A 55184-nucleotide genomic window follows, 5' to 3' on the forward strand; every position below is an offset into this window, starting at 1 on the left:
CCCGAGTCCTACCGCGCCGTGACGGTGCACCAGGACGAGGTGGACATGTTCGAGGGGTTGTCCAGCAGGGAGAAGGATCCCCGCAAGTCCCTGCACGTCGACGAGGTGCCGCTGCCCGAGCTCGGCCCGGGTGAGGCGTTCGTGGCGGTGATGGCCTCCGCGATCAACTACAACACCGTGTGGACCTCGATCTTCGAGCCGGTCTCGACCTTCGGGTTCCTCGAGCGCTACGGACGCACCTCGCCCCTCGGCAAGCGCCACGACCTGCCCTACCACATCGTGGGCTCCGACCTCTCCGGCGTCGTGCTGAAGACCGGCCCCGGCGTCACCAAGTGGAAGCCGGGCGACCGGGTCGTGGCGCACTGCCTCTCCGCCGAGCTCGAGGGCCCCGACGGGCACAACGACACGATGCTCGACCCCGAGCAGCGGATCTGGGGCTTCGAGACCAACTTCGGCGGCCTCGCCGAGGTCGCGATGGTCAAGGCCAACCAGCTGATGCCGAAGCCCGAGCACCTCACCTGGGAGGAGGCCGCCTCGCCGGGCCTGGTCAACTGCACGGCGTACCGCCAGCTGGTGAGCAAGAACGGCGGCGACATGAAGCAGGGCGACAACGTCTTGATCTGGGGTGCCTCCGGCGGCCTGGGCGGCTTCGCGACGCAGTACGCCCTCAACGGCGGTGCCACCCCGATCTGCGTGGTCTCCAGCGAGGAGAAGGCGGCGATCGCGCGCTCGATGGGCGCGGAGCTGATCATCAACCGCTCCGAGGAGGACTACCGCTTCTGGAACGACGAGGGCACCCAGCAGGACCCGCGTGAGTGGAAGCGGTTCGGCGCGAAGATCCGCGAGCTGACCGGCGGTGAGGACATCGACATCGTCTTCGAGCACCCCGGGCGCGAGACGTTCGGCGCGAGCGTGTTCGTCACCCGCAAGGGCGGCACCATCACCACCTGCGCCTCGACGTCGGGCTACATGCACGAATACGACAACCGCTACCTGTGGATGAACCTCAAGAAGATCATCTCCAGCCACTTCGCGAACTACCGCGAGTCGTGGGAGGCCAACCGCCTGGTCGCGAAGGGGGCCATCCACCCGACGCTGTCGCGCACCTACCAGCTCGAGGAGACCGGGCAGGCGGCGCTCGACGTGCACCACAACCTGCACCAGGGCAAGGTCGGCGTGCTGTGCCTGGCTCCCCAGGAGGGCCTCGGCGTGCGCAACCACGAGCTCCGCGCCCGGCACGAGACCGCGATCAACCGGTTCCGCGGGGTCTGACCCGGGTCTGACACGGGTCTGACACGGGGCTCCCCCGGGCGTGTCCGGCTCCGGCCGGCAGCGCCCGGGCGGAGCAGCGGTGAAGAACCCGTCCACCCCTCGAATCGTCGGGTGTGGCGGGTGGGTTCTTCACCGCCCATCGGGGAGGATGGGGACCAGCGGGGGCGCCGGCTCGCACCGGTCGCACCGTCATAGCGATCCACCCGATCTCAGTGGAAGAGGAACTCGATGAGCGACCAGGGTCTGTCCATCTTCGACGACGAGCCGGAGCGCGGCGCCTCGCCGGACGCCGACAAGACACAGGTCATCCCCGTCGTCGCGAACGGCCCCTCGAGCTCGGCCCGCCCGACCGGACGTCCCGCCGCCCGCCAGGGCAGCCCGACCCCCGGAGCCGCGGGCACGCCGCCGCAGGCGGCCCCCCGCACTCCCGCGCCGGCGCCGCGCGCTGCCGCGCCGGTCGAGCGCTTCCCGGTGGTGCGCCGCAACGGCTACGAGCCCACCGCCGTCGATGCCCGCATCGCCCAGCTCGCCGGCGAGCGCGCCGGGCTCGCCTCCGGCCTCGCCGAGGCCGAGCAGCGCGCCGCCGCCCTGCACGCCGAGCTGGAGCGGGCCCGCGAGCAGCTCGCCGAGGCCGAGAACCCGTCGTACGCCGGCCTGGGCGGGCGCGCGAGCGCCATGCTGCGCCTGGCCGAGGAGGAGGCCGGCGAGATCCGCGAGACCGCGCTGCGCGAGGCCGCCGAGATCCGCGAGCAGGCCGTTCGCGACGCGAAGGCCACGCGCGCCGACGCCGCACGCGAGGCCGAGGACATGCGCGTGGTGCAGCTCCAGGAGCTCGACGAGCAGCGGGCGCGTGCCATCGCCGACGCCGAGCAGGAGCGCGCCCTGGCCCGCAGCGAGGCCGAGGACCTGCGCGCGTCGGCCCGACGCGAGGCCGAGCAGCTGCGCCTCGCCTCCCAGCAGGAGGCCACCGAGCTGCGTACCTCCGCCCAGCGCGAGGTCGAGCAGGCGCGCGCCGCAGCCGACCGCGAGGTGCAGGAGGCCCGCCGGATGCTCGCGGTCGAGAAGGAGCGCCTGGCCCGCGAGGCCACCGACTTCCACAAGAGCGCGACCGCCGAGACCCGCAAGCTGGTCGAGGAGGCCGAGGCCCGCGCCCAGGCCGCCGAGGAGCGCGCCCGCCAGGCCAACGCCCAGGCCGCCGAGCAGCGCACCCACGCCCAGGCGGAGGCCGAGGCGCTGCTGGTCCGCGCCCGCCGCGAGGCCGAGCAGATCGTGACCTCCGCGCGCAGCCAGGCCGACTCGATCAGCTCGACCGGTCAGGCCGAGGCCGAGCGGGAGCTCGCCGCGACCCGTGCGGAGCTGGACCGCCTGCGCCGGCGCCGCGACGCCATCACCGCCCAGCTCGCCTCCCTGCGCGACGTGGTCGCCGGCTTCGGCGACGACGACTGACCCCTCGCCGAGTCGCCGCCATTGGTTGCCCGAGTCGGCGCCAATGGCGGCGGGGCGGGCTCAGATCGTGGGCTCGACCCGGACGACCGTGCGCTCGCCGGCCTTGACGCCGACGACGCCGACGAGCACCAGCAGGCCACCGGCGAGCTGGATCCAGCCGGGGAGCTCGTGCAGCAGCAGCCAGGCGAAGCCGACCGCGGCGACGACCTCGAGCAGCGCGACGAACGACGCCAGCCGGGAGCCGAGGCGCCGGCCGGCGGCGATGCCGGTGGTGTAGGCGATCGCCGCGGTCACCACGCCCAGGGCGAGCAGCGGCACCCACCAGGAGACCTCGCCGACGGCGTACTGCGCGGGCGCGGTCCCCGCCGTCATCGGCAGTACGCCGAGCAACCCGAGGGCGCCCAGCACGAGGGTGCCGACGACCAGCCCGCCGGCGGCGAGCGCCATCGGCGGCAGCCCGAAGCTCTCGTCGGCGGAGATCACGAAGTACGACGCGGCCCCGACCATCGCGCCGAGCGCCCACAGCACGCCCACCACGCTCAGCTGCGCACCGGAGAACAGGTCCAGCACCAGCGCCAGGCCGGCCACGGAGACCGCGGCGCCGACCAGCGTCACCGGGCCGGGGCGGTGTCCGTGGCGCAGCCACATCCAGCAGACGACCGCGGCGGGGGCGGTGTACTCGATCAGCAGCGCCGGCGCGACCTGCATGTGCTGCACGGCGGAGAAGTAGCAGAACTGCGCCCCGGCGACGGCGAGCAGCCCGTAGAGCGCGATGACCCCGGCGTTGTCACGCAGCAGCCCCCAGCGACCGCGCAGCGCGACGAGCCCGAACGGCAGCACCAGCAGCGCGGCGATGCCGACCCGCACGAGGACGACGGCGCCGGGACTCCACCCGGTGTCGAGCAGCCCGCGCGCGAGCGAGCCGGACATGCCGAAGCTGAGCGCGGAGACGAGCGCGAAGCCCAGCCCGCTCGCCAGCCGCTGTCCCGCGGCGACGGGGACCGGCGCGGCGCCGTCATGGGTCATTGAGGCCATGGTCCCTGACGCTAGGCGGTGGCCGGTAACCTGTCAACGTGACCTTCGCTCATGACACGGCCGTGTCCCTGCAGGCCGCGGTCGCCCTGGCCAACTCGGCACTGTCCCCGGACACGATGACCACGATCGCCGACCTCGACGAGTTCTACGACGAGTGGGAGTACACCGGCAGGCGCGAGGGCAGCCGCGCCGAGCTCGACGAGGTGCGCGCCCTGCGCCCGCGCCTGCGCGAGCTGCTGCTCGCCGAGCGCGACGGGGCCGTCGACCTGGTCAACGCGATGCTCCGCGAGGGCCACGCGCTCCCCCAGCTGGTGCGCCACGACTCCTGGGACTGGCACCTCCACGCGGTGGACCCCGACGCGCCCCTGGTGACCCGGATCTGCGTCGAGACCGCGATGGCGATGACCGACGTGATCCGCGCCGACGAGCTGAGCCGCCTCGGCATCTGCGCCGACGAGGACTGCGAGGGCATCGTCTTGGACCTCTCGCGCAACCGCTCCAAGCGCTTCTGCTCGGTGGCATGCGGCAACCGCAACGCCGTGGCCGCCTACCGCGCGCGCCAGTCCTCGGTCGCGGCCGGCTGAGCGCGGCCGCTCAGCACCAGCGACGCACCCCGCGCGGCGACACCGCACGGTCGCGCAGCACGACCGCCCACGCCCGCGCCCGGTGCCGGCAGGTCCGGCGGAAGTCCCGGGCGCGGTACTCCACCGCCAGCACCCGGCGACCGTACGACGCCGCGTAGCGCCCGCACTCGGCGTACCGGCCACACTCCTCGGCCACCGCGAAGTCGAAGCCGATCCGCGAGCCGCGCAGCCCGGGCAGGTTCTTCTGCCCCACGGCCAGCCCGGCCGCGTGCGCGTCACGGAGGAGCAGCCGCGCGTAGGCCACCGCCTGGCCGCGGGTCAGCAGCCCGCCGCTGCGGGTGAAGGAGTCGAGGTTGTCGAGCTCGACGGCGTCGAAGCCGTCGCGCGCGCAGCCCCGGACCCACCGGCCGACGACCCGCGCCAGCCGCTCGCGCTTGGCCGCCGTGCGCAGGTCGAGCAGCCACTCGCCCCACTCGGCGTCGGCCACCCGGCGGCCCTCGGCGTCGCGCAGCACCAGCCCGGGGCGGGCGCGCCAGACGCGACGCTCGTCGGGCTGGGTCTGGAAGCCGTTGACGTAGCAGACGTTGTAGCGACCGGGTGCCGGCGCGGCGCCCCGGTCACGCACCACGATCCCCACTCGGGACGGCACGGGGCGCACGCCGCCGAGCTGGTAGTCGACGTCGGTGCCGACCGGCAGCGGCCGCGGCTCCGCCGCCGCAGGGGTCTCCCCCACCCCGTCGGCGTCCCCGGCCACCGCCGAGCCCGGCGCCACGGAGGCGCCCAGCACCAGCGTGAGCGCAGCCGCCGCCAGCGTCCGGAGCAGCCGCACCGTCAGAGTCTCAGAAGTCGAAGCCGTCGAACATGTCGCCCAGGCCCTCGCCGATCCCGCCGAACATGTCACCGAGACCCTCGCCGACCTCGCCGATCGCGTCGAAGCCGCCGAACGCCCCGAACATCATCCCCATGAACATGAAGTCCATCGCCTGGAACCCGCCGAAGTAGCCGGCGGCGTACGGCTGGTAGGCGCGCCCGCCCTCCCAGTACGGCACCCGCTTGGACCCCACCATCACCTGCCGGGTGTCCGGGGCCGCACCGGCGCGGACCCGCTCGACGTCGAGCGCGCAGGCCGGCACCTCGCGCTCGGCGCCGCCGGCCGGCGTCCAGGAGACGTCGGCGACCGACAGCCCGTGGCGGGGGTCGAAGAAGCACGGCGGGCGGCGGGTGGGCAGCGGCTCGCCGTGCACCCGGGCGCGCACACAGGCGATCGCGTAGCGCCCGTCCTCGATGATCTCGGTGACGTGCTTGACCTCCTCGGGCGCGCTGAGCGCGTCGCCGGCGGTCTTGGCGGCCTCGTAGGCGTCGAGCGCGCGCTGGTAGTCGGCGTTCGCGCCGGCGTCCAGGTGGTACCCGGCGAGCTCGAGGTCGAGCTCCTGCAGGTCGACGCCGAAGGCGGTGATGTCCTCGAAGGTCAGCTTGCGCACCGGCGCGAGCTCGGCCTCGCGGCGCTCGAGCTCGCGCGCCTTGCGGCGCTGCGAGGCGAACACGACCAGGGCCGCGATGGCGACGAGCACGACGAGAAGGACCAGCCACTCCATGGTCCGACACTACGGCCTCGCAGCAACACCGCGCGCGGTGTGGTGGGGTGGCGGGATGCGCTCCCCGATCCCGGACTACCTGACCGAGGTGCTCGACGCCTGCAGCCCCGACGACGGCGGTGAGCTGGCCTCCTACGTCGCCGAGCTCGCGCAGGCCGACCCGGACCGGTTCGCCCTCGCCCTCGCGACCGTCGACGGCGCGGTGTACGGCGTCGGCGACGACGAGGTGCCGTTCTCGATCCAGTCGATCTCCAAGCCCTTCGCCTACGCCCTGGCGATCGCCGAGCACGGGTTCGACGCGGTGCTCGAGCGGGTCGGGGTCGAGCCCTCGGGCGACGCCTTCAACGAGCTGTCGCTGGAGCTCGGCACCGGGCGCCCGTTCAACCCGATGATCAACGCAGGCGCCCTCACGGTGCACGCGATGCTCGACGACGATCTGATCGCTCGCGGCTTCGCCGCCTTCGCGGGCCGGGACCTGAAGGTCGACGAGGTGGTCCTCGCCTCCGAGCTCGCCACCGCCGACCGCAACCGCGCGATCGCGTTCATGCTGCGCAGCCACGGCATCGTCGAGGGCGACGCCCAGGACGTGGTCGAGGGCTACACGCGCCAGTGCTCGCTGCTGGTCACTGCCCGCGACCTCGCGCTGATGGCCGCGACGCTGGCGAACGGTGGCGTGCAGCCGGTGACCGGCGAGCGGGTGGTCCCGCACGAGGTGACCCGTCAGGTGATGGCGGTGATGGCCACCTGCGGCATGTACGACGCGGCGGGCGACTGGTTCACCTCTGTGGGGATCCCGGCCAAGAGCGGCGTCGCGGGCGGGCTGATCGGTGCCCTGCCGGGCCAGGCAGGCCTCGCGACGTTCTCACCGCGCCTGGACAAGCACGGCAACTCGGTGCGCGGCGTACAGGTCTTCGAGCGCCTCTCGCGCGACATGGGGATGCACCTGATGGAGGTGCCCCCGCCCGCCCGTTCCCTGGTCCGCAGCCGCACCCGGATGCCCGGCGACGCCGGTGACGGATGGGTCTTCGAGCTCGAGGGGTCGGTGAACTTCGTGGGCATGGAGCGGGTGCTGCGCCACCTGTCCGAGGAGCCGCCGCCGGACCCGGGCGTGCTCCTGGACCTCACCCGCGTCACCGAGGTCCGTGACGTGGGCCGCCGGATGCTCCTGGAGGCGGTACGCCGCCTGGTGGGCGACGGCCACGAGGTCACGCTGCTCGACCCGGACGCGATGCTGGAGGCGTTCCCCGACGACCACGCCGACGGCGACCTGGACGTCGGGGACGGCATCGAGGTGCCGGTGCTCCGCCGTCGGTGAGGGTCCCCGTGCCACGATCGGGACCGTGACCCACGACACCCGCCTGGAGACCTCGCGCACGATCGCTGCGCCCGCCGCCGACATCTTCGCCCTGCTCTGCGACCCCCACGGCCACGTGGCCATCGATGCGACCGGGATGCTCCAGGACGCGAGCGGTGGGCCGGTGCGTGGCGCCGGGGACAGCTTCGTGGTGCACATGGACCGCGAGTCGCTCAACGACATCCCCGAGATGGGCCGCTACGACGTCACGGTGACGATCCGCGACTTCGAGCCCGACCGGCTGATCTCCTGGACCATCCTGGGCAAGGTCCGCCCGCAGATCGGCCACGTCTACGGCTACCGGCTCTCCCCCGACCCCGACCATCCCGACGACCCGGCGCGGACCCTCGTCACGTCGTTCTACGACTGGTCCGACATCCACCCGGACTGGGCGGCCCTGGACATGTTCCCGGTCGTCTCCGAGGCCGCGCTGCGCGGGACGCTGGGCATCTTGGACCGCACGGTGCGCCGCGGCTACCCCCGACCGGAGCAGCCGCGGCCCACCAGCGAGGGCTGAGCGACCACCTGGGGCTAGCGACGCGAGTGGTCGCGGAACCCGCGCCCGGTCTTGCGACCGAGGTACCCCGCGGTCACCAGGTGCTCCAGCAGCGGCGCCGGCGCGAAGCCGGGCTCGCGGAACTCCAGGTAGAGCTCGCGCTGGATCGCCAGCGACACGTCGTTGCCGACCACGTCGAGCAGCTCGAAGGGGCCCATCGGCAGCGCGCAGCCCAGCTTCATCGCGGTGTCGATGTCGTCGGCGCCGGCGTAGTGCGCCTCGAGCATCCGCACCGCGTCGTTGAGGTAGGGGAACAGCAGCGCGTTGACGATGAAGCCCGCCCGGTCGGTGCAGCTGACGGCGACCTTGCCGACCTTCTCGCACAGCGCCCGGGTGGTCTCGGTGACCGCCTCGTCGGTGGCGACGGTGGAGACCACCTCGACCAGCTTCATGATCGGCGCGGGATTGAAGAAGTGCATGCCGACCACGTCGCGCGGGCGGCTGGTCGCCTGCGCGCAGGTGATGATCGGCAGCGAGGACGTCGTGGTGGCCAGGATCGCGCCGGGCTTGCAGATCTCGTCGAGGTTGGCGAACAGCGTCGTCTTGACCTCCAGGTCCTCAGCGATCGCCTCCACCACGATGTCGACGGACGCGAGCTCGTCGAGGGAGGTGGCGCCGGTCAGCCGGGCCAGCACCTCGCCCTTGGCCGCCTCCGGCAGCTTGCCGCGCTGCACCGCCTTGTCCAGGGACTTCTCGATCGCGGCGCGGACCCCGGCGACCTTCGCCTCCGAGCGCCCGACGTACACGACGTCGAAGCCCGCCTTGGCGAACACCTCGACGATGCCGGTGGCCATCGTGCCGGTGCCGACGACCCCGACCTGGGCGATGTCGTGGCGCAGCTGCGGGCGCGCGTCGGCGGACGGTGTCTTGTCGTCGGGGACGACGACCGGGCTGTCGGGGCCCTCGTAGGTGTAGAACCCGCGCCCGGTCTTGCGGCCCAGCAGGCCCGCGGTGACCATCTGCTTGAGGATCGGCGCCGGGGCGTGCAGGCGGTCGCGACCCTGCTTGTACATCGTGTCCAGGATCTCGTACGCCGTGTCGAGGCCGATCAGGTCCAGCAGCGCCAGCGGGCCCATCGGGTAGCCGCAGCCGTAGCGCATCGCGGCGTCGATGTCCTCGCGGGAGGCGTACTTGTTCTCATACATCGACACCGCGTGGTTGAGGTAGCCGAAGAGCAGCGTGTTGGCGATGAAGCCGGCCTTGTCGCCGCACACCACCGGGGTCTTGCCGAGCGCGCTCATCAGCGCGGTGACGTCGTCGAGGACCGCCTGCTCGGTCACGACCGTGCGCACGACCTCCACGAGGTCCTGCACGGGGGCGGGGTTGAAGAAGTGGGTGCCCACGACCCGGCCCGGCCGCGCGGTGGCCGCGGACAGGTCGGTCACCGACAGCGAGGACGTGTTGGTCGCCAGGATCGCGTCCGGACCGACGATCGCGTCGAGCTCGCGGAAGACCCGCTTCTTGGCCTCCATCGACTCCGGGATCGCCTCCAGCACCAGGTCGGCCTCGGCGAGGTCCTTCAGCGAGGTGGTGAGCGTGATCCGCCCGAGGATCTCGGCCTGCTCGGCCTCGCTGAGCTTGCCGCCGCGCACGGCGCGGGCGGTGGAGTGCTCGAGGTGGGCGCGGCCCCGGGCGAGCGTCTCCTCGTCGAGCTCGACACCGACGACGCGGTGGCCGGTGCGGGCGAAGACCTCGGCGACCCCGGCACCCATGGTGCCGAGTCCGACCACGCCGATGGTCGAGAAGGGACGGGAGGGGGCTGCGGGCGTTGCGGGGGCGCTCGTCATGGCCGGGATCATGGCACGTATTACCGGGGAGTAATAGTGATCCAGGTCACGCGCGTGCGCCGCTCACCAGAGCGCGACGTCGAGGAGCACCCGGTCCCCCAGCCGCTCCAGGCCGCGCGCCCGCTCCCCGGCGACCAGCCGCTGCTGCCACGGGCGCGGCGAGGCGACCTCGGTGAAGCCCAGCCGGCGATAGAACGGCGCATTGAAGGCGACATCGCGGTACGTCGTCAGCGAGAGCCGGTCGTGCCCGGCCCAGCGGGCCTCCTCGCGGGCGGCCTGCACCAGCGCCGCGCCGATCCCCTGGCGGGCGTGCGCGGGCTGCACGGCGAGCTGCTCGAGGTGGGCGTCGCCGTCGATCACCACGACATGGGCGAAGCCGACCGGCGGGTCCCCGGCCACCAGCACGAAGCCCGGCAACAGGTCGCGGTCGCGCCCGTCGACCGCCTCGCCCCAGCCGGCCTCGTCGGCCGGGACGCCGAGCGCCTCGAGGAGCACCGCGTCGGCGTCGGCCTCCACCGCGGCGAGTCGGCGCAGGTCGCGCGGCGCGGCCAGGCGTACGTCGGGGCGGACGGCGGAGGGCTGCGGGGGCGTGCCCGCGGCGCCCGCGGGGCTGGTCTGGTCGGCCATGCGCAGACCCTACGCGGGCGACCGGTAGCCTCTGCGCACGTGAGACTCGTCGTTGCCAAGTGCCAGATCGACTACGCCGGTCGGCTCACCGCCCACCTGCCGATGGCCACCCGGGTGCTGATGATCAAGGCCGACGGCTCGGTGCTGGTGCACTCCGACGGCGGCTCCTACAAGCCGCTGAACTGGATGTCGCCGCCGTGCACGCTGCGCGAGGGCACCACCGACGACGGCGTGCCGGAGTGGACGGTCACCAGCACCAAGACCGACGACACCCTGCGGATCCTGCTGGAGGAGGTCATCAGCGACTCCAGCCACGACCTCGGCGTCGACCCCGGCCTGCAGAAGGACGGCGTCGAGAAGCACCTGCAGGAGCTGCTCGCCGAGCACCCCGCGACCCTCGCCCCCGGCCTGACGCTGGTGCGCCGCGAGTTCCCCACCGCGATCGGCCCGGTCGACCTGATGTGCCGCGACACCGACGGGCGCAGCGTGGCCGTCGAGATCAAGCGCCGCGGCGACATCGACGGCGTCGAGCAGCTCACCCGCTACCTCGAGCTGCTCAACCGCGACCCGCTGCTGACCACGAACGGCGCGGTGAGCGGCGTGTTCGCCGCCCAGCAGATCAAGCCCCAGGCCCGGGTGCTCGCCGAGGACCGCGGCATCCGCTGCGTCACGGTGGACTACGACGCCCTGCGCGGCCTCGACGACCCGAGCCACCGGCTCTTCTGAAGCCCCGGCGCCCGGGCATGCGGATCTTCCACGTCGCGACCCGCGCCGACTGGGAGGCCGCGCAGGCGTCCGGCGCCTACACGACGTCCACCCGCGGGGTGAGCCTCGAGCAGCAGGGCTACCTCCACGCCGCCCGCGCCGAGCAGTGGGAGGCGGTGCGCGCGACGTACTACGCCGACGTCACCGAGCCGCTGGTGCTGCTCGAGATCGACACCGACCTGCTCGACGTGCCGGTCGTCGAGGAGCCGCCGACGTCCGGGGCGACGGAGACCTTCCCGCACGTGTACGGCGCGCTCTCGCCCGCCGCCGTCGTCGCGGTCCGCGCGATCTGAGCCGGCCCGAGCGGGGATCCTCCCGTGTACGGTGCCAGCCATGACGCTGCGGCCCGCCCTCGTCGGCGTGCTCGTGGTGCTGCTCGCGGCCTGCACGACGACGACCGGCGAGCCGGCCGACGATCCTCCGTCTCCGAGATCCGCGGCCGGCGCACCGACCACCGCCAGGCCGCCGGTTCCGCAGGCCCAGGCACTCCCCCAGGACTGGGAGCGCGTCCCGTGGGTCGGCGGCCGCCGTACGACGGCACCGGGGGCCGCCACGGAGCTCCCGAGCATCCTGGTCGACCCCCGGCCCGCCCGCCTGGTCCACCACCCCACCGAGCGCTGGGAGGACCGCGACGGATGGGCGGGGGAACGTCTGTTCTTCCTCGGGACCGACGACCGCTGGCGATCCCTCGACCTGGACGACCTCGGGCTGCCGAACGGCTCCTGGCCGGGACCGGACACCTACGGCGCGGGCTCGCTCTCCCACGACGGGCGGTGGTGGGCGGGCCAGGCGCACGCGGGCGTCGTGCTGCTCGACCTGCGCAGCGGCGCCGTGAGGTACGCAGCCCTCCCGCCCGGTCGCGTCCACGTCGCCCACGTGCGGTGGATCCCGGGTCGAGACGTCGTGTCCGCGAGCGCCGCACGCGGGGGGTCCTCCCGGTACGACACCTTCCACGTCGACACCACCGGGCGGGTGACACCGGCGCGCTACCCGGGGTGGCGCACCACGTTCGACGTCGACGGCACGCCGGTCGAGGCGACCGGCGTCGGCCGCGACCGGCTCAGGTTCACGCGCTGGCAGGGCGCCCAGGGCGCCCACGCCGAGGCGAGGATCCTCACCCCCGGCCTCGAGCTCCCGCGGCTGATGCGCCGCTACGTCTTCCCGGTCCTCGGTCCCGGCGAGGTCGCGCTCCTGGCCGCCGCTCGCAGCTGGCCCGCCCTCGCGCCGGTGCAGGTGTGGGCGCTGGACAAGCGCACGGGCGCGATCACCGCCCGGCTGAGGGTGCCCGCGACCACCGACGTCGTCGGCTGGACCGAGGAGGGGACGCTCCGGCTGCTGCTGGAGAACCGCCGCCTGGTCGAGTGGCACCCGAGGAGCGGCCGGGTGCAGCGGCTGCTGGAGCTGCCGGGACCCTATCCGGCCCCGGCCGAGTGGGCCGCCGCGACCGTCGCCTTCCCGGCCGGCTGACGGCTCAAGACCACTCGCTCAGACCGAGGCGGTCTCGCGCCCGTCGTGCCCGCTGTAGCGCAGCCGGACCCGGAACGTGCTGCCGCGGCCCCGTTCGCTCTCCACGGCGACGGTCCCGTCGTGGGCGGCCACCAGCTTCTGCACGATCGAGAGCCCGAGGCCGGCGCCCTGCACCTGGGCGGCGACCGCGCTCGGGGTGCGGTAGAGACGCTCGAACAGGCGCGGCAGCTCCTCGGGCTCCACCCCGACGCCCGTGTCGGTCACCTGGAGCACCGGGTCGCCGTCGTGCTCGCACACCCGCACGGTGACCCGCCCGCCCGCCGGGGTGAACTTCACTGCGTTCGTCAGCAGGTTCTCCAGCACCTGCACCAGCCGGTCGTGGTCGCCGGAGACCGCCGGCACCCGCTCGGCCTCGAGGAGCAGCTCGACCCCGGCGGCGCGGGCGGCGGGGATCTGGTCGGTGACCACGTGCCCGGCCATCGCCGCCAGGTCCATCGGGGCACGCTGCACCCGCAGCCGCTCCCCGTCGAGGAACGCCATCGTGAGCAGGTCGTCGACCAGCCGCAGCTCGCGCGCGGCGTTGCGCCGGATCACCTCGACCAGCCGGCGGGCACGGGCGCCGACCTCCTCCTCGGGCAGGTCGGCCAACAGTTCGGAGTAGCCGATGACCGAGGTCAGCGGGGTGCGCAGCTCGTGGGAGACGGTCGCGATCAGCTCGTCGCGCAGCCGGTCGGCCTCGGCCTCCATCCGGCGGCGCTCGCTGATGTCGCGCAGCGCGGCGGACACCAGCAGCCCGCTCTCGGTCTCCAGCGGGGACAGCGAGATCTCGACCGGCACCTCGTGACCGTCTCGGTGGACGGCGCACAGCTGGAGCGAGGAGCTCATCGGCCGCGCGCTCGGATGGCGCACGAAACCCTCGCGCCGGTGGGGGTGCGTCGCACGAAAGCGCATCGGGACGAGCACCTCGACCGGTTGGCCGACCAGCTCCTCGCGACGATGGCCGAGCACCCGCTCGACCTGGCGGTTGACCAGCACGATCGTGCCGTCCGCGTCGACGATCACCGTCGGGTCGGGCGCCGCGTCGAGCAGCTCCCGGAACAGCCCACTCTTGAGCTCGGGCCGATGCACGCGGGGAAGCGTACGTGCTCGGGGGTAATACCGCTCCGGGCGGGGCCGGGCGGGGCTCAGTCGACGAGTCCGGCGACCTCCTCGGCGCACCCCCAGGCGAGGGTGACACCTGCGCCGCCGTGGCCGTAGCAGTGGACCACCCGCCCGACCCGCTCCAGGCGCACGGTCGGTCGCACCGGACGCAGCCCGACCCGGTGACGCAGCACCCGGGCGCCCACCAGCTCCGGCACGAGCGCGGTCGCGCGCCGCAGGATCGACTCCGCGACGACGGGGTCCGGGGTGCGGCTCCAGACGCCCTCCTCATCGGTGCCGCCGAGGATGATCTCGCGCTCGCGCGGCACGACGTACGTCGGTCCGGCGGCGTCGAGCCACCACTCCTCCAGGCCGACCTGCTCGACGTGGACCACCTGGCCCCGCACCGGCTCGACCGCCTTGTCAGCGGCGAGCAGCCGGGTGCCGATCCCGGCGCAGTCGACCACGACGTCGGCGCCGGTGGGCAGCGCGGCGAGGTTGAGGCGGGTGATCGTGCCGCCGAGCTCGGCCACCCGCGCGGTGAGCCAGCGCAGGTGCACCGGCATGTCGACCACCGGCGCCACGAACGACCAGCCGCCGGCGTACCCGGGCGGCAGCGCGCGCGGCGCCTCCAGGAGGGGGACCGCGCTCGCCCACCACGGCGACCCGGCCGCCTCCCGCAGCACCTCGGTCCCCCGCCGCAGGCGTACGCCGGCGTCCGGCTCGTCCACGGCCAGGCCGGCGAGCACCTCCCGGGAGCGGGCGGCCCAGGCGGTGACCCGGTCCTGCGGCAGCGCCCGATAGGGGTACCACAGCGCCGCGGCGATCGCCGACGTCGTCTCCAGCGGGAGGTCGCGCGCCACGACGTCCACGCGGTGCCCCGCCTCGAGCAGCCGCACGGCCGCCGTCAGGCCGATCACCCCGGCCCCCACCACGATCACCCGGCTCACGCGCACCTCCGACTCGTCTCGCTCTGACCTGGGGCGCCTTCCGGGGCCCGTCACGAGGCAGTGTCGCGCATCGAGGAGACGCGGGTCACACCGCGCCGCCCTGGGACGCGGTGGTTGCTTGACATATTTTCACCGCATGTCGCCTCGCCTGCTGTGCGCCCTCGCGCTCGTCCTCGGCCTCGGTGTCTCGGCGCCCGCGGCGACCGCCGCCCCGACCGCCGCCCCGGACCCTCGGCCGGGGACCACCCGCGTGGTCTCACGCCCGGTGGTCTTCGAGCTGGACCACGGCACCAGTGCGGTGGGCTGCTCGGCGGACGGCCGGCTGCACCAGGTGCGCGGCCGGCTGGTCGGGCCGCGCGACGCGGTCCTCGGCCGGGCCGGGACGGTGCGCCTCAACGTCTTGGTGCACGGCGTCGCCACCGCCGGTTGGGCCTGGCACCTGCGCGAGCGCCCCGCACACGACTACGCCACCCGCCTGGGCCGGCACGGCGAGCTGTCGCTGGTGCTCGACCGGCTCGGGTACGGCGCCAGCCCGCTCGAGAACGGCGCCGCGACCTGCCTGTCCGCGCAGTCCAGCATGCTGCACCAGGTGGTCCAGCACGTCCGCAGCGGGAACTACTCCTTCGTCCGGGGCGAGGGGTCGCCCAGTCGCGCGGCCTCGGTGGTGCTGCACGGGCACGGCACCGGCGCGATGCTGGCGCAGCTGGAGGCGGGCAACCACGACGACGTCGACGGCCTGGTGCTGATGTCCTTCGGCGCCGCCACCACCTCCCCCGCGCGCCGCGAGCTGGGCAGGCTCGTGGGCGCCTGCCTGCACGAGGACCGCGTCGGGGTCGGGACGACGGCGGCCGAGTACCGCTCGCTCCTGCTCGCCTCGGCGGCGCCGGGCGTGCGGAAGGCAGCGCTGCGCCGCCGGGCCGAGGCGCCGTGCGGCGAGGTCACCAGCATCGCCAGAGGGCGGGTGCAGGCCGCATTGGCCGGCCACTCGGTCGACGCCCCGGTGCTGCTGATGCGCGGCTCGCGAGACGCGCTCGTCTCCGGCGCCGCGGTGCGCTCGCAGTCCGCGGCGTACCCCCGCGGGGTGGAGGTCACGACGCGCACGGTCCACGGTGCGGGCAGCCTGCTGCCGCTGGAGCGTCAGGCCCCGCAGGTACGGCGCACGGTGCTGCGCTGGCTGCGCGCGCTCTGAGCCGCGGTCGATCAGCGCAGCCCCGCGCCGCGGGTCAGGCGCCGGCGATGCGCGGCGCAGTCGGGTCGGCGTCGCCGCCGCCCTGCTCGCGTGCGACGTAGTCCTCGAGGTCCTCGACGTCGTCGCGGTTGCGGATCGCCACGGCCAGCAGGTCCGACATCGTCGCGACCTCCTCGACCTGCTCCTTGATGAACCACTGCATGAACTGCTCGGAGGCGAAGTCGTGCTCCTCGCGGGCGACGCGCAGCAGGTCGTTGATCTGCTCGCTGACCCGCTTCTCCTGCTCCAGGGCAAGCCGGATCGGCGCGACGACGTCCTCGAAGTGCGCGACCGGCGCCTCGGCGCCGGGGATCTCGACCTCCGCGTCGGTGTCGAGGAGGTACTGCACCATCATCATCGCGTGGTCGCGCTCCTCGAGCGCCTGGGCGTAGAAGAACGCGGCCATGCGCGGCATCGTCAGCGCGTCGTAGTGCACCGCGCAGGCGAGGTACTGGTTGTGGGCGGCGAACTCGTTGCCGATCTGGGCGTTGAGCTGCGCGGCGAAACGGGGGGCGACCATCAGTGGCTCCTGGGTGGAGGGGGACTCGGGAGGAGGCCGCCACGAGCAGAGCGCTCAGGCGACCTCGGCAAGCTTCTTCTTGGTGACCTTCTTGCCGTCAACCCGCACGAGCTTGCGCTTCTTGACCGTATACCCCGCCGGCAGCGTGCCCTCCTTCAGCATCCGCAGCGGGCAGCGCCCGCACTTGGACTTGGACTCGCAGCACTCCAGCTTCGGAAGCTTGCGGACCTCCTTGGAGGGGTCCTTCGCCTTGCCCTTCGCCATGACCCGCACGCTAGCAGCATTCCCTTAGGTATGCCTTACCTATGCCGGACTATTTTCCGGGCGCCCCGGCCGGGGCCTCAGTCCAGGCCGTGGGCCCGGCGGATGACGTCGACGATGCCGCCCATGATCTCGGTGAGCCCGAAGTCCTTCGGCGTGTAGACGCCCGCGACGCCGAGCTCGCGCAGCCGGCGCCCGTCGGAGTCGGGGATGATCCCGCCGACGATCACCGGCACGTCCTCGGCCCCGGCCTCTCGCAGCCCGTCGAGCACCGCCGGCACCAGCTCCATGTGCGAGCCGGACAGGATCGAGAGGCCCACGCAGTGCACGTCCTCGGCCACGGCCGCGCCGACGATCTGCTCCGGGGTCAGCCGGATGCCCTGGTAGACCACCTCGAACCCCGCGTCGCGCGCGCGTACGGCGACCTGCTCGGCGCCGTTGCTGTGCCCGTCGAGGCCGGGCTTGCCGACCAGCAGCCGCAACCGGCCGCCGAGCTCCTCGCCGGTGGCCCGCACCCGCTCCCGGACGGCGGCGAGGTCGGCGCCCGGGGATGCCACCCCGACCGCCCCGCTGACCCCGGTGGGAGCGCGGAACTCGCCGAACACCTCGCGCAGGGTGCCGGCCCACTCCCCCGTGGTGGCACCGGCGCGCGCCGCGACCAGCGTGGCCGCCATCAGGTTCGCGTCGGTCTTCGCGGCGGCCGCGAGCGCGTCCAGGGCGCGGGCGACCTCCGCCTCGTCGCGCTCGGCCTTCCAGGCCGTCACGCTGTCGATCGCCGACTGCTCGGCGGCCGGGTCGGCCGCCATGATCGCCGCGTCCAGGTCCGCGGTCAGCGGCGAGGGCTCGGTGGTCTCGTAGCAGTTGACCCCGACGATGCGCTCCTCGCCGGACTCGATGCGCGCACGCCGGGCCGCGTGGCTGGCGACCAGTGCCTGCTTCATGTAGCCGGACTCGACCGCCGCGACGGCGCCGCCCATCTCCTGCACCCGCTCGATCTCCGCGCGGGCGCCCTCGACGAGCTCGGCCACCTTGGCCTCGATCACGTGGGAGCCCTCGAAGATGTCGTCGTACTCCAGCAGGTCGGACTCGACGGCGAGCACCTGCTGCAGCCGCAGCGACCACTGCTGGTCCCAGGGGCGCGGCAGACCGAGCGCCTCGTTCCAGGCAGGCAGCTGCAGCGCGCGCGCACGCGCGTTCTTCGACAGCGTCACGCCCAGCATCTCCAGCACGATGCGCTGCACGTTGTTCTCCGGCTGCGCCTCGGTGAGGCCGAGGGAGTTCACCTGCACGCCGTAGCGGAAGCGGCGCATCTTCGGGTCCGTGACGCCGTAGCGCTCTGCGGTGATCTCCTCCCACAGCTGCACGAAGGCGCGCATCTTGCAGGTCTCCTCGATGAACCGCACGCCTGCGTTCACGAAGAACGAGATGCGCCCGACGACCTTCTCGAAATCATCCTCCGAGACCTGCCCGGACGCCTTCACCGCATCCAGCACGGCAATCGCGGTGCACAGCGAGTACGCCAGCTCCTGCGTCGGCGTCGCGCCGGCCTCCTGCAGGTGGTAGCTGCAGATGTTGATCGGGTTCCACTTCGGGATCTGGTGGACCGTGTAGGCGATCATGTCGCTGATCAGGCGCAGGGAGTGCTCGGGGCCGAAGACGTAGGTGCCCCGGGAGAGGTACTCCTTGATGATGTCGTTCTGGGTCGTGCCGGCCAGCTGGGCGGCGACGTCCTCGGGCGACAGGTCGGGGTTCTGCTCCTCCGCGACGACCTGGTACATCGCCAGCAACCACATGGCCGTGGCGTTGATCGTCATCGAGGTGTTCATCTCGGTGAGAGGGATGGAGTCGAAGAGCTTGCGCATCTCACCCAGGTGCGGGACCGGTACGCCGACCTTGCCGACCTCACCGCGCGCCAGCGGGTCGGTCGGGTCGTAGCCGGTCTGCGTGGGCAGGTCGAAGGCGACCGACAGCCCGGTCTGGCCCTTCGCGAGATTGGTCCGGTACAGCGCGTTGGAGGCCTCGGCAGTGGAGTGGCCGGCGTAGGTCCGCATCACCCACGGGCGGTCCTTCGCGGGACGATCCGGGCTGTGGTTCTCGCTCATGGGGGAAGGGTAGGGCGCGACCTACCCTTTGGTAACTACCTGTGGCCTTCCCGACATTCTCGCCACCCGTCTGGACATCGCCGTCGATCCCGGGGCCGGAAGCGCATGCCCGGACGGTCTTCGGGAGAAGGGTCCGGCACCGGGTGCGCTCATTTCATAGATACGCAATGCAGGAAATAGCGGCCCGGCGTGCAACCAAATAGTGCCGCGAGGCGTCATTCTCGGTGAAGGAACTCACCACGGGCGCTAGCGGGGCGCATTTCTCGGGAGACGGGCGAAGAAAAGATGGAGATCCACTCAGACGGACCGGCTCTCGTGCTCAGCGGCGATTTCGACGTGCGCAGCACCAGCGTGGTCCGCCAGGCGCTCTACGCCCACCTCGACGCGCGTGGCGAGGGCGAGGTCGTCGTCGACCTCACCGACGTGCACGTCGTGGACCTGACCGCGCTGAAGGTGCTGGCCCTCGCCAGCCGACGCGCCCACGAGGACCACGGCCAGCAGCTCGTCCTGCGCGGCTGTGGCCCCGCCGTGCGCCGGATGCTGCACAAGAGCCGCCTGATCCGCGTCCTCGAGGTCGAGCGCACCGCGATCCCCGCCTGAGCGAGGCCGCCCCACCGGGCCGGGGCCCGCGCCCACGGGCACTAGCCTCATGCCATGGTCAACCTCACCAGGATCTACACCCGCACCGGCGACGGCGGCGAGACCCGTCTCGGCGACATGAGCCTCACCACCAAGAACGACCTGCGCCTGCACGCCTACGCCGACGTGGACGAGTCCAACGCCGTCATCGGCGTCGCGATCGCGACCGGCGGCCTCTCCGCGGACGTCGAGCGCGTGCTGACCCGCATCCAGAACGACCTCTTCGACGTCGGCGCCGACCTGTGCACTCCCGTCGTGGCGGACCCCGAGTACCCGCCGCTGCGCATCGAGCAGGCCTACATCGATCGTCTCGAGGCATGGTGCGACGAGTACAACGAGCAGCTGCCCGCGCTGCGCTCGTTCATCCTCAACGGCGGTACGCCGGCCGCCGCGCAGCTGCACGTCGCCCGCACCGTCGTACGCCGGGCCGAGCGGGCCGGCTGGGCGGCGTTCGAGGCGCACGGGGAGGTCATGAACAAGCTCGCCCTCGCCTATCTCAACCGGCTCTCCGACCTGCTGTTCATCCTGGCCCGGCACGCCAACGGCGTGGAGGGCGACGTGCTGTGGGTCCCCGGCGGCGAGCGGGACTGAGCCGATGACTCCTGAACGCTTCTGGGACCTGATCGACTCCCTCGAGGGGGTCGCCGACGACGCGTCCTGCGAACGCCTGGACCTGCAGCTGCAGCGCACCGGGGAGGGCGACGCCTTCGCCGACGAGGTGGAGGTCCACGTCGCGGACCTGCTGCGCCACTGCACGGTCCCCGCCGACCTTCCCGAGGACAGCGAGGAGTGGCTCGCCGCAGCGGTGGTCGCAGCCGGCCGCGACGCCTACGAGGCGACCATCGCCGCGGGTGGGGAGATCGACGCCGCACGCTGGCGCTGGCGCGACGCCGAGGCGCTGCTGGTCACCGGCTGGAGCAGTCACGCCGCCGCCGTCGACCCCACGCCTCGCGACCACGACCCCGGGTTCCCGGTGACCCTGCAGTGGAAGGTCGCCGCTCCCCCGCCGGGGGTCTACACCAGCTACGGCGTGGACGACCTGGGCGACGACCCCGCACACGGGGTGGTCGCGAGCTCGGATCCCGCGTGGGACCAGGCACGGCGCGACCTCAGCGCCGACCCGGCGCTGATGGAGGAGCTGGCCGGCCTCGACTGGCTCGACCTGCACCTCGTGGTCCGCGACGGCGAGGAGGTCACCGAGCCCGAGCTGCGCCCCTATCCCTCACCCGACGCCGTGCGCGCGGTCGTGCTGGTCGTCCCGCAGTCCTTGTTCGCCGACGCCGACGCCGGCGCCCGGGCCGAGGCCTACGCCGAGGCCGTGCAGGCGATGGTCGCGGGGCTCGCCGGACGCATCCAGCGCTGACCCGTCCTCCCGGGACCGATCAGGCGCGGCGGCGCGTCGACCAGTCGGTCCCGGGCGGACGCGCCTCGAGCCAGGACTGGAAGCCGGTGAGCGAGGCCGTGCTCATCGCGAGCTCGACCGGACCGTCCGGGCTGGCGCAGCCGATGATGACGTGGTCGGGGTACAGCGACATCTCCTCGTGGCCCTCCGGCACCCGGCGTACCTCATAGCTCAGCGCCGAGCGGTCCCAGCTGCGCTTCGGGCGCGGGGACAGCGAGAAGATCCGGAACCACTCCAGCCGCTCACCGGAGTAACGGCCCAGGCCGAGCACCCAGCCACGGCCGGGGCGGTCGGCGCGCATCCGGTAGCTGAGCTCGAAGGTGCCGCCGTCGCGCGAGAGGAACCGGCGTCGCAGCACCAGGCCCAGACCGTAGGCGAGCACGAGGAGCACCAGGACGCCGGCGATGTCCAGCACCCACTGCCACAACGGCATCTGCACTCCTGGGGATAAACACGTCGACCGGTGTCCGTCACCCTACTGGGCAACAGACACCGGTCGGCGTCGGGGTCGGAACCGGAGGACCGGTGTCCTAGGAGGCGCGCTCCACGGCGCGGATGCGAGCCTCGGCGCGACGGATGTGCGTCTCGGCCTCGCTCGGCTCCACGATGGCGTACGCCGCCTCCAGGTCGGCACGCGCCGCGTCCACGTCGATCTCGTGAGACAGCAGGGCGTGCGGGGACAGGATCGAGACCCGGTTGTCCGCGACGGACAGGAAGCCACCGTCCGCCACGGCGAACACGATCTCATCACCCGTCGTGATGATCTCCACTACGGCGTCCACGAGCAGCGAGAGCATCGGCGTGTGCCCGGGGAGCACACCCACGTCACCCTCGGTGGTGCGGGCGATGACCATCTCGGCCCCGCCCGACCACACCACGCGATCGGCCGCGACGAGCTCCACGTGCAGAGCGCTGCCGTTGTCCTGGGCGGCCATGATCAGAGGTTCTTCTGGATCTCGGCCCACTTGGCCTCGACGTCGTCGAGGCCACCGCACATGAAGAACGCCTGCTCCGCCACGTGGTCGTACTCGCCGTCGGCGATGAGGTTGAACGCCTCGATCGTGTCGGCGATCGTGACCGTCGAACCCTCGATGCCGGTGAACTGCTTGGCGACGTAGGTGTTCTGCGACAGGAACCGCTGGATGCGGCGCGCGCGGGAGACGATGATCTTGTCCTCTTCGGACAGCTCGTCGACACCCAGGATCGCGATGATGTCCTGCAGCTCCTTGTTGCGCTGCAGGATCTGCTTGATCCGGATCGCGCAGTCGTAGTGCGCCTGCCCGATGTACTGCGGGTCGAGGATCCGCGACGTCGAGGTCAGCGGGTCCACTGCCGGGTAGATACCGACCGAGGCGATCTCGCGGGAGAGCTCCGTGGTCGCGTCCAGGTGGGCGAAGGTGGTCGCCGGCGCGGGGTCGGTGTAGTCGTCGGCGGGCACGTAGATCGCCTGCATCGAGGTGATCGAGTGACCGCGCGTCGAGGTGATCCGCTCCTGCAGGACGCCCATCTCGTCAGCCAGGTTGGGCTGGTAGCCCACGGCGGAGGGCATGCGACCCAGCAGGGTCGAGACCTCGGAGCCGGCCTGGGTGAAGCGGAAGATGTTGTCGATGAACAGCAGGACGTCCTGCTGCTGCACGTCACGGAAGTACTCCGCCATGGTGAGCGCGGAGAGCGCGACGCGCAGACGCGTGCCCGGCGGCTCGTCCATCTGGCCGAAGACGAGGGCGGTCTGTCCGAGGACGCCCGCCTCCTCCATCTCGACCATCAGGTCGTTGCCCTCACGGGTGCGCTCGCCGACACCGGCGAACACCGACACACCGCCGTGGTTGCGGGCCACACGCGCGATCATCTCCTGGATGAGCACGGTCTTGCCCACGCCCGCGCCGCCGAACAGGCCGATCTTGCCGCCCTGCACGTACGGCGTCAGCAGGTCGATGACCTTGATGCCGGTCTCGAACATCTCGGTCTTCGACTCGAGCTGGTCGAAGGCCGGCGCCTTGCGGTGGATGCCCCAGCGCTCGTTGACCTCGAAGGTCTCACCCGGCGCGAGGTTCAGCACCTCGCCGGTGGTGGTGAACACCTTGCCGAGCGTGGCGTCGCCGACGGGGACCATGATCGGGTTCCCGGTGTCGCGCACCGCAGTGCCACGGACCAGGCCGTCGGTCGGCTTCAGCGAGATCGCGCGGACCATGCCGTCGCCGATGTGCTGGGCGACCTCGAGCGGGAGGACGGTCTGCTCCCCGTTGAGGGTCACCTCGACCTCGAGCTTGTTGTAGATCTCCGGCATGTTGTCGACGGGGAACTCCACGTCGACGACCGGGCCGATCACGCGGGCGACGCGGCCGACACCCGTAGCGCCGGTCTGGTTGGTCTCTTCAACCGTTGCAGTCATGTCTCTCACTCACTCCCGGCGTTCGCATCGGCCAGCGCGTTGACGCCACCGACGATCTCGCTGATTTCCTGGGTAATGCCGGCCTGGCGGGCTTGGTTGGCGATGCGGGTGTACTTCTTGATGAGCTCCTCGGCGTTGTCCGTGGCCGACTTCATCGCCTTCTGACGCGCGGCGAGCTCGGAGGCCGCCGCCTGCAGGAGAGCGAAGAAGATCCTGCTCTGAACGTACTGCGGAAGCAGCGCGTCGAGCACCTCTGACGCGGACGGCTCGAACTCGTAGAGCGGGAGCAGATCGGCCTCGGTCGGCTTGTCGTGGCCTTGAACGACCTCGAGCGGCATCAGCCGCATGGCCGTCGGCTCCTGGACCAGCATCGAGCGGAACCGGGTGTAGACCACGTGGACCTCATCGACCACGCCGTCCTCGTTGGGCTCCTTGAGGAAGGCGTCGATCAGCGCGGTGCCGATCTCGGCGGCGACCTCGTAGGAGGGCTGGTCGGAGAAGCCGGTCCACACGCGGGTCACCGGACGCTGGCGGAACTTGAAGTACGCCTCGCCCTTGCGGCCGGTGATGTACCAGTCGACCTCCTTGCCCTCCGCGCGCACCCGCTCAGCGAGGCGCTCGGCCTCCTTGAGCGCGCTCGAGGAGTAGGCACCGGCGAGGCCACGGTCGCTGGTCACGACCAGGATCGCGGCCCGCTTCGGGTTCTCGATCTCCTTGGTCAGGGGGTGGTCGACCTTGGAGAAGGTCGCCACCGCCGAGACCGCACGAGTCAGCTCGCGGGCGTACGGCGCTGCCGCCAGGGCCCGCTGCTGCGCCTTGATGATCCGGGACGCAGCAATGAGCTCCATGGCGCGCGTGATCTTCTTCATCGACTCCGTCGACTTGATCCGCGCGCGGTACTCACGCAGCGATACGGCCATGGTCAGCCCCGCTTCTGCTTGACGATCTGCTCCTGCTCGAGCGCGCCGTCCTCGAGGGCCTCAGCCTTCTCCGAGCCCGGCTTCACCGAGCCGCCGTCCGAGGTCTCGAACTGGTCGAGGAACGCCTCGTAGGCGGAGGTCAGACCAGCCTCGTCCTCGAACTTCTGCGTCTCGCGGATCGCGGACAGGATGCCCGTGTGCGAGCGGCGCAGGTAGTCGAGGAACTGGTTCTCGAAGCGCAGGACGTCGCCGACCGGCACCTTGTCGAGGCGACCGGTGGTGCCCAGCCACAGCGAGACCACCATCTCCTCGAGCGGGTACGGCGAGTACGCCGACTGCTTGAGCAGCGCCATCAGGCGCTGACCGCGGTCCAGCTGCTGACGCGAGGCGGCGTCGAGGTCGGAGGCGAACATCGCGAACGCCTCCATGGCGCGGAACTGCGCCAGGTCGACCTTGAGCGAGCCGGTGACGGCCTTCATCGCCTTGGTCATCGCCGCACCACCGACGCGCGACACCGAGACGCCGACGTCGATGGCCGGACGCTGGTTGGCCGCGAACAGGTCGGACTGCAAGAAGATCTGACCGTCGGTGATCGAGATGACGTTGGTCGGGATGAACGCCGAGACGTCGTTGGCCTTGGTCTCGATGATCGGCAGACCGGTCATCGAGCCCGCGCCCAGCTCGTCGGAGAGCTTCGCGCAACGCTCGAGCAGACGCGAGTGCAGGTAGAAGACGTCACCGGGGTAGGCCTCGCGGCCCGGCGGGCGACGCAGCAGCAGCGACACGGCGCGGTAGGCCTCGGCCTGCTTGGTCAGGTCGTCGAACACGATGAGGACGTGCTTGCCCTCGTACATCCAGTGCTGGCCGATGGCCGAGCCGGTGTACGGGGCGAGGTACTTGAAGCCGGCGCTGTCGGAGGCCGGGGACGCCACGATCGTGGTGTACTCCAGCGCACCGGCGGCCTCGAGCGCGCCACGCACGGAGGCGATGGTCGAGCCCTTCTGGCCGATGGCGACGTAGATGCAGCGAACCTGCTTGGTCGGGTCGCCCGACTCCCAGTTCTGCTTCTGGTTGATGATCGTGTCGATCGCGATCGTGGTCTTGCCGGTCGCGCGGTCACCGATGATCAGCTGACGCTGGCCACGGCCGATCGGGGTCATCGAGTCGATCGCCTTGATACCGGTCGCGAGCGGCTCGTGCACCGACTTGCGCTCGACCACGTTGGGAGCCTGCAGCTCCAGGGCGCGGCGGCCCGAGGTCTCGATCTCGCCGAGGCCGTCGATCGGGGTGCCGAGCGGGTCGACCACGCGTCCGAGGTAGCCGTCACCCACGGGAACCGAGAGGATCTCGCCGGTGCGGTGCACCGGCTGGCCCTCCTCGATGCCCTCGAAGTCACCGAGGATGACGACGCCGATCTCGCGGTCCTCGAGGTTCAGGGCCAGGCCCAGGGTGCCGTCCTCGAACTTGAGCAGCTCGTTCGCCATCGCCGACGGAAGCCCACTGACACGCGCGATGCCGTCGCCGGCCGATGCGACCGTCCCGACCTCTTCCTTGCTGGCCGCGTCGGGCTGGTAGTCGGCGACGTACTTCTGCAGCGCGTCGCGGATCTCGTCCGGACGGATGGAGAGCTCCGTCATCGTCGTTCCTTCTCTCTTTGGGTCTTCGAAGTGTTCGGGGTGGTCAGCCGACGAGTCGGCGGCGGGCGTCGTCGAGGCGGGTGGAGACAGTGCCGTCGATGACGTCGTCACCGATCTCGACACGGACGCCGCCCAGGACGGCCGGGTCGACCAGCAGGTTGAGATGGATCAGCCGGCCGTACTGGCGCGACAGCACGTCGCCCAGACGCCGCTGCTCGACCTCGGAGAGCGGACGGGCCACCCTCACGGTGGCGACGCTGCGCCCGTGCACCTCGGCAGCCACCTTCTGGTACTCCTCCAGGGCCACCGACACGGTGCGGTGGCTCCCGGAGACGGCCTGCTCGGCGAGCACGACCGTCGCCGGCAGCGAGCGCCCTTCCAGCAGCGAGCGCAGCAGGCTGGCCTTGTCGCTCACCGTCCGGGTGGGGTCGGCGAGCGCGTCGCGCAGGTCGGGGTTCTGCTTGATCGCCTGGCCGAGGGTGAAGATCTCGTCCGCGAGCCGGCCGGCGTCGTCACCGACGGACCGGACCAGCGCGACGACCCCGAGGTGCTCGAGAGCGTCGCCGAGGTCGCGGTTGGCGATCCAGCGGCGCGAGACCGCCGAACGCAGCAGCCCGAGCGCATCGGCACCGATCCTCGAGCCGAACACGTCGCCGACGAAGCCGGTACGCGCCTCGACGGGCGTCGACGCGTCGGTGACGAAGCGGCGCAGCGCACCTTCGGAGCGCAGCGTCGCCGCGACCGCGAAGAGCTCGCCGCCCACCGTCGCCGCGGCCGGACCGGACGTCATGGACTCCAGCTCCCCGGCCAGGGCGACGACGGCGTCGGCCGACGCGCCGCGGAAGGACTTCGTCATCAGTTGACCCCCGGCGTCCCGGCCTCGAGGTCGGCGAGGAAGCGCTCGACGACACGGCCCTGACGGACCTCGTCGTCCAGGCTCTCGCCGACGATGCGGCCAGCCAGCGTGGTGGCCAGCGTGCCGACCTCCACGCGCAGGCTGTTGACGGCCTGCTGGCGCTCCGCCTCGATCTGCGTCTTCCCGTGCTCGACGATCCGGGAAGCCTCGGCCTGGGCCTGCTCCCGCATCTCCGAGACGATCACAGCACCCTGCTCACGCGCCTCCTCACGGATGCGCGCAGCCTCGTGACGGGCGTCGGCGAGCTGCTTCTCCAGCTCGGCGAGCTTGGCGTCGGCCTCGGCCTGCTTGGTCTCGGCCGCCGACAGGCCGCCCTCGATCGCAGCCGTTCGCTCGGCGAAGGCCTTCTCGAAGTTGGGGACGACGAACTTCCTGATCGCCAGGAGCAGCACCAGGAAGACGGCGGCCCCCAGGATGATCTCCGAGACGTGCGGGATGAGCGGGTTCAGCTCTCCCGCGGCCTGGATCGATTCACGCATGGGTCACCTCGGTCTTGGGGGTCGCGCGTCAGGAAAGGACGAAGGCGAGCGCGATGCCGATGATCGCGAGCGCCTCGGCGAGCGCGAAGCCGAGGATGGCGATCGACTGCAGGCGCGACTGGGCCTCGGGCTGGCGGGCCACACCGTTGATGTAGGCCGCGAAGATCAGACCCACGGCGAGGGCGGGGCCGATCGTGGCGATGCCGTAGCCGAGCATGTTGAGCGAGCCGTTGATGTCACCATTCATGACGGTGAGTGTTCCTTTCGGTTTGGTACTGCGTGAGTTTCGTTTCTCGGGTGCTCACCGGCCCACTGGGCGCGGTGTGCTGCTCAGTGCTCGTCGGCGACAGCACCTGAGACGTACATGGCGGTCAGCAGCGTGAAGACGTAGGCCTGGAGGAACATGACCAGGAGCTCCAGGGCGGAGACTCCGAAGAACATGACCCAGGCGAGCACGCCGCCGATCGCGTTGATCGGGGAGAACGCCTCCAGGAGGAGGTACTCGCCACCGAGGGCGAAGAGGATCAGCAGGAGGTGGCCCGCGAACATGTTCGCGAACAGACGCAGGGCCAGGGTGACCGGGCGGACCAGGATGTTGGACAGGAACTCCAGCGGAGCGATCAGCAGGAGGACCGGGCCGCGCACGCCGGCCGGCACACAGGTGTGCTTGAGGTAGCCGAAGAAGCCGTGCTTCCAGATGCCCACACCGTTGTAGAGCAGCCAGCTCAGGGCCGCGAGGCCGTAGGCGTAGCCGGAGTGCGAGAACGTCGGGAACTGGATCAGCGGGACCAGGCCGAAGTAGTTGTTCACCAGCACGAAGGCGAAGAGGGTGAACAGGTACGGCACGAACTTCATGTAGTGCTCGGTGCCGATGATGTCACGGGCGATGCCGTTGCGGACACCGCTGTAGGCCCACTCACCGGCGTACTGGAGGCGACCGGGGACGATCGCCGCCTTCCGCGACGCCGCGTAGGTCACCGCGAAGATGAGGACCGCCGAGAGGACGATCATCACCATCGGCTTGGTGATCCCACCGACGATCGGGGGCAGGTCGAAGTCCGCGGGACCGGGGGGCGTGAAGCCGCCACTGGCCATGGGGACGAGCGCTGCTGCGAGGTTCCCAGCGATCAACGCCGTGTCTCCTTCATGTACGTCACTTCTTCGAGTCTGTGGGCGGCACGTGACCGAACTGCTTCACGACCATGTAGATGCCGAACCCGGCACCGATCAGGATGCCGATGGCCACCAGGAAGGTCGTCCCCAGCCAGCGGTCGGCCAGCCAGCCGGCACCGCCGTAGAGGAGCACTCCGGCCACGATCTGACTGAAGGCCTGCCACGGGTCCGGCTGGGGTCCCTGGCCGTTCTCCGGCGCGTCTTTCGAAGCCATTGCGCACCGGACTGTAGCAGTCGGAGATCCTCATCGATCCCCCGCGTCCGTGCTGGGGCCGGTGCGGCCCGCACCGCTCGCCGGAAGGTCGAAGACGGGGATGCGGGCACGGACGGTCCAGACGACCTGCGCGACCATCCACACCAGGGTGCCGCCGATGATCCCGCCGGCCAGCCAGACCCGGTCCAGGGTGTCCTCGACCAGGCCCGCCTCCTCGATCGCCACCAGGGCGAGGAGCAGCAGGAGCACCTGCAGGGCATAGGTCAGCAGCGCGAAGAGCATCGACGCCGACGGCATCAGACCGGCCACCGTGTGGACGGTGAAGGAGCCGAAGGAGAAGACCGCGACGGCGATCAGCGCCCCCACGAGAACCCCGAGGGCGGCGGCGGATCCGCCCACCAGCCCTCCGACCGCACAGGCCACGAGCCCGAGGCCCGCCGTCGTCGCCGCAGCCCACACCAGCACCCGCGCCCCGCTGTGGCGGTGCGGGTCGGCCGACAACGCGGTCGGCTTGGTCGGCATGGTCGTCGGCAAGATCGGCGGCCCGTCATTCGTGTGGCGGTCTGGCTGTGTCCCGGATGGCGCTCGGGTCACGGTCGCGGCCCGTCGGGGCCGCTCGTGAAAACTATCACAAGGTGCTCGGGCGGGGCCTCGCGCCCCCTCCGCAGCCCTGTCCGCGGGCTACTCGGGGGCGGGCTCGTCGAGCGCCTCGAGCAGCTTCGGCTTGTGCAGGACGGGCAGCAGGAAGGTCAGCGCGACGGTGAGCACGACGGCGATGCCGAGGGCGACCCAGACCCACGCCCCGCGGTAGAGCGAGGGGATCACGGTGCCGAAGGCGACCAGCGCGGCCCAGGTCCACATGATGAAGACCGCGCGGCGCTGGGAGTGGCCGATCTCCAGCAGCCGGTGGTGCAGGTGCTGCTTGTCCGGGGCGAACGGCGAGCGCCCCGCCCGCGTGCGTCGTACGACGGCCAGCACCAGGTCGAGCAGCGGCACGATGAGGATCGCGATCGGCAACAGCAACGGCAACAGCGTCGGCAGCAGGCTGGCCTGGGTGCCGGGCCCGCCCTCGGCGATCTGGGAGCCGGAGAACTGCCCGGTCAGCGTCACCGCGCTGGCCGAGAGCACCAGGCCGATCAGCATCGACCCGCTGTCGCCCATGAACAGGCGTGCCGGGTGGAAGTTGTGCACCAAGAACCCCGCGCACGCGCCGGCGAGGGAGACGCTGAGCAGCGCGGCGGTGGTGGCCCGGTCGGCGCTGTTGAGCCGGGTCAGCTCATAGCAGAAGACGAAGAACGCGATCGCCCCGATGCCGACCACGCCCGCGGCCAGGCCGTCGAGGCCGTCGACGAAGTTCACCGCGTTGACCGTCGCCACGACCACGAAGCCGGTCAGCAGCGCGCCCTGGGTGCCCTCGAGGGCGAACTGCTCCCCGTTGGTCCAGGGGAAGTAGAAGTACTGGATCCCGAAGAAGATGAGGAAGCCCGCGGCCAGCACCTGCCCGCCGAGCTTGGTGAGCGCGTCGAGCTCGAAGAGGTCGTCCAGGACGCCCACCGCGCAGATGAGCGCACCGGCGATCAGCACGATCCCGGCGTCCTTGAAGACGAACGGGCCGCCCAGGGAGAGGAACGGCAGCTCACGGGCGACCAGGTAGGCCGCCACCAGGCCGCCGAGCATCGCCAGGCCGCCGAGGTACGGGATCGGCTCGTCGTGCACGTCGCGGTCGCGCACCCGCGCGACAGCCCCGGTGCGCAGCGCGATCTCGCGGGCGAACACGGTCAGCAGCGAGGTGACCGCCGCGGCGACCAGGAAGACCAGGATGTACTCGCGCACCGGGCCTAGCCCTCGTCGACGAGGGCGGCGCCGAGCGGTTCCAGCACGGCGTTGAGGTCCTCCAGTGCCAGCGTGCCGCGGCGCAGCACCCGGCCCCGCTCCCCGGTGACGTCGATGATCGTCGAGGCCTCGCCGCCGGGCGAGCGCCCGGCATCCACGACGACCGCGACGGAGGTCCCCAGCATCTCCTCGGCCGTGTCGGCGTCGGTGGCCGCGGGCAGGCCGGTGGTGTTGGCCGAGCTGACGGCCAGCGGGCCGGTGCGCTCGAGGATCGCCAGGGCGACCGGGTGGTCGGGCATCCGCACCGCCACGGTGCCGCGGGTGTCGCCGAGGTCCCACTGCAGCGAGGTCTGCTGGTGGCACACCAAGGTGAGCGGGCCGGGCCAGAACTTCTCGACCAGCGCGCGCGCCCACGCGGGCACCCGCACCGCGAGGGCGTCGAGGGTGGTGGCGGAGCTCACCAGCACCGGCGGCGGCATCTCGCGCCCGCGCCCCTTGGCCGCGAGCAGCCCCGCGACCGCGGCCGGGTCGAAGGCGTCGGCGCCGATGCCGTAGACGGTGTCGGTCGGCAGCACGATCAGGTCCCCGCGGCGTACGGCGGTGGTCGCGGCGGCGACGGCCGCCTCGCGCTCGTCGTCGGTCGTGGTGGGGAAGCGCTCGGTCACGACACTCATCGTGCCAGCCGCGCCGTGAGGAAGCGCGCCCGGCCCGCGAGGTCGCGGTGGTCGCGGACGTCCGCCCAGCGTCCGGTCGCGGTGAAGACCGCCGGCGCCGACTCGCCCTGCACGTCGGCGTGCTCGGCGCCGACCACTCCCCCACGACGCAGCAGCACCGCCGCGCGCTGCTCGAGCACACGCAGCGCATCCAGGCCGTCCTGGCCGGAGAAGAGCGCGAGGTGCGGGTCGTGGTCGCGGGCCTCCGGGGCCACCGACTCCCAGGCTTCCAGCGGGATGTACGGCGGGTTGCAGGTCAGCACGTCGACGGTGCCGAGCAGCTCCTCGAAGGCGGTGGCCATGTCTCCCAGGCGAAGCTCGACGCCGGTGCCGGTGAGGTTGCGCTCGGCCCAGGCGTGCGCCGCGGGGTCCAGCTCGACGGCGTGCACCCGGGCGCCGGGCACCTCGTCGGCCAGCGCCTTGGCGACCGCGCCGGAGCCGGTGCACAGGTCCACGACGACGCACTCCCCCCGATCGGCCAGCACCTGCTCCGCCCGCTCCACGGCCCAGCCGGCGAGCAGCTCGGTCTCCGGTCGCGGCACGAACACGCCGGGGCCGACGGCCAGCTCGACATGGCGGAACCACGCGACGCCGGTGAGGTGCTGCAACGGCTCGCGGGCCGCGCGGCGCGTCACCAGCGCGAGGTAACGCTCGGCGTCGTCCGCGGCGACCTCGTCGACGAGCACCAGCGCGCCGCGGGTCGTGCCGAGCACGTGCGCGAGCAGCTCCGCGGCGTCGTGCTCGGGGCTGGCCACCTCGCCGGCCCGCAGCCGGGCGACACCGTCGGCGAGCAGGTCACGGCGGCGCAGGGGCGCGGCGTCCACCGGGCTCACTGCTCCAGCGCCTCGAGCCGGGTCGCGAAGTCGGCGTCGAGGCAGGAGCCGATGACCGGTCCGAGCGCGCCGTCCAGCACCTGGTCGAGGTTGTAGGACTTGTAGCCGGTGCGGTGGTCGGAGATCCGGTTCTCGGGGTAGTTGTAGGTGCGGATCCGCTCGGAGCGGTCGACGGTGCGCACCTGGCTGCGGCGGGCGTCGCTGGCCTCGGCCGCGGCGGCCTCCTGGGCGGCGGCGAGCAGCCGCGCCCGCAGGATCCGCATCGCCTGCTCCTTGTTCTGCAGCTGGCTCTTCTCGTTCTGACAGCTCACCACGATGCCGGTGGGCATGTGGGTGATGCGGACCGCGGAGTCGGTGGTGTTCACGCTCTGGCCACCGGGCCCGCTGGAGCGGAAGACGTCGATGCGCAGGTCGTTGTCGTCGATGTCGACCTCCACCTGCTCGGCCTCGGGCAACACCAGGACGCCGGCGGCGCTGGTGTGCACCCGGCCCTGGGACTCGGTGACCGGGACCCGCTGCACGCGGTGCACACCGCCCTCGAACTTCAGCTGCGCGTACGGCGCCTCGCCCGGCGCCGGGGTCCCCTTCGCCTTCACCGCGACCGTCACGGACTTGTAGCCGCCGAGGTCGGACGGAGTGGCGTCGAGCATCTCCACCTTCCAGCCCTGCGCCTCGGCGTACCGGGTGTACATGCGCAGCAGGTCGCCGGCGAACAGCGCGGACTCCTCGCCGCCCTCGCCGGACTTCACCTCGAGGATCGCGTCCTTGTCGTCGCCGGGGTCGCGCGGGACGAGCAGCCGGCGCAGCCGCTCCTCGGCGGTGTGGCGCTGCTCGGCGAGCGCGGTGACCTCCTCGGCGAAGGCCGGGTCCTCGGCGGCGAGCTCCCGGGCGGCCTCGACGTCGTCGCCGAGGCGCTGCCAGTCACGCCAGGTCGTCACGATCGCCGAGAGCGCGTGGTAGCGGCTGTTGAGCCGCTTGGCCAGGCGCGCGTCGGCGTGGGTCTCGGGAGCGGCCAGACGCTGCTCCAGGTCGGCATGCTCGGCGAGCATCCCCTCGACTGCCTCGAACACGACACTCCTCGACTGCACCACTGATCGAACTGACCGGGCCTGCGCGCGGCCCCGGGATCCGGGCGCGTGCCCGGGAAATGCAAGCACCGGTCGCCGCCCGAGGGCGACGACCGGTGCGTGGCGACAGCTACTTCTTGGCTGCCTTGGCGTAGCGGGCCTCGAAGCGGGCGACGCGGCCGCCGGTGTCGAGGATCTTCTGCTTGCCGGTGTAGAACGGGTGGCACTGCGAGCACACGTCGGCCTTGATCTGGCCCGAGGTCTCGGTGCTACGGGTGGTGAACGTCTCGCCGCAGGTGCAGGTCACCTGGGTCTCGACGTAGGTGGGGTGGATGTCCTTCTTCATGGTGTCCTCTCAGCCGCCGGGTCGCCGTCCGCGGGGTGCGGACCGGACGTGAACCGGAACCAGCACAGAAGTGTGCCACTGCAGCCAACGCAGCGGTAATCGGGACCATTCCCCGAACGACGTGCGCCGCGGGACCGTGCCGTGTCTGGTCGGTCACGCCGTCGCGGCCGCGCCCGTGGCCTAGACGACCCGGGCGAGCAGCGCCTCGACGCGCGAGGCGAGCTCGCGCGGGCTGAACGGCTTGGTGATGTAGTCGTCGGCGCCGGAGTCGAAGCCGTTCTCGACGTCGGACTCCTGGGCGCGCGCGGTGAGCAGGATGACCGGAAGGTCGGCCAGCACCGGATCGGCGCGGATGACGCGGATCGCGTCGAGCCCGGACACGCCCGGCATCATCACGTCCAGCACCGCCAGGTCGGGCCGGCTCGACCGGCAGGCGTCGACGGCTGCCTGGCCGTCGGCCACCGCCGTGATGTCGTGGCCGAGCGTGGACAGCTTGAACTCCACCAGCTCGCGGATGTCGACGTCGTCGTCCGCCACCAGGATCCGTGCCACGAGCAAACCCCCCCTGCAACTCTGCGGACACTGTCGAGCAGCCTATCGGGATCGGCGCGTCCGCGGGTCCGGACCGTCCAAGCCAGGAAGACCGCGTGAGGGGGCGGGCGGCACCTGGCCGCCCGCCCCCTCACGAGAGCGCGAGATCCGGCTCAGCTGCCGGAGCCCGACGAGCGCTGGAGCTTCATCAGCAGCTCCACGTTGCTCTGGGTGCTGCCCAGACGCTCGCGCAGCAGCTCGGCCGCCTCCTGCTCGCCCCGCTCGCCCAGCTCGCCGCGCAGCGTGGCGACGACGGCGGACTCCTCGGGGCTGAACAGCAGCTCCTCGTGGCGGGTGCCGGAGGCCGCGACGTCGATCGCCGGGAACAGCCGCTTGTCGGCGAGCTCGCGGCTCAGGTGCAGCTCCATGTTGCCGGTGCCGGTGAACTCCTCGAAGATCACCTCGTCCATCGCCGACCCGCTGTCGATGACAGCCGTGGCGAGGATGGTGAGCGAGCCGCCGTTCTCGATGTTGCGGGCCGCACCGAAGAACCGCTTCGGCGGGTACATCGCCGCAGCGTCCACGCCGCCGGACAGCATCCGGCCGCTCGCGGGGGTCGCGAGGTTGTAGGCGCGCGCGAGACGGGTGATCCCGTCGAGCAGCACCACCACGTCGTGGCCGAGCTCGACGAGCCGCTTGGCGCGCTCGATGGCCAGCTCGGCGACCACCGTGTGATCGGCCGGGGGCCGGTCGAAGGTGGAGGCGATGACCTCTCCCTTGACCGAGCGCTCGAAGTCGGTGACCTCCTCGGGGCGCTCGTCCACGAGCACCACCATCAGGTGGCACTCGGGGTTGTTCGCGGTGATCGAGGCGGCGACGGCCTGCAGCAGCGTCGTCTTGCCGGCCTTGGCCGGCGACACGACCAGCCCGCGCTGGCCCTTGCCGAGGGGCGCGGCCAGGTCGATGGTCCGCCCGATCAGGTTGTCCGCGCCGGTCTCCAGGCGCAGCCGCTCGGAGGGGTGGACGGGCGTCAGCCGCGAGAACTCCACGCGGTCCCGGGCCGACTCCGGGTCCGAGCCGTTGACGCTCTCGAGGCGCACCATCGGGTTGAACTTCTCCTTGCGCTCGCCCTCACGGGGCTGGCGCACCTGGCCGACGACCGCGTCGCCACGGCGCAGGCCGAACTTCCGCACCATCGACAGCGACAGGTAGACGTCGTCGGGGCCCGGCAGGTAGCCGGTGGTCCGCACGAACGCGTAGTTGTCGAGCACGTCGAGGATGCCCGCGGCGGGCACGAGCACGTCGTCCTCGAGCACCGTGGTGTCGGGCTCGTTGCGGCCGCTGACCGGGCGGTTGCGCTCGCGCCCCCGACGGCGTCGGTTGCGACCGCGACCCTCCTCGTCGTCGTCGTGCTGGTCGAGCTGACCCTGCTGCTGGCCCTGCCGGTCCTGCTGCTGCCGGTCCTGCTGACGGTCCTGCTGCTGCCGGTCCTGCTTGTCCTGGCGGTCCTGCTTGTCCTGGCGGTCCTGCTTGTCCTGGCGGTCCTGCTTGTCCTGGCGGTCCTGCTGCTGACGCGAGCGCTCGCCGCGCCCGTCCTTGCCGCCGTCCCGGTTGCCGTCCTTGCCGCCGTCGCGGCGGTTGCCGCCGTCGCGGATCGCGTCCTTCGAGCCGGTCTGGCCGGTCTGGCCGTCCTGCCCGGACTGGCCGCGGTCCTCGCGGGGGCGACGCTCGCGGCGCGGCTGCTCGGCGGGCCCGGACTGGTCGGGTGCGTCGCTGCGCTGCTCGGCGGGCGCCTCCTGGCGGGCCTCGGCCGCCTGGTCGCCCCCCTCGGCACGTCGCGAGCGGGTACGCCGCGGCGCGTCGGTCTCCATCCGCTGGTCCTCCTGCGGCGCCGCGGCCTGGGTGGCCTCGGCGCGCGGGGCCCCGGTCGGCGCCTCTGCCGGCGCCGCCGGCTCGGTCGGCTCCGCCGAGCGCGCCGCGGCCCGGCCGCGCGTGCGGGTGACCACGCGCGGCTTCTCCGCCGCGGCCTGCACGCCCGCCGGGGCGGCCGCGGGCTGGGCCGACTGGCCACTCCCCTGACCACTGGCCTGGCCGCTGGCCTGGCCACCCGCTTGGGCGGCCTTGATGGCGTCCACGAGCTGGGCCTTCTTCATCGTCCCCGCTCCGGGGATCCCGAGCCCGCCGGCCATCGCCTTGAGGTCGGCGAGGAGCAGGGAGTTGAGCCCGCCACCGCGCTTGCGCGCGGCGGCCGGCTGCTCGGAACCGGCAGGCGTCTCGGCCGGGGTGTCGTTGCTGTCGCTCACGTGAGGTCCTTCCCACGTTCAGTGCCGGGGCTCACGAGGAGCGCCGGCTGCTGGAGTCTGGTCCCCTCCACTGCCCGGGCGCACGATCGAAAGGACCCGGTGCGGATCGAACCGCGGAGACTCGGAGAGGGTCGCACCCGCGGTGCTTCCCCTCGAGGAGGTCGCGGCTGCCACGCCGTACAAGAGCGGCGCGCGGTCAGGCTACCACCGCGCTGCGGCGCCGTCCCGTGGGTGCCTCGGGCCGGCTCAGGCGGTGCGTACGCCCTCGGTGTCGACCGCCAGGTGCCGCACCGTCCAGCCCTGCGGGCACGCGGCGAGGAGGTCCTCGGTGCCGGGGACCTCGCGGCCCCCGCAGAACGCCAGCACCGTGGGCCCGGCGCCGGAGACGACCGCCGGGATCCCCCGGGCGCGCAGCCGGTCGACCAGGTCGAGGGAGGCCGGCATCGCCGGGCGGCGATAGTCCTGGTGCAGGTAGTCGCGGGTGGCCAGCAGCAGGTGCTCGGGGCGACCGGCCAGGGCCGCGACGAGCAGCGCGGCGCGCCCCGCGTCGGCGGCCGCCTCGGCGTGCGGGACCGTCTCCGGCAGCAGGCCGCGGGCCACCGAGGTGGTCACGCCGTCGGCGGGCACGAAGACCACCGCCGAGACCCGCGGGTCGACCGCGGAGGCGACCGCCCAGAAGGCGCCGTCCTCGTGCCCGGAGATCACGAACCCGCCGTAGAACGCCGGGGCGACGTTGTCGGGGTGCCCCTCCAGGTCCGCGGCCAGGCGGAACAGCGCGTCGTCGTCGAGCAGCAGCGAGCCGCCCGCGACCAGTGCGCGCGCCAGCGTCACGCCGCCGACGATCGCTGCGGAGGAGGAGCCGAGCCCGCGCGCGTGCGGGATCACGTTGCGACACGAGAGTCGCAGCCCCGGGGGCTGCGCCCCCATCGCCGCGAACGCCGCGCGCATGGCGACCACGACCAGGTGCGACTCGTCGCGCGGTACGCCGCCCGCTCCCGCGCCCTCCACCTCGACGACGAGCCCCGAGGCGAGCACCTCGGCCTCGAGCTCGTCGCGCAGGTCCAGGGCGAGACCCAGGGCGTCGAAGCCCGGGCCGAGGTTGGCCGACGTGGCCGGCACCGAGACCCGCACGGGGCCCTCGACGAAAGTGACCACGTGCTCAGGCGAGGCCTGCGGCCTGGGCCGCAGCGGTGACGTCGGCGTCGACGACCGTGTCGACGAGCGGGCCGAAGCCCTCGAGCGCGGTGGCGGTGTCCTTGAGGCCGTGGCCGGTCACCGTGATCACGACGCTGGCGTCGGCGTAGGAGACCCCGGCCGCGAGCTGCTGGAGCAGCCCGGCGACGCCGGCCGCCGAGGCGGGCTCGACGAACACGCCGTCGCGGCAGGCCAGCTCGCGCTGGGCGGCGAGGATCTGCTCGTCGGTGACCGACTCGAAGCAGCCGCCGGACTCATCGCGCGCGGCCTCGGCGAGGTGCCAGGACGCGGGGTTGCCGATCCGGATCGCGGTGGCCTTGGTCTCGGGGTCAGCGACGGGCGCGCCGTTGACCAGCGGCGCCGCGCCGGCGGCCTGGAAGCCGCGCATCACGGGCTTGCGGGTCGCCCGGCCGAGCGCGGCGTACTGGTTGTAGCCGAGCCAGTAGGCCGAGATGTTGCCCGCGTTGCCGACCGGGAGCAGGTGGTAGTCGGGCGCGTCGCCGAGGAAGTCCACGATCTCGAACGCCGCGGTCTTCTGGCCCTCCAGACGGACCGGGTTGACGGAGTTGACCAGCGCGACGGGGTACTCGTCGGCGAGGCCGCGCGCCATCGCGAGGCAGTCGTCGAAGTTGCCGCGCACCATGATCACCTGGGCGCCGTGCAGGATGGCCTGGGCCATCTTCCCGGCGGCGATCTTGCCCTCGGGGACGAGGACGAGCGGCTTGAGGCCGGCCTTGGCGGCGTACGCGGCCATCGCGGCGGAGGTGTTGCCGGTCGAGGCGCAGACCACCGCCTGGGCGCCCTCGTGCTTGGCCACCGAGATCGCCGCGGTCATGCCACGGTCCTTGAAGGAGCCGGTCGGGTTGGAGCCCTCGACCTTGAGCCAGACCTCGCCCTGGGTGAGCCCGGAGAGCCATGCGGAGTGCACCAGCGGGGTGCCGCCCTCACGCAGCGTGACGGCGGGGGTCCCCTCCGGGATGTCGAGGAGGTCGCGGTACTCCTCGATGACGCCGCGCCACTGGTGGGTTGCTGCCATGGTGCTCACTCCGACTCTCCTTCGACCCGCATCACTGAGGTCACGTCCCTGACGATGTCCATGCCGCGCAGCGTCTCCACGGTGCCGGAGAGCTGCGCATCGGTCGCCTCGTGCGAGACCACGACGAGCTGGGCGTCGAGGTCGCGGCCCTCCTGGCGGACCGTCTGGATCGAGACGCCGTGGTCGGCGAAGGCGGTCGCGACCGAGGCCAGCACACCGGCACGGTCCTCGACGTCGATCGCGACGTGGTAGCGGGTGCGGGCCTCCCCCATCGGGAGCACGGCGCGGTCGGCGTACGCCGACTCCCCCGCACCGCGGGTGCCGGCGAGCAGGTTGCGCGCGACCGTCACCAGGTCGCCGAGCACGGCCGACGCGGTGGGCGCGCCACCGGCGCCGGGACCGTAGAACATCAGCTGCCCGGCGGCCTCGGACTCCACGAAGACCGCGTTGTAGGCCTCGCGGACCGAGGCGAGCGGGTGCGAGCGCGGGATCATCGCGGGGTGCACGCGCACCGACACCGCGTCGTCGCCGCCCTCGGTCGGGATCAGCTCGCAGATCGCGAGCAGCTTGACGACCGCGCCCATGTCGCGCGCGGAGGCCACGTCGGCGGACCTGACCTCGGCGATCCCCTCGCGGTAGACGTCGGCGGCGGTGACCCGGGAGTGGAAGGCCAGCGAGGCGAGGATCGCGGCCTTGGCAGCGGCGTCGAAGCCCTCCACGTCGGCGGTCGGGTCGGCCTCGGCATAGCCCAGCTCCTGGGCCTCCTGCAGCGCCTCCTCGAACCCCGCGCCGGAGGTGTCCATCTTGTCGAGGATGTAGTTGGTGGTGCCGTTGACGATGCCGAGCACCCGGGTGACCCGGTCGCCGGCGAGCGACTCGCGCAGCGGGCGCAGGATCGGGATGGCGCCGGCCACGGCGGCCTCGTAGTACAGGTCGCGCCCGGCCTTGGCGGCCGCCTCGAACAGCGTCGGGCCGTCCTCGGCGAGCAGCGCCTTGTTGGCGGTGACGACGCTGGCGCCGTTCTCCAGCGCGGCGAGGATCAGCGAGCGGGCAGGCTCGATGCCGCCGATGACCTCGACCACCAGGTCGACGTCGTCGCGGGCCACGAGCGCCTGGGCGTCGGTCGTGAGGAGGTCCTCGGGGACCTGCACCTCACGCGGCGCGTCCAGACGGCGCACCGCCACGCCCACGAGCTCGACCGGCGCGCCCACGCGCGCGGCCAGGTCCACGGCCTGCTCCTGGAGCAGGCGCACCACCTGCGAGCCCACGGAGCCGCAGCCCAGCACGGCCACCCTCAGGGCGTCGCCCTTCCGGTCAGCCTGACGAAACTCCATCACTGATCACCCACGTCGGTTGCCAACAAGTCGTCCTCAGTCTCGCGGCGCACGACCACGCGCGCCGACCCGTCCCGCACAGCGACCACCGGGGGCCGCAGTGCGTGGTTGTAGTTGGAGGCCATCGAGCGGCAGTACGCGCCGGTGCCGGGGACCGCCACCAGGTCGCCCGGGGCCACGTCGGCGGGCAGGAACTCGTCCTTGACGACGATGTCGCCGGCCTCGCAGTGCTTGCCCACGACCCGGGCCAGCGCGGCCGGCGCCGCGGAGGCGCGCGAGGCGAGGGTGCAGGAGTAGTCGGCGTCGTAGAGCGCCGTGCGGATGTTGTCGCTCATGCCGCCGTCGACCGAGACGTAGGTGCGCACCGCGCCACCGTCGAGATGCACCTGCTTGACGGTGCCGACCTCATAGACCGTGCACATCGCGGGCCCGACGATCGCGCGACCCGGCTCGATGGACAGGTGCGGCTCGGCGATCCCGAGGGCGCGGCACTCGTGCTCCACGATCTGGGTCATCTCCGCGGCCAGCTTGTCGGGCCGCGAGGGGTCGTCCTGGGTCGTGTAGGCGATGCCGAAGCCGCCGCCCAGGTCCATCTCGGGCAGCGCGACGCCGAGCTCGGTGGCGATCCGGGCGTGCAGGGCGAGCACCCGGCGCGCGGCGACCTCGAACCCGGAGGAGTCGAAGATCTGGCTGCCGATGTGGCTGTGCAGGCCGCGTGCCTCGAGGCCCGGGGCGGCGAGCACCCGGCGTACCGCCTCGAGGGCGTCGCCGGAGGTGATCGAGAAGCCGAACTTCTGGTCCTCGTGGGCGGTGGCGATGTACTCGTGGGTGTGCGCCTCGACCCCGGCGGTCACGCGCACCATCACCCGGACGCTCGCGCCGAGCTCCTCGGTGATCGCGGCCAGCCGGTCGATCTCGGTGAAGGAGTCCACGATGATCCGCCCGACGCCCAGGCGCACGGCGCGGGTCAGCTCGGCGACGGACTTGTTGTTGCCGTGGAACCCGACGCGCTCCATCGGGACGCCGCCGCGCTCCGCGACGGTCAGCTCGCCGCCGCTGCACACGTCGAGGAAGAGCCCCTCCTCGGCCACCCAGCGGGCGACAGCGGTGCTCAAGAACGCCTTGCCGGCGTAGTAGACGTCGTAGGCCGCGAACGCGTCACGGAAGGCGCGGGCGCGGGCCCGGAAGTCCGCCTCGTCCAGGACGTACGCCGGGGAGCCGTGCTGCGCGACCAGGTCGGGCAGAGCCACCCCGCCGATCTCCAGCACCCCGTCGACCTTGCGCGCGGTCGAGGACCACAGCGGGGCGACGAGCTCGTTGGCGTCGGCGGGCGGGCGCAGCCAGGACGGACCGCGCAGGGCGCCGGGCGCGTGCGCCCACCCTGCCTCGTGGGTCACTCCCTCACATCCGTTCCGGGGCGGAGACGCCGAGCAGGCCGAGGCCGTTGGCGAGCACCGTGCGGGTGGCGGCCACGAGCACCAGGCGGGCCTGGTTGACCGGACCGGCCGGCTCGTCGCCCTGCGGGAGCATGCGGCACTCGCGGGTGTCGTACCACTTGTTGAACACCGAGGTCATGTCCTCGAGGTAGCGCGCGACGCGGTGCGGCTCGCGCAGCTCGGCGGCGCTGGCCACCACGCGGGGGAACTCCGCCAGCGCACGCAGCAGCCGGCCCTCGTACTCGTGGGTGAGCAGCGAGGGGTCGAAGCCCTCGGTCGGGTCCGCAGGGATGCTCATGCCGAGCTGGCCGGCGTTCTCCATCATCCGGCAGGTGCGGGCGTGGCCGTACTGCACGTAGTAGACCGGGTTGTCGGCCGAGGCCCGGGTGATCTCGGCGACGTCGAGGGTCAGGGGGCTGTCCGCGGGGTAGCGCGCCAGGGAGTAGCGCAGCGCGTCCACGCCGATCTCCTCGACCAGCTCGTTGAGCGTGACGATCGTGCCGGCGCGCTTGGACAGGCGCATCTCCTCGCCGTCGCGCAGGATCTTCACCATCTGCCCGATCAGCACGTCGAGGGTCTTGTCCGGGTCGTCACCGACGCATGCCGCCATCGCGCGCAGCCGGCCGACGTAGCCGTGGTGGTCGGCGCCGAGCAGGTAGATGCAGTGGTCGAAGCCACGGGCGCGCTTGTTGAGGTAGTAGGCGGTGTCGGAGGCGAAGTAGGTGAGCTCGCCGTCGGACTTGATGAGCACCCGGTCCTTGTCGTCACCGAAGTCGGTGGTGCGCATCCACAGCGCCCCGCCGTCCTCGAAGACGTGGCCCAGGCCCTTGAGGCGCTCCAGGGTCTCCGGGACCTCGCCGCCGGAGTGCAGGCTGCGCTCGGAGAACCACACGTCGAAGTGGGTGTTGAACAGGTCGAGCTGCTCGCGCTGCTCGGCGAGCTGGAGCTCATAGCCCTTCTCGCGCACCGCCTCGAGGCGCTCGGCGGCGGGCAGCTCGAAGATGCCGGGCTGGGCCTCGCCGACCTTGCGGGCCAGGTCTTGGATGTAGGCGCCGGCGTAGCCGTCGGTCGGGGTCGGCTCGCCGAGGGCCGCGGCGACGATCGAGGCGGCGAAGTGGTTCATCTGCACGCCGCGGTCGTTGATGTAGAACTCGCGGGTCACGTCGGCGCCGGCCGCGGACAGCACCCGGCCGATCGCGTCGCCCAGGACCGCCCAGCGGGTGTGGCCCAGGTGCAGCGGCCCGGTCGGGTTGGCGGAGATGAACTCGACGTTGATCTTGTTGCCGGCGAGCGTCTGGGTCGTGCCGTACGCCGACCCCTCGGCCACCACCTGGGCGGCGACGACACCCTGGGCGGCGGCGCCCACGGTGATGTTGAGGAAGCCGGGGCCCGCGATCTCCACCGCGTCGATGCCGTCGACCGTGCGCAGCTGCTCGGCGAGCAGCTCGCCGAACGCCCGCGGGTTGGTGCCGGCCTTCTTGGCCAGCTGGAGGGCCACGTTGGTCGCGTAGTCGCCGTGACCCTGCTGACGCGGTCGCTCCACCGTCACCGATCCGGGTACCCCGTCGGGAAGCGACACCGAACCGGCTGCCACCAGGGTCCGGAGGGCGTCGATGATGCTGGAGGAGAGCTGCTCAGGAGTCACCCCGCAAGGGTATCGGCGGGTCCCGGTTTCCGCTCAGGCAGGTTCGGCGGGTAGTGTCCCGACTCGCATCGCCGCGATGCGTTGCCTCCGTAGCTCAGGGGATAGAGCACTGGTTTCCGGTACCAGGTGCCGCAGGTTCGAATCCTGCCGGAGGCACAGAACGCCACGAGGCCCCGACCATCTGGTCGGGGCCTCGTCGCATGTCCGCCCCCTCCGCGCCGACCCGGCGCGAGTGGTTCCGCGAGCCGGCGCCAATGGTTGGCCGAGCCGGCGCGAGTGGTTGCGCGAGTCGGCGCGAGTGGTTGCGCGAGTCGGCGCCAATGGTTGGCCGAGTCGGCGCCAATGGCGGCGAAGGTCTCGACTCGACCGTCAGAAGTCTCGACTCGACCGGTCAGGACTCTCGATTCGACCGTTCGGGCCGCGGCGCGCGCGGGCTCAGCAGCGATCGATGGTGGCGTCCTGGCGGGCGTCGTCGCCGTAGCGGCGGGCGGTGGCGACGTCGGGGAGCACCACGGAGGCGCTGCCGACGTTGCCGATCGAGCCCTGCAGCACGCAGGTGCTCACCTTGGCCGGGTCGACCGAGGCGACCGCCTGGCCCAGGCGGAAAAGCTCCGCCGGCGGGAGGTCGGTGTGCATGTGCTGGAGCACGCTGAGCACCCCGCGCTCGATGAAGCCCGGCTCCGCGGCGCGGGCGCGCACCGTGCGGTGGATGCCGCGCAGCACCCGCTGCTGGTTCGCGGAGCGACCGAAGTCGCCGCTCGGCAGCGTCTTGCGGATCCGGGCGAACGCCATCGCGTCGTAGCCGTTGAGCTTGACCTTGCCGGCCTGGAAACCCTGGGGCTTGAGGTTCTCGTCGTTGAAGTAGAAGGGGTTGTCGACGGTGATGCCGCCGATGTCGTCGACCATGTCCTCGAAGAACGGGAAGCGGGTCACGAACACGTAGTCCGGCTGCACGCCCACGAGGTCGCCGACGGTCTCCCCCATCAGCTGCGGGCCGCCGAAGGTGAGCGCGGCGTTGACGCGGTTGGACCCGAACCCGGGGATCGAGACCCAGGAGTCGCGCGGGATGCCGATGGAGGTGGCCGCGCCGGTGCGGGTGTTCATGCCGACCAGCTGGATCGCGTCGGCGCGGGTGCGCAGCATGTCCTCGCCGGGGCGCATGTCCGAGCCGAGCGCGAGGATCCAGACCGTCTCGGGGTCGACGTCGACCGCCCCGGCCCGGTCGACCTTGACCAGCTCGACCTCACGGGTGTGCACCGAGGAGTCCGGCACCAGCACCAGGGAGACCGCCAGCACCGCGCCCAGCGTGAGCGCGCGCAGGCCGCGGGAGAGACGGGAGCGGATCGGGGTGCTCATCGGCGGGCCCCCTTGTCGCTCGAGTTCTCGGTCTGCTTGTCGGTCTGCTTGCCACCTGGCGTGAGCGTCGCCCGCGACACGTCGTACCCGAACACCTTCCAGCCCTTCTTCGTCGGGGTGAGCATCAGGCGGCCGCGGACCAGGTCGGTACGGCGCACCTCGCCGTCGGTGCGGAAGCGCACCAGGAACCGTGCCGTGGCCCCCACCGGCCGCCCGCCGGGGGCGAGCACGTCGACCTGCAGCACCCGGCGCGTCGCACGCACCGAGTCGACCCGGTCGCCGATCGCGACGTTGGTCAGCAGCCCGCGATCACGCGCCGCACGCCGCATCGCATCCCGGGTGAAGTCGCGCAGCGCGACCGCGTAGTCGGCGGCGTCGCCGCGCGGCCACTCGCCCCCGACGTACGCCGCGTCGATCCAGCCGTCCACGACCTCGGCGACCGACTCCTTCACCTGGGCGCGGCGGCGCGCGTCCAGGTCGCCGGCGACCCGCCCGATCGAGACCTTGGTCGCCACCGTGGGGGTGTCCCCGGCCGCGGAGGAGCCCTGGCCGTCGGGCTCGCTCTCGTCGTCCCCGCTGCAGGCGGCGACGCCGAGCACGAGGGCCGCGCTCAGCGAGGCGGCGGCGAGTCGTCGTGCGCGCGTCGGGGGGTGGCCCGTGGTCGGTCGTGCTCCTCGATTCACCGCCCGGACTCTACCGAGGCGGCCGGACGGTCGTCGCATCCAGTGATCGTTCCCAGCCCCCTGTCAGGCTCGGGAGGTGTGCCGCTGGCAACACCGCGACCGAAACATGGTCCTCAACACTGCGCCGCACCGTCGGGGGGTCTAGCCTTGACTCCCGGAAACCCACCCACGCGCGCTCATTCGGAAGAGGCGAAGCAAGTCGTGCCGCAGTCCTCAGGCAACCAGACTCCCACCAGCTCCCATGAACCCTCGGCCGACGACTTCGGCGCCAATGAGTGGCTCGTCGAGGAGATGTACGACCGATACCAGAAGGACCCGAGCAGCGTCGACGCGACGTGGGTGAGCTACTTCGAGGCCAACGGCAAGAACGGCGCCACGGCTCCCGCGAAGACCGCCCCGAGCAAGGCTCAGGCGGCGCCTGCCAAGGCCCCGCAGAAGGCCGCCCAGAAGACTGCTCAGCAGGCTGAGCCGAAGGCCGAGGCCAAGCCGGCCCCGGTCGCCAAGCCGCGCCCGGCCGCGAAGGCCGCCGAGCCGGCGAAGGGGACCTCGAACCCGGTCCCGAAGGAGTCGCGCCCCGCCGAGCCCTCCGCGGCCAAGGACGAGCCGACCTACACCGTGCTGCGCGGCGCCCCGGCGCGTACCGCCAAGAACATGGACGAGTCGCTGACCGTCCCGACCGCGACCTCGGTCCGCTCGGTGCCGGTCAAGCTGCTGTGGGACAACCGCACCGTCATCAACAACCACCTCGCGCGCGCTCGTGGCGGCAAGGTCTCCTTCACCCACCTGATCGGCTACGCGCTGGTGCAGGCCGTGAAGCAGATGCCGGAGATGAACGTCGGCTTCGACGTGGTGGACGGCAAGCCCAACCTGATCACGCCGCCGCACATCAACCTCGGCCTCGCGATCGACGTCCCCAAGCCCGACGGCAGCCGCCAGCTGCTCGTGCCGGCCATCAAGGCCGCCGAGACGATGGACTTCGCCGGGTTCTGGACCGCCTACGAGGACATCGTCCGCAAGGCGCGCGACAACAAGCTCACGGTGGCCGACTTCCAGGGCACCTCGATCTCGCTGACCAACCCCGGCGGCATCGGCACCAGCCACTCGGTCCCCCGCCTGATGAAGGGCCAGGGCGCCATCATCGGCGTCGGCGCGATGGAGTACCCGCCGGAGTGGCAGGGCGCCTCGGCCGAGGCGATCGCGCGCAACGCGATCAGCAAGGTCATGACCCTGACCTCGACCTACGACCACCGCGTCATCCAGGGCGCGCAGTCGGGTGAGTTCCTCAAGGTCCTGCACGGCCTGCTGCTCGGGCAGAACGGCTTCTACGACGAGATCTTCCGCTCGCTGCGCATCCCCTACGAGCCGATCCGCTGGAGCCACGACATCTCCGCGTCGCACGACGATGAGATCTCCAAGCAGGCGCGCATCCTCGAGCTGATCCACGCCTACCGCGTCCGCGGCCACCTGATGGCCGACACGGACCCGCTGGAGTACCGCCAGCGCAGCCACCCCGACCTCGAGATCGAGTCGCACGGGCTCACCCTGTGGGATCTGGACCGCGAGTTCGCGACCGGCGCGTTCGGCCCCGAGGGCCGCCGCTTCATGAAGCTGCGCGACATCCTGGGCATCCTGCGTGACTCCTACTGCCGCACCACCGGCATCGAGTACATGCACATCATGGACCCCGAGCAGCGCCAGTGGATCCAGGAGCGCATCGAGGTCCCCCACGTGAAGCCGCCCCGCGAGGAGCAGCTCCGCATCCTGCTGAAGCTCAACCAGGCCGAGGCCTTCGAGACCTTCCTGCAGACCAAGTTCGTCGGCCAGAAGCGCTTCAGCCTCGAGGGCGGCGAGACCACGATCCCGCTGATCGACGAGATCTGCGAGGCCGCCGCCGAGGCGTCCCTCGACGAGGTCGCGATCGGCATGGCGCACCGCGGTCGCCTCAACGTGCTGGCCAACATCGTCGGCAAGAAGTACTCCCAGATCTTCCGGGAGTTCGAGGGCAACATCGACCCGCGCACCGTCCAGGGCTCCGGCGACGTGAAGTACCACCTCGGCGCCGAGGGCGAGTTCGAGGCCGACTCCGGCGAGACCGTGAAGGTCTCGGTCGCGGCCAACCCCTCGCACCTCGAGGCCGTCGACCCGGTCCTGGAGGGCATCGCCCGCGCCAAGCAGGACGTGCTCGACCGTGGCGCGGCGTACCCGGTCCTGCCGCTGCTCGTGCACGGCGACGCGGCGTTCGCCGGCCAGGGCGTGGTGGCGGAGACGCTGAACCTCTCCCAGCTGCGCGGCTACCGCACCGGCGGCACCATCCACGTGGTCATCAACAACCAGGTCGGCTTCACGACCTCGCCGGGCTCCTCGCGCTCGACGCTGTACAGCACCGACGTGGCCCGCATGGTGCAGGCGCCGATCTTCCACGTGAACGGCGACGACCCGGAGGCGTGCATCCGCGTCGCGCGGCTCGCCTTCGAGTACCGCCAGGCGTTCAACAAGGACGTCGTCATCGACCTGGTCTGCTACCGCCGCCGCGGTCACAACGAGGGCGACGACCCGTCGTACACCCAGCCGCTGATGTATGACCTGATCGAGCAGAAGCGCTCGGTGCGCAAGCTCTACACCGAGTCCCTCATCGGTCGTGGCGACATCACGATCGAGGAGGCCGAGCAGGTCCTGCGCGACTACCAGCAGCAGCTGGAGCGCGTCTTCACCGAGGTCCGCCAGGCCAGCACCGAGCCGCCGGCCGAGTGGACGACCGTTCCGGACTACCCGGAGAAGTCGGTCGGCAAGGCCGCGACCGCGGTCCCCGAGGAGTACCTCAAGCGGATCGCCGACGCCTACGTCACGCCGCCGGAGGGCTTCACCGTCCACCCGAAGGTGATGCCGCAGCTGCAGCGTCGCGCCACCGCGATCACCGACGGCAACATCGACTGGGGCACCGGCGAGATCCTCGCCTTCGGCTCGCTGCTGATGGACGGCCGCCCGGTGCGCCTGGCCGGCCAGGACTCGCGACGCGGCACCTTCGTGCAGCGCTTCGCGACGATCATCGACCGCAAGAACGCCGACGAGTGGACCCCGCTCTCGGCGCTCACCGAGGACCAGGCGAAGTTCCACGTCTACGACTCGCTGCTCAGCGAGTACGCCGCTCTCGGCTTCGAGTACGGCTACTCCGTGGCCCGTCCCGACGCCCTGGTGCTGTGGGAGGCGCAGTTCGGCGACTTCGTCAACGGCGCGCAGACCGTCATCGACGAGTTCATCAGCTCCGGTGAGAGCAAGTGGAACCAGCAGTCCGGCGTCGTCCTGCTGCTGCCCCACGGCTACGAGGGCCAGGGCGCCGACCACTCCTCGGCGCGCATCGAGCGGTTCCTCACGATGGCGGCCGACGAGGCCTTCGTCGTGGCCCAGCCGAGCACGCCGGCGTCGCACTTCCACCTGCTGCGCCAGCACTCCCTCGGCGAGGAGCACCGTCCGCTGATCGTCTTCACCCCGAAGTCGATGCTCAAGCGCAAGGAGGCCGCCTCCAAGCCCGAGGACTTCACCACCGGCACCTTCCGCCCGTTCATCGCCGACGAGAGCGCCGACCCCAACGAGGTCGACACCCTCCTGCTGTGCTCGGGTCGCGTGACCTGGGACCTGATGGTCGAGCGGGCCAAGCGCGAGGACGGCAAGCGCTTCGCGATCGGTCGCGTCGAGCAGCTCTACCCGCGCCCGACCGAGGACATCAAGGCCGAGATCGCGCGCTACCCCCGCCTCAAGGAGGTGCGCTGGGTCCAGGACGAGCCGATGAACATGGGCCCGTGGCCGCACTACGCGCTCAACGTGGTGCCGGAGCTGGACGCCACGGTCGTCGCGGTCACCCGCGAGGAGTCCTCCTCGCCGGCCGTCGGTACCGTCAAGCGCCACCAGGCCGAGCAGAAGGACCTGCTGGGCCGGGCCTTCGCCTGATCAGTCCCACCCTCGTATGGCCCACCGTGCTCTCGCGCACGGTGGGCCATACGCCTTTTCGAGGAGGATCGAGGATGTACTTCACCGACCGTGGCATCGAGGAGCTGGAGAAGCGCCGGGGCGAGGAGGAGGTCACGCTGGCCTGGCTCGCGGACCGGCTCCAGGAGTTCACCGACACCCACCCGGAGTTCGAGACCGCCGTCGAGCGTTTCGCCACCTGGCTGGCCCGCCTCGACGACCCCGAGGACTAGCCCCGTCTAGGGTGCCCGCATGACGACCTACCCCGACCCGCCGTGGGACATGGTGGGCCAGCTCTGGCTCTCGCTGTTCCGCCTGCCCACGCCCGTGGACGACCTGCGCCCGGCAGGCGTGCACGGCGTGGCGTTCGTGCGCTACGAGGAGGGCAGCCCGCTGACCTACTCCGAGCTGCTGGTGGCCCGCCCGATCAGCGGGCCCCACGGCCGGCGGGTGTCGATCTCCGACATCTGGGTCGACTCCCCCGCCTCCGTCGCCGGCGGTCGTGAGCTGTGGGCGATCCCGAAGCTGATCGCCGAGCTCTCCTCCTCGTCCGTGCGGCGCGGCCCGGTCTCCCACACGGAGTGGAGCGCCGTCACCGGGTCCCAGCCGATCGTCCAGGCGCGCTTCGGCGACGTCTCCGGCGTCGCGCTGCGTACGCCTTTTCGTGGCGGCACCTGGCAGCCCGGCATCGCCGACACCGGCGGGCAGGAGCGCACCGCCGAGCTCACCGGCTCCGCCAAGGCGCTGCCGTGCCGCGCCCAGTGGGACTTCGCCACCGATGGTCCCCTCGCCTGGCTCTCCGGCGCCCGCCAGCTCGCGTCGTTCCGGATGACCGACTTCCGGATGTCGTTCACCTGACCCGCTCGCCGAGTCGCGGCCGACTCGCGGCTGGGCTCAGCGGGGGCGGAGGGTGAGGTCGGTGAGGGTGGCGTCCCCGGGCAGGTCGAGGACGTGGAGGATCGCGTCGACGACGGTGGCCGGGTCGATCCAGGCACCGGGGTCGTAGTCACGCCCCTCCTGGCGGTGCACCTCCTCCTGCATGGCGGTGGCGACGCGTCCGGGGTAGATCGAGGAGACCCGCACGCCGCGGTCCTGCTCCTCCGCGCGCAGCGCGTCGGCGAGGGCGCGCAGTCCGTGCTTCGAGGCCGAGTACGCCGCCCAGTGCGGGTTGGCCCGCAGTCCCGAGCCCGAGTTGACGAAGACAGCCGTGCCGCGGGCGCTCCGCAGCGCCGGGAGCGCGATCCGGGTCAGCACGGCCGGCGCGACGAGGTTGACCGTGAGGGTGTCCTGCCACGCGCCGGCCGTGAGCTCCCCCACCTCGCCCAGCTCGACCACGCCCGCTGCGTGGACCACCGAGTCCAGGGAGTCCGGCAGCGCGCCCGCGAGCCCCTCGACCGCAGACGGGTCGGCCAGGTCGGCCACGAGCACCTCGGCGCCCGGCACCCCGGCCCGCAGGTCCTCGGCGCGGGCGGCCGAGCGGGCCACCAGCACGAGCTCGTCGCCCCGAGCTGCCAGCCGCTCGGCCAGCAGGCGCCCGATGCCCGAGCCGGCACCGGTCACCAGGTGCCGGGCGCTCATCGGGTCAGCACGACCTTGCCGAACAGGTCACCGGCGGCCATCGCGGCGAACCCCTCGCGGGCCTCGGTCATCGGCAGCGTCCGGTCGATCAGCGGCCGCGCCCCCGTGGCGTCGCAGAGGTTGACCAGCGCGGCCAGCTCCTCGCGGGTGCCCATGGTGGAGCCGACCACCCGCAGCTGGAGGAAGAAGATCCGGGTCAGCTCGGCGTCGTCGAGCTGCGCGCCCGAGGTCGTGCCCGAGATGACGATCGCGCCACCGGGGCGCAGCGAGCGCACCGAGTGCGACCAGGTCGCGCGCCCGACGGTCTCCATCACGGCGTCGACCTTGATCGGCAGCCGTGCGCCCGACTCGAACACCTCGTGGGCGCCGAGCTCGAGGGCCCGCGCCCGCTTGGCCTCGTCGCGGCTGGTGGCGAACACCCGCAGCCCGCCGGCACGCGCCAGCGTGATCAGCGCGGTCGCGACGCCGCCGCCGGCACCCTGCACCAGCACGGTGTCGCCGGCCTTGAGCCCGCCCTGGGTGAACAGCATCCGGTAGGCGGTGAGCCAGGCGGTCGGCAGGCAGGCCGCCTCCTCGAAGGACATCGTGGCCGGCTTGCGCACGATGTTGCGGCGCGGGACGACGACGGTCTCGGCGAAGGTGCCCTGGTGGCGCTCGGAGAGGATCGAGCGCCGCGGGTCGAGGGTGTCGTCGCCGGTCCAGCCCGGGTCGTTGACCACCGCGTGCACGACGACCTCGTTGCCGTCCTCGTCGTACCCGGCCGCGTCGCAGCCCAGGATCATCGGCAGCGCCTCCTGGCGCAGCCCCACGCCGCGCAGCGACCAGAGGTCGTGGTGGTTGAGCGAGGCGGCCTTGACGCTCACCCGCGCCCATCCGTCGGGCACGACCGGGTCGGGGCGCTCGCCCAGCTTCAGGACCGAGACCGGGTCGTCAGGGGAGAACTCATCGGCGTAGACGGCAAACATGGTGCCGACCCTAGCGAGCGGGTCGGCACCATGTGCGGCGGTTCAGGGTCGGGCGGTGGGCCCGGGGTGCGCATTCCCGCGCAATTGCTGGGAAAAGCACCCCCCGGCGGGAGAAACAGGTACTTCTCCCAGCAATTGCGCAGTTGTACGCGGGCCCCGGGTCAGCGCCGGGTCAGCGCCGGGCCACGCCGTCGCGGCGGGCGGCGGCGGCCACGGCGGCGGCCACGGCCGGGCCGACCCGGGGGTCGAACGGCGAGGGGATGATCATGTCCTCGCGCAGGTCGTCGCCCACCAGGCCGGCGATCGCCTGGGCCGCCGCGAGCTTCATGCCCTCGGTGATCGCGCGGGCGTGCGCGTCGAAGGCCCCGCGGAAGATGCCCGGGAACGCGAGCACGTTGTTGATCTGGTTGGGGTAGTCCGACCGGCCGGTCGCCACCACGCGTGCGTACTTGTGCGCGATGTCGGGGTGCACCTCGGGGGTGGGGTTGGCCAGCCCGAAGATGATCGCGTCCGCCGCCATCGTGGCGACGTGCTCCTCGGGCACGGTGCCGCCGGAGACGCCGATGTAGACGTCGGCACCGACGAGCACGTCGGCCAGCTGGCCGGTGCGACCGGTGCGGTCGGCGGTGAGCTCGGCGAGGGCCCGCTTGACAGGGGTCAGGTCATCGCGCGAGGAGTGCAGCACGCCCTTGCGGTCGATGACCGCGATGTCGGGGATCCCCGCCTCGAGCAGGATCTTGGTGACCGCGACCCCGGCCGCGCCGGCGCCGCCGATCACCACCCGGGTGTCGGCGTGGGTGCGGCCGGTGAGGCGCAGCGCGTTCTCCAGCGCCGCAAGGGCCACCACGGCGGTGCCGTGCTGGTCGTCGTGGAAGACGGGGATGTCGAGGCGCTCCTTGAGCCGGTCCTCGATCTCGAAGCAGCGCGGCGCCGAGATGTCCTCGAGGTTGATGCCGCCGAAGCTCGGAGCCAGGCGGACCACCGTCTCGATGATCTCCTCGGTGTCGGTGGTGTCCAGGCAGATCGGCACCCCGTCCACGCCGCCGAACTGCTTGAACAGCACGGCCTTGCCCTCCATCACCGGCACCGCGGCGGCCGGACCGATGTCGCCCAGCCCGAGCACGGCGGTGCCGTCGGTCACGACGGCCACGGTGTTGGGGACCCAGGTGTAGACCTGCGTGAGCTCGGGGTCCGCAGCGATCGCCTCACAGACGCGCGCGACCCCGGGGGTGTAGGCGAGGGAGAGGTCGTCGCGACCGGCCAGCGGCACGGTGCAGGCGACCTCCATCTTGCCGCCGACGTGCAGGTCGAAGACCGGGTCGCCGGCGAACGGGTGGCTCGGGTGGACAGGTGCTGCGCTCATCTGGGGAGGACAACTTTCCAGGCGCCGGGAGGCGCCGCGTCGGAGGACGGAGCAACGCGTTCGGCGCGGCGGGTGTGCGCCAACCACGGATCCGGTACGGGATGGGGATCGGGGTTCGCCCAGTCTGGCACAGCCCGCTCCTCTCACTGAGTGATGAGATCGACCCAGTGAGATGTGCGATCGCTCACAGATCACGTGACTCGCGAGTACGCCGCGAGCGGCTCAGCGCAGCCGCGAGGGGCGCGGCCACAGCCGCGCGCGAACCACCGCGAGCACGTCCTGCTCGGCCACCGGGCCGCGGTGCCGGGAGTCGACCCCCTCGGCCGGGTTGTCGCTCAGCAGCCACCAACCAGGGTCACCGGCGCGGGTCGAGCGCCGCTCCACCGCCCGCTTGACCGCGAGCGTCCCGTCGGCGAAACGGGCCACCACGAGGCGCCCCGGTCCCGGCCGGCCGTGGTGGTCGATGAGCAGCCGGTCCCCCGGCGCGAGCAGCGGGCGCATCGACTCCCCCCGGACATGCGCGATCCCCAGGCGGGGTACTCGTGTCGCCAGACGGCGGTTGCTTCGTGCTCGCACTGTCACCCGAGTAGTGTCCCAGTCGAGCCTCTGGCTCCGTGACCGTCGTACGGTCGATTCCCCACAGATGTCAGATGAGAGGACACGCATGTTCGCGCGACTGTTCGCACCCACCCTCGAGGTTTCCGCCCACTGCGACCTGCCGTGCGGCGTGTACGACCCCGCTCAGGCCCGCATCGAGGCCGAGTCGATCAAGGCGATCATCGCCAAGGTCGCGGACAACGACGACCCGGACTTCCGCACCCGTGCCGTCCTGATCAAGGAGCAGCGCTCCGACCTGGTCAAGCACCACCTCTGGGTGCTGTGGACCGACTACTTCAAGGCGCCGCACTTCGAGAAGTACCCGCAGCTGCACCAGCTGTTCAACGAGGCGACCAAGCTCGCCGGCGGTGGCGGCGGCACCAAGGCCGTCTTCGACGCCGAGGTCGCCGACCAGCTGCTCGCGAAGATCGACGAGATCGCCGAGATCTTCTGGGAGACCAAGAAGGCCTGATCGCCCATGGCGTACGCCGGGGCCGGTCTGCGGGGACACCCGCGGATCGGCCCCGCGCCCATTTCGGGCCCCGTTCCGCGCCGCCCGGTGGGCCTGGGTCACCGACGCGCACGCCGTCGTCTAGGGTCAGGGGTCCTCACCAGTCCCGCAGCTCGTCGAAGGAAGACATCCATGGCACCGTCCACCGCCGGGTCACGGGGGAAGCGCGCCGACGTGGAGTTCCGGCTGCCCGCCGACGGAGCCTACGTCTCGGTCCTGCGCACCGCGACCGCCGCCATCGCGGCCCGCCTCGACCTCACGATCGACGACATCGAGGACCTCCGCGTGGCCGTCGGCGAGGCCGGGGCGCTGCTGCTGCCCGAGGCCGACGAGGCCGCCGACCTGCACTGCCTGTTCTACCTGCGTCCCGGCAAGCTGGTCGTCACCGTCGGGGTGGACTCGCGCCATCCCTCCACCCCGGACCGCGAGAGCTTCGCCTGGCAGGTGCTGACCACGCTGACCGACCTCACCGAGGTCGAGTACGCCGACGGCCACCTCGCCATCACCATGTCGATGACCTCCTCGGCGCTCGGCTCGCCCGGTGCAGCACGAGGCGCCGGCCTGGACGTCTGATGTGTGAGGAACCCGGCACTCCCGACACCCCCCTGCCGCCCACGGCGGCGGAGGTCACCCGCCGGCGCAGCGCCGAGCTGTTCGCCATCCTGCGTGATGAGTCCAGCTCGGAGTCGTCCCGCGAGGAGGCGCGCAACGCGCTGGTCCACCTCCATCTGCCGCTGGTCGATCACTGCGCGCGCCGCTTCCGCAACCGCGGCGAGCCGTTCGAGGACCTGGTCCAGGTCGGCACCATCGGACTGATCAAGTCCGTCGACCGCTTCGACCTCGACCGCGGGGTCGAGTTCTCCACCTACGCGACCCCGACGATCATCGGCGAGATCAAGCGCTACTTCCGCGACAAGGGCTGGGCGATCCGGGTGCCCCGGCGCCTGCAGGAGCTGCGGATGCAGATCGGCACCGCCACCGCCGAGCTCACCCAGACCCTCGGCCGCTCCCCCACGGCACGCGAGCTGGCCGAGGCGATCGGCTGCACGGTCGAGGAGATCGTCGAGGGCATCGACTCCAGCAACGCCTACAGCACCCTCTCCCTCGACGCCGCTGCCGACGACTCCGAGAACGGCGCGGCGAGCATGCTCGACGCGATCGGCATCGAGGACGCCGGCCTCGCGCACGTGGAGGTCCGCGAGTCGATCAAGCCGCTGCTGGACCGCCTCGACCCGCGCGAGAAGAAGATCCTGCTGCTGCGCTTCTTCAAGAACATGACGCAGTCCCAGATCGCCGCAGAGATCGGCGTCTCCCAGATGCACGTGTCCCGGCTGCTGACCCGCACCCTCGTGCAGCTGCGCAGCTCGCTGGAGCAGCAGGACTGATCAGCGCGCGGTCACTCGCGCCCTTGACCCGTCGGGTCGTCGATGAGCGCG

58 protein-coding genes, 1 tRNA gene and 1 pseudogene (2 of these 60 cut by a window edge) are annotated in these 55184 nt (G+C 72.0%); 19 read left to right on the forward strand and 41 right to left on the reverse strand.

Annotated elements, in window-relative coordinates:
- Positions 1-1272, forward strand: the 3' portion of a protein-coding gene (gene ccrA, locus GFH29_RS14175) for a crotonyl-CoA carboxylase/reductase (RefSeq protein WP_153324471.1). It extends 69 nt beyond the left edge of the window; 1272 of the gene's 1341 nt are visible here — the last part of the coding sequence; the start codon falls outside the window, past its left edge; its stop codon occupies positions 1270-1272.
- Positions 1273-1500: 228 nt separating this feature from the next.
- Positions 1501-2718, forward strand: a complete 1218-nt coding sequence (locus GFH29_RS14180; protein ID WP_153324472.1) for a hypothetical protein — start codon at positions 1501-1503, stop codon at positions 2716-2718.
- 60 nt (positions 2719-2778) lie between these two features.
- On the opposite strand, the gene GFH29_RS20930 is transcribed toward GFH29_RS14180, so the two are convergent.
- On the reverse strand, positions 2779-3306 hold the full coding sequence (locus GFH29_RS20930) for an EamA family transporter (RefSeq protein ID WP_416224791.1): 528 nt from the start codon (positions 3304-3306) through the stop codon (positions 2779-2781).
- Positions 3295-3753 (reverse strand): annotated as a pseudogene (locus GFH29_RS20935) (EamA family transporter); the annotation flags it as partial. The gene GFH29_RS20930 and the pseudogene GFH29_RS20935, both read right to left, overlap by 12 nt.
- A gap of 38 nt (positions 3754-3791) precedes the next feature.
- On the opposite strand from GFH29_RS20935, the gene GFH29_RS14190 reads away from it, so the two are divergent.
- Positions 3792-4337, forward strand: a complete 546-nt coding sequence (locus GFH29_RS14190) for a CGNR zinc finger domain-containing protein (protein WP_153324474.1) — start codon at positions 3792-3794, stop codon at positions 4335-4337.
- A gap of 10 nt (positions 4338-4347) precedes the next feature.
- Here GFH29_RS14190 and GFH29_RS14195 read toward each other — a convergent pair whose 3' ends face one another.
- Complete coding sequence (locus GFH29_RS14195) at positions 4348-5166, reverse strand: endo alpha-1,4 polygalactosaminidase (RefSeq protein ID WP_228387503.1); 819 nt, start codon at positions 5164-5166, stop codon at positions 4348-4350.
- Between the two features lie 10 nt (positions 5167-5176).
- Positions 5177-5932, reverse strand: a complete 756-nt coding sequence (locus tag GFH29_RS14200; RefSeq protein WP_153324475.1) for a hypothetical protein — start codon at positions 5930-5932, stop codon at positions 5177-5179.
- Between the two features lie 55 nt (positions 5933-5987).
- Between GFH29_RS14200 and GFH29_RS14205 the strand changes: the two genes are divergently transcribed.
- Together GFH29_RS14205 and GFH29_RS14210 are read left to right on the forward strand one after the other, a co-directional pair.
- Entirely contained in the window at positions 5988-7247 is a 1260-nt protein-coding gene (locus GFH29_RS14205) for a glutaminase (RefSeq protein ID WP_153324476.1), read from the forward strand.
- 25 nt (positions 7248-7272) lie between these two features.
- A complete protein-coding gene (locus GFH29_RS14210; protein ID WP_228387504.1) occupies positions 7273-7803 on the forward strand; it encodes an SRPBCC family protein in 531 nt (176 codons plus the stop codon).
- A 14-nt stretch (positions 7804-7817) separates the two neighbouring features.
- Here GFH29_RS14210 and GFH29_RS14215 read toward each other — a convergent pair whose 3' ends face one another.
- On the reverse strand, positions 7818-9629 hold the full coding sequence (locus GFH29_RS14215) for a 3-hydroxyacyl-CoA dehydrogenase family protein (protein ID WP_153324477.1): 1812 nt from the start codon (positions 9627-9629) through the stop codon (positions 7818-7820).
- Between the two features lie 63 nt (positions 9630-9692).
- Positions 9693-10256 (reverse strand): GNAT family N-acetyltransferase, encoded by a 564-nt coding sequence (locus GFH29_RS14220; protein ID WP_194288953.1) that lies wholly within the window; start codon positions 10254-10256, stop codon positions 9693-9695.
- 39 nt (positions 10257-10295) lie between these two features.
- On the opposite strand from GFH29_RS14220, the gene nucS reads away from it, so the two are divergent.
- Genes nucS through GFH29_RS14235 form a run of 3 tightly spaced genes read left to right on the forward strand, consistent with a single transcriptional unit; the run spans position 10296 to position 12488 of the window.
- Complete coding sequence (nucS, locus tag GFH29_RS14225) at positions 10296-10982, forward strand: endonuclease NucS (protein WP_153324478.1); 687 nt, start codon at positions 10296-10298, stop codon at positions 10980-10982.
- Positions 10983-10999: 17 nt separating this feature from the next.
- Positions 11000-11314, forward strand: coding sequence for a DUF952 domain-containing protein (locus tag GFH29_RS14230; RefSeq protein ID WP_153324479.1), 315 nt, complete (start codon positions 11000-11002; stop codon positions 11312-11314).
- A 40-nt stretch (positions 11315-11354) separates the two neighbouring features.
- Positions 11355-12488 carry a hypothetical protein gene (locus tag GFH29_RS14235; protein WP_153324480.1) on the forward strand — a complete coding sequence of 378 codons (1134 nt, stop codon included), beginning with the start codon at positions 11355-11357 and terminating at the stop codon, positions 12486-12488.
- 18 nt (positions 12489-12506) lie between these two features.
- Here GFH29_RS14235 and GFH29_RS14240 read toward each other — a convergent pair whose 3' ends face one another.
- A complete protein-coding gene (locus GFH29_RS14240; protein WP_153324481.1) occupies positions 12507-13616 on the reverse strand; it encodes an ATP-binding protein in 1110 nt (369 codons plus the stop codon).
- A 56-nt stretch (positions 13617-13672) separates the two neighbouring features.
- On the reverse strand, positions 13673-14578 hold the full coding sequence (locus GFH29_RS14245) for an FAD-dependent oxidoreductase (protein WP_153324482.1): 906 nt from the start codon (positions 14576-14578) through the stop codon (positions 13673-13675).
- A 136-nt stretch (positions 14579-14714) separates the two neighbouring features.
- On the opposite strand from GFH29_RS14245, the gene GFH29_RS14250 reads away from it, so the two are divergent.
- Positions 14715-15767, forward strand: a complete 1053-nt coding sequence (locus tag GFH29_RS14250) for an alpha/beta hydrolase (protein WP_153324483.1) — start codon at positions 14715-14717, stop codon at positions 15765-15767.
- A 34-nt stretch (positions 15768-15801) separates the two neighbouring features.
- Here GFH29_RS14250 and GFH29_RS14255 read toward each other — a convergent pair whose 3' ends face one another.
- The 3 genes from GFH29_RS14255 to GFH29_RS14265 form a co-directional block, all read right to left on the reverse strand.
- The gene (locus tag GFH29_RS14255; RefSeq protein ID WP_153324484.1) at positions 15802-16326 is read right to left on the reverse strand and encodes a ferritin; all 525 of its coding nucleotides are present in this window, start codon (positions 16324-16326) and stop codon (positions 15802-15804) included.
- A gap of 54 nt (positions 16327-16380) precedes the next feature.
- Positions 16381-16590, reverse strand: coding sequence for a hypothetical protein (locus GFH29_RS14260; RefSeq protein ID WP_153324485.1), 210 nt, complete (start codon positions 16588-16590; stop codon positions 16381-16383).
- A 77-nt stretch (positions 16591-16667) separates the two neighbouring features.
- Entirely contained in the window at positions 16668-18689 is a 2022-nt protein-coding gene (locus GFH29_RS14265) for a protein meaA (RefSeq protein ID WP_153324486.1), read from the reverse strand.
- Between the two features lie 285 nt (positions 18690-18974).
- Between GFH29_RS14265 and GFH29_RS14270 the strand changes: the two genes are divergently transcribed.
- From GFH29_RS14270 to GFH29_RS14280, 3 genes are read left to right on the forward strand one after another with little or no spacing between them, the layout of a single operon-like run.
- A complete protein-coding gene (locus GFH29_RS14270; protein WP_153324487.1) occupies positions 18975-19289 on the forward strand; it encodes an STAS domain-containing protein in 315 nt (104 codons plus the stop codon).
- Positions 19290-19343: 54 nt separating this feature from the next.
- On the forward strand, positions 19344-19919 hold the full coding sequence (locus GFH29_RS14275) for a cob(I)yrinic acid a,c-diamide adenosyltransferase (protein WP_153324488.1): 576 nt from the start codon (positions 19344-19346) through the stop codon (positions 19917-19919).
- Between the two features lie 4 nt (positions 19920-19923).
- Positions 19924-20691, forward strand: coding sequence for a hypothetical protein (locus tag GFH29_RS14280; protein WP_153324489.1), 768 nt, complete (start codon positions 19924-19926; stop codon positions 20689-20691).
- 19 nt (positions 20692-20710) lie between these two features.
- Here the strand turns inward: GFH29_RS14280 and GFH29_RS14285 are convergent, their stop codons facing one another.
- From GFH29_RS14285 to argS, 23 genes are all read right to left on the reverse strand, one after another.
- Entirely contained in the window at positions 20711-21163 is a 453-nt protein-coding gene (locus tag GFH29_RS14285) for a DUF2550 domain-containing protein (protein WP_153324490.1), read from the reverse strand.
- A gap of 97 nt (positions 21164-21260) precedes the next feature.
- Positions 21261-21665, reverse strand: a complete 405-nt coding sequence (locus GFH29_RS14290) for a F0F1 ATP synthase subunit epsilon (RefSeq protein WP_153324491.1) — start codon at positions 21663-21665, stop codon at positions 21261-21263.
- Positions 21666-21667: 2 nt separating this feature from the next.
- Positions 21668-23122: a F0F1 ATP synthase subunit beta gene (gene atpD / locus GFH29_RS14295; RefSeq protein ID WP_153324492.1), complete on the reverse strand. Its 1455-nt coding sequence runs from the start codon at positions 23120-23122 to the stop codon at positions 21668-21670.
- A gap of 5 nt (positions 23123-23127) precedes the next feature.
- Complete coding sequence (locus tag GFH29_RS14300) at positions 23128-24042, reverse strand: F0F1 ATP synthase subunit gamma (protein WP_153324493.1); 915 nt, start codon at positions 24040-24042, stop codon at positions 23128-23130.
- A gap of 2 nt (positions 24043-24044) precedes the next feature.
- Complete coding sequence (gene atpA, locus GFH29_RS14305; RefSeq protein WP_153324494.1) at positions 24045-25679, reverse strand: F0F1 ATP synthase subunit alpha; 1635 nt, start codon at positions 25677-25679, stop codon at positions 24045-24047.
- A 43-nt stretch (positions 25680-25722) separates the two neighbouring features.
- The gene (locus tag GFH29_RS14310; RefSeq protein WP_153324495.1) at positions 25723-26535 is read right to left on the reverse strand and encodes a F0F1 ATP synthase subunit delta; all 813 of its coding nucleotides are present in this window, start codon (positions 26533-26535) and stop codon (positions 25723-25725) included.
- Positions 26535-27074, reverse strand: a complete 540-nt coding sequence (locus GFH29_RS14315) for a F0F1 ATP synthase subunit B (protein ID WP_153324496.1) — start codon at positions 27072-27074, stop codon at positions 26535-26537. The genes GFH29_RS14310 and GFH29_RS14315 overlap by 1 nt, the downstream gene beginning before the upstream one ends.
- A 28-nt stretch (positions 27075-27102) precedes the next feature.
- The gene (locus tag GFH29_RS14320) at positions 27103-27321 is read right to left on the reverse strand and encodes an ATP synthase F0 subunit C (RefSeq protein WP_153324497.1); all 219 of its coding nucleotides are present in this window, start codon (positions 27319-27321) and stop codon (positions 27103-27105) included.
- Between the two features lie 83 nt (positions 27322-27404).
- Positions 27405-28169: a F0F1 ATP synthase subunit A gene (gene atpB, locus GFH29_RS14325; RefSeq protein WP_153325801.1), complete on the reverse strand. Its 765-nt coding sequence runs from the start codon at positions 28167-28169 to the stop codon at positions 27405-27407.
- 58 nt (positions 28170-28227) lie between these two features.
- A complete protein-coding gene (locus tag GFH29_RS14330) occupies positions 28228-28461 on the reverse strand; it encodes an AtpZ/AtpI family protein (RefSeq protein WP_153324498.1) in 234 nt (77 codons plus the stop codon).
- A gap of 30 nt (positions 28462-28491) precedes the next feature.
- Positions 28492-28983 (reverse strand): hypothetical protein, encoded by a 492-nt coding sequence (locus GFH29_RS14335; RefSeq protein WP_153324499.1) that lies wholly within the window; start codon positions 28981-28983, stop codon positions 28492-28494.
- 159 nt (positions 28984-29142) lie between these two features.
- Positions 29143-30294 carry an MraY family glycosyltransferase gene (locus GFH29_RS14340; protein ID WP_153324500.1) on the reverse strand — a complete coding sequence of 384 codons (1152 nt, stop codon included), beginning with the start codon at positions 30292-30294 and terminating at the stop codon, positions 29143-29145.
- Between the two features lie 5 nt (positions 30295-30299).
- Complete coding sequence (locus tag GFH29_RS14345; RefSeq protein WP_153324501.1) at positions 30300-30959, reverse strand: L-threonylcarbamoyladenylate synthase; 660 nt, start codon at positions 30957-30959, stop codon at positions 30300-30302.
- A 5-nt stretch (positions 30960-30964) separates the two neighbouring features.
- On the reverse strand, positions 30965-31831 hold the full coding sequence (gene prmC, locus GFH29_RS14350; protein ID WP_228387505.1) for a peptide chain release factor N(5)-glutamine methyltransferase: 867 nt from the start codon (positions 31829-31831) through the stop codon (positions 30965-30967).
- 5 nt (positions 31832-31836) lie between these two features.
- A complete protein-coding gene (prfA, locus tag GFH29_RS14355) occupies positions 31837-32910 on the reverse strand; it encodes a peptide chain release factor 1 (protein WP_153324502.1) in 1074 nt (357 codons plus the stop codon).
- A gap of 127 nt (positions 32911-33037) precedes the next feature.
- Positions 33038-33253 (reverse strand): 50S ribosomal protein L31, encoded by a 216-nt coding sequence (gene rpmE, locus GFH29_RS14360; protein ID WP_153324503.1) that lies wholly within the window; start codon positions 33251-33253, stop codon positions 33038-33040.
- Positions 33254-33433: 180 nt separating this feature from the next.
- Positions 33434-33805, reverse strand: a complete 372-nt coding sequence (locus tag GFH29_RS14365; protein WP_153324504.1) for a response regulator transcription factor — start codon at positions 33803-33805, stop codon at positions 33434-33436.
- 152 nt (positions 33806-33957) lie between these two features.
- Positions 33958-36087, reverse strand: coding sequence for a transcription termination factor Rho (gene rho, locus GFH29_RS14370; RefSeq protein WP_153324505.1), 2130 nt, complete (start codon positions 36085-36087; stop codon positions 33958-33960).
- A 246-nt stretch (positions 36088-36333) separates the two neighbouring features.
- On the reverse strand, positions 36334-37242 hold the full coding sequence (gene thrB, locus GFH29_RS14375; protein WP_153324506.1) for a homoserine kinase: 909 nt from the start codon (positions 37240-37242) through the stop codon (positions 36334-36336).
- Positions 37243-37246: 4 nt separating this feature from the next.
- Positions 37247-38317, reverse strand: a complete 1071-nt coding sequence (thrC, locus tag GFH29_RS14380; protein ID WP_153325803.1) for a threonine synthase — start codon at positions 38315-38317, stop codon at positions 37247-37249.
- 5 nt (positions 38318-38322) lie between these two features.
- Positions 38323-39651 carry a homoserine dehydrogenase gene (locus GFH29_RS14385; RefSeq protein WP_153324507.1) on the reverse strand — a complete coding sequence of 443 codons (1329 nt, stop codon included), beginning with the start codon at positions 39649-39651 and terminating at the stop codon, positions 38323-38325.
- Positions 39651-41048 carry a diaminopimelate decarboxylase gene (gene lysA / locus GFH29_RS14390; protein WP_153324508.1) on the reverse strand — a complete coding sequence of 466 codons (1398 nt, stop codon included), beginning with the start codon at positions 41046-41048 and terminating at the stop codon, positions 39651-39653. The genes GFH29_RS14385 and lysA overlap by 1 nt, the downstream gene beginning before the upstream one ends.
- A 4-nt stretch (positions 41049-41052) precedes the next feature.
- On the reverse strand, positions 41053-42732 hold the full coding sequence (argS, locus tag GFH29_RS14395; protein WP_153324509.1) for an arginine--tRNA ligase: 1680 nt from the start codon (positions 42730-42732) through the stop codon (positions 41053-41055).
- A gap of 83 nt (positions 42733-42815) precedes the next feature.
- Here argS and GFH29_RS14400 point away from each other — a divergent pair.
- Positions 42816-42888 (forward strand) — tRNA-Arg (locus GFH29_RS14400).
- Between the two features lie 279 nt (positions 42889-43167).
- Here GFH29_RS14400 and GFH29_RS14405 read toward each other — a convergent pair.
- Positions 43168-44088, reverse strand: coding sequence for an LCP family protein (locus GFH29_RS14405; RefSeq protein ID WP_153337326.1), 921 nt, complete (start codon positions 44086-44088; stop codon positions 43168-43170).
- A complete protein-coding gene (locus tag GFH29_RS14410) occupies positions 44085-44771 on the reverse strand; it encodes a hypothetical protein (RefSeq protein ID WP_153324510.1) in 687 nt (228 codons plus the stop codon). The genes GFH29_RS14405 and GFH29_RS14410 overlap by 4 nt, the downstream gene beginning before the upstream one ends.
- Positions 44772-44972: 201 nt before the next feature.
- On the opposite strand from GFH29_RS14410, the gene GFH29_RS14415 reads away from it, so the two are divergent.
- The 3 genes from GFH29_RS14415 (at position 44973) to GFH29_RS14420 (ending at position 49592) form a co-directional block, all read left to right on the forward strand.
- Complete coding sequence (locus GFH29_RS14415) at positions 44973-48716, forward strand: multifunctional oxoglutarate decarboxylase/oxoglutarate dehydrogenase thiamine pyrophosphate-binding subunit/dihydrolipoyllysine-residue succinyltransferase subunit (RefSeq protein WP_153324511.1); 3744 nt, start codon at positions 44973-44975, stop codon at positions 48714-48716.
- 74 nt (positions 48717-48790) lie between these two features.
- Positions 48791-48967, forward strand: coding sequence for a DUF6104 family protein (locus GFH29_RS20485; protein WP_194288954.1), 177 nt, complete (start codon positions 48791-48793; stop codon positions 48965-48967).
- Positions 48968-48986: 19 nt separating this feature from the next.
- Positions 48987-49592 (forward strand): acetoacetate decarboxylase family protein, encoded by a 606-nt coding sequence (locus GFH29_RS14420; RefSeq protein WP_153324512.1) that lies wholly within the window; start codon positions 48987-48989, stop codon positions 49590-49592.
- Between the two features lie 36 nt (positions 49593-49628).
- Here GFH29_RS14420 and GFH29_RS14425 read toward each other — a convergent pair whose 3' ends face one another.
- From GFH29_RS14425 to GFH29_RS14440, 4 genes are all read right to left on the reverse strand, one after another.
- A complete protein-coding gene (locus tag GFH29_RS14425) occupies positions 49629-50312 on the reverse strand; it encodes an SDR family oxidoreductase (RefSeq protein ID WP_153324513.1) in 684 nt (227 codons plus the stop codon).
- Positions 50309-51277, reverse strand: coding sequence for a zinc-binding dehydrogenase (locus tag GFH29_RS14430; RefSeq protein WP_153324514.1), 969 nt, complete (start codon positions 51275-51277; stop codon positions 50309-50311). Before GFH29_RS14430 ends, GFH29_RS14425 begins: the two co-directional genes overlap by 4 nt.
- Before the next feature lie 172 nt (positions 51278-51449).
- The gene (locus GFH29_RS14435) at positions 51450-52640 is read right to left on the reverse strand and encodes an NAD(P)-dependent malic enzyme (RefSeq protein ID WP_153324515.1); all 1191 of its coding nucleotides are present in this window, start codon (positions 52638-52640) and stop codon (positions 51450-51452) included.
- A 222-nt stretch (positions 52641-52862) separates the two neighbouring features.
- The gene (locus GFH29_RS14440) at positions 52863-53222 is read right to left on the reverse strand and encodes a S24/S26 family peptidase (RefSeq protein ID WP_323368664.1); all 360 of its coding nucleotides are present in this window, start codon (positions 53220-53222) and stop codon (positions 52863-52865) included.
- An 82-nt stretch (positions 53223-53304) separates the two neighbouring features.
- Here GFH29_RS14440 and sodN point away from each other — a divergent pair, with 82 nt between their 5' ends.
- From sodN to GFH29_RS14455, 3 genes are all read left to right on the forward strand, one after another.
- Positions 53305-53709 carry a superoxide dismutase, Ni gene (gene sodN, locus GFH29_RS14445; RefSeq protein ID WP_153324517.1) on the forward strand — a complete coding sequence of 135 codons (405 nt, stop codon included), beginning with the start codon at positions 53305-53307 and terminating at the stop codon, positions 53707-53709.
- Positions 53710-53880: 171 nt separating this feature from the next.
- Positions 53881-54321, forward strand: coding sequence for an anti-sigma factor (locus tag GFH29_RS14450; RefSeq protein WP_153324518.1), 441 nt, complete (start codon positions 53881-53883; stop codon positions 54319-54321).
- The gene (locus GFH29_RS14455) at positions 54321-55133 is read left to right on the forward strand and encodes an RNA polymerase sigma factor SigF (protein WP_153324519.1); all 813 of its coding nucleotides are present in this window, start codon (positions 54321-54323) and stop codon (positions 55131-55133) included. Before GFH29_RS14450 ends, GFH29_RS14455 begins: the two co-directional genes overlap by 1 nt.
- Before the next feature lie 11 nt (positions 55134-55144).
- Here the strand turns inward: GFH29_RS14455 and GFH29_RS14460 are convergent, their stop codons facing one another.
- A protein-coding gene (locus GFH29_RS14460) for a hypothetical protein (RefSeq protein WP_153324520.1) crosses the window boundary here: on the reverse strand, positions 55145-55184 show its 3' end. It continues 362 nt past the right edge of the window; the window shows 40 of its 402 coding nt (coding positions 363-402); its start codon lies off the right edge, out of view; its stop codon occupies positions 55145-55147.

Source organism: Nocardioides sp. dk884, assembly GCF_009557055.1.
GTDB lineage: Bacteria > Actinomycetota > Actinomycetes > Propionibacteriales > Nocardioidaceae > Nocardioides.

Bases quoted from the DNA above. Each gene is read 5' to 3' on its own strand.
- GFH29_RS14180 (WP_153324472.1), top strand. From the start codon at position 1,501: ATGAGCGACCAGGGTCTGTCCATCTTCGACGACGAGCCGGAGCGCGGC.
- GFH29_RS14200 (WP_153324475.1), bottom strand. From the start codon at position 5,932: ATGGAGTGGCTGGTCCTTCTCGTCGTGCTCGTCGCCATCGCGGCCCTG.
- GFH29_RS14205 (WP_153324476.1), top strand. From the start codon at position 5,988: ATGCGCTCCCCGATCCCGGACTACCTGACCGAGGTGCTCGACGCCTGC.
- GFH29_RS14215 (WP_153324477.1), bottom strand. From the start codon at position 9,629: ATGACGAGCGCCCCCGCAACGCCCGCAGCCCCCTCCCGTCCCTTCTCG.
- GFH29_RS14220 (WP_194288953.1), bottom strand. From the start codon at position 10,256: ATGGCCGACCAGACCAGCCCCGCGGGCGCCGCGGGCACGCCCCCGCAG.
- GFH29_RS14230 (WP_153324479.1), top strand. From the start codon at position 11,000: ATGCGGATCTTCCACGTCGCGACCCGCGCCGACTGGGAGGCCGCGCAG.
- GFH29_RS14235 (WP_153324480.1), top strand. From the start codon at position 11,355: ATGACGCTGCGGCCCGCCCTCGTCGGCGTGCTCGTGGTGCTGCTCGCG.
- GFH29_RS14250 (WP_153324483.1), top strand. From the start codon at position 14,715: ATGTCGCCTCGCCTGCTGTGCGCCCTCGCGCTCGTCCTCGGCCTCGGT.
- GFH29_RS14255 (WP_153324484.1), bottom strand. From the start codon at position 16,326: ATGGTCGCCCCCCGTTTCGCCGCGCAGCTCAACGCCCAGATCGGCAAC.
- GFH29_RS14260 (WP_153324485.1), bottom strand. From the start codon at position 16,590: ATGGCGAAGGGCAAGGCGAAGGACCCCTCCAAGGAGGTCCGCAAGCTT.
- GFH29_RS14265 (WP_153324486.1), bottom strand. From the start codon at position 18,689: ATGAGCGAGAACCACAGCCCGGATCGTCCCGCGAAGGACCGCCCGTGG.
- GFH29_RS14270 (WP_153324487.1), top strand. From the start codon at position 18,975: ATGGAGATCCACTCAGACGGACCGGCTCTCGTGCTCAGCGGCGATTTC.
- GFH29_RS14275 (WP_153324488.1), top strand. From the start codon at position 19,344: ATGGTCAACCTCACCAGGATCTACACCCGCACCGGCGACGGCGGCGAG.
- GFH29_RS14280 (WP_153324489.1), top strand. From the start codon at position 19,924: ATGACTCCTGAACGCTTCTGGGACCTGATCGACTCCCTCGAGGGGGTC.
- GFH29_RS14285 (WP_153324490.1), bottom strand. From the start codon at position 21,163: ATGCCGTTGTGGCAGTGGGTGCTGGACATCGCCGGCGTCCTGGTGCTC.
- GFH29_RS14290 (WP_153324491.1), bottom strand. From the start codon at position 21,665: ATGGCCGCCCAGGACAACGGCAGCGCTCTGCACGTGGAGCTCGTCGCG.
- atpD (WP_153324492.1), bottom strand. From the start codon at position 23,122: ATGACTGCAACGGTTGAAGAGACCAACCAGACCGGCGCTACGGGTGTC.
- GFH29_RS14300 (WP_153324493.1), bottom strand. From the start codon at position 24,042: ATGGCCGTATCGCTGCGTGAGTACCGCGCGCGGATCAAGTCGACGGAG.
- atpA (WP_153324494.1), bottom strand. From the start codon at position 25,679: ATGACGGAGCTCTCCATCCGTCCGGACGAGATCCGCGACGCGCTGCAG.
- GFH29_RS14310 (WP_153324495.1), bottom strand. From the start codon at position 26,535: ATGACGAAGTCCTTCCGCGGCGCGTCGGCCGACGCCGTCGTCGCCCTG.
- GFH29_RS14315 (WP_153324496.1), bottom strand. From the start codon at position 27,074: ATGCGTGAATCGATCCAGGCCGCGGGAGAGCTGAACCCGCTCATCCCG.
- GFH29_RS14320 (WP_153324497.1), bottom strand. From the start codon at position 27,321: ATGAATGGTGACATCAACGGCTCGCTCAACATGCTCGGCTACGGCATC.
- atpB (WP_153325801.1), bottom strand. From the start codon at position 28,169: ATGGCCAGTGGCGGCTTCACGCCCCCCGGTCCCGCGGACTTCGACCTG.
- GFH29_RS14330 (WP_153324498.1), bottom strand. From the start codon at position 28,461: ATGGCTTCGAAAGACGCGCCGGAGAACGGCCAGGGACCCCAGCCGGAC.
- GFH29_RS14335 (WP_153324499.1), bottom strand. From the start codon at position 28,983: ATGCCGACCAAGCCGACCGCGTTGTCGGCCGACCCGCACCGCCACAGC.
- rpmE (WP_153324503.1), bottom strand. From the start codon at position 33,253: ATGAAGAAGGACATCCACCCCACCTACGTCGAGACCCAGGTGACCTGC.
- thrC (WP_153325803.1), bottom strand. From the start codon at position 38,317: ATGGCAGCAACCCACCAGTGGCGCGGCGTCATCGAGGAGTACCGCGAC.
- GFH29_RS14385 (WP_153324507.1), bottom strand. From the start codon at position 39,651: ATGGAGTTTCGTCAGGCTGACCGGAAGGGCGACGCCCTGAGGGTGGCC.
- GFH29_RS14405 (WP_153337326.1), bottom strand. From the start codon at position 44,088: ATGAGCACCCCGATCCGCTCCCGTCTCTCCCGCGGCCTGCGCGCGCTC.
- GFH29_RS20485 (WP_194288954.1), top strand. From the start codon at position 48,791: ATGTACTTCACCGACCGTGGCATCGAGGAGCTGGAGAAGCGCCGGGGC.
- GFH29_RS14420 (WP_153324512.1), top strand. From the start codon at position 48,987: ATGACGACCTACCCCGACCCGCCGTGGGACATGGTGGGCCAGCTCTGG.
- GFH29_RS14425 (WP_153324513.1), bottom strand. From the start codon at position 50,312: ATGAGCGCCCGGCACCTGGTGACCGGTGCCGGCTCGGGCATCGGGCGC.
- GFH29_RS14430 (WP_153324514.1), bottom strand. From the start codon at position 51,277: ATGTTTGCCGTCTACGCCGATGAGTTCTCCCCTGACGACCCGGTCTCG.
- GFH29_RS14435 (WP_153324515.1), bottom strand. From the start codon at position 52,640: ATGAGCGCAGCACCTGTCCACCCGAGCCACCCGTTCGCCGGCGACCCG.
- sodN (WP_153324517.1), top strand. From the start codon at position 53,305: ATGTTCGCGCGACTGTTCGCACCCACCCTCGAGGTTTCCGCCCACTGC.
- GFH29_RS14450 (WP_153324518.1), top strand. From the start codon at position 53,881: ATGGCACCGTCCACCGCCGGGTCACGGGGGAAGCGCGCCGACGTGGAG.
- GFH29_RS14455 (WP_153324519.1), top strand. From the start codon at position 54,321: ATGTGTGAGGAACCCGGCACTCCCGACACCCCCCTGCCGCCCACGGCG.